This is a genomic window from Clostridium sp. AT4, assembly GCF_001517625.2.
Taxonomy (GTDB): domain Bacteria; phylum Bacillota; class Clostridia; order Lachnospirales; family Lachnospiraceae; genus Enterocloster.
Genome location: NZ_LN999825.1, coordinates 1 through 57671, shown reverse-complemented (window position 1 = coordinate 57671; position 57671 = coordinate 1). Strand labels below are relative to the sequence as shown.

General features: G+C 46.5%; 53 protein-coding genes, 1 tRNA gene and 1 riboswitch (1 of these 55 running past the window's edge). Of the genes, 42 read left to right on the top strand and 12 right to left on the bottom strand.

Annotated elements, in window-relative coordinates; all coding sequences use genetic code 11:
- The 4 genes from mfd to spoVT form a co-directional block, all read left to right on the top strand.
- Positions 1-3475 carry the 3' portion of a transcription-repair coupling factor gene (gene mfd, locus BN3656_RS01270; protein WP_066543260.1) on the top strand. It extends 101 nt beyond the left edge of the window, so only the last 3475 of its 3576 coding nucleotides appear in the window; its start codon lies beyond the left edge, outside the window; it ends in the stop codon at positions 3473-3475.
- A gap of 26 nt (positions 3476-3501) precedes the next feature.
- Positions 3502-5451: a BMP family ABC transporter substrate-binding protein gene (locus tag BN3656_RS01265; RefSeq protein WP_066543259.1), complete on the top strand. Its 1950-nt coding sequence runs from the start codon at positions 3502-3504 to the stop codon at positions 5449-5451.
- A 4-nt stretch (positions 5452-5455) separates the two neighbouring features.
- On the top strand, positions 5456-6067 hold the full coding sequence (locus BN3656_RS01260; RefSeq protein ID WP_066543258.1) for a metallophosphoesterase: 612 nt from the start codon (positions 5456-5458) through the stop codon (positions 6065-6067).
- A 125-nt stretch (positions 6068-6192) separates the two neighbouring features.
- Positions 6193-6741, top strand: a complete 549-nt coding sequence (spoVT, locus tag BN3656_RS01255; RefSeq protein WP_066543255.1) for a stage V sporulation protein T — start codon at positions 6193-6195, stop codon at positions 6739-6741.
- 44 nt (positions 6742-6785) lie between these two features.
- On the opposite strand, the gene BN3656_RS01250 is transcribed toward spoVT, so the two are convergent.
- Positions 6786-7700, bottom strand: coding sequence for an AraC family transcriptional regulator (locus tag BN3656_RS01250; RefSeq protein ID WP_066543250.1), 915 nt, complete (start codon positions 7698-7700; stop codon positions 6786-6788).
- A gap of 153 nt (positions 7701-7853) precedes the next feature.
- Here BN3656_RS01250 and BN3656_RS01245 point away from each other — a divergent pair, with 153 nt between their 5' ends.
- The 11 genes from BN3656_RS01245 (at position 7854) to BN3656_RS01200 (ending at position 18095) form a co-directional block, all read left to right on the top strand.
- The gene (locus BN3656_RS01245; protein ID WP_066543248.1) at positions 7854-8294 is read left to right on the top strand and encodes a hypothetical protein; all 441 of its coding nucleotides are present in this window, start codon (positions 7854-7856) and stop codon (positions 8292-8294) included.
- Positions 8269-9471, top strand: a complete 1203-nt coding sequence (locus BN3656_RS01240; RefSeq protein ID WP_066543247.1) for an aminotransferase class V-fold PLP-dependent enzyme — start codon at positions 8269-8271, stop codon at positions 9469-9471. Before BN3656_RS01245 ends, BN3656_RS01240 begins: the two co-directional genes overlap by 26 nt.
- Positions 9468-9902: a SufE family protein gene (locus BN3656_RS01235; RefSeq protein ID WP_066543244.1), complete on the top strand. Its 435-nt coding sequence runs from the start codon at positions 9468-9470 to the stop codon at positions 9900-9902. The genes BN3656_RS01240 and BN3656_RS01235 overlap by 4 nt, the downstream gene beginning before the upstream one ends.
- Positions 9899-11350: a hypothetical protein gene (locus BN3656_RS16555; protein WP_066543240.1), complete on the top strand. Its 1452-nt coding sequence runs from the start codon at positions 9899-9901 to the stop codon at positions 11348-11350. The genes BN3656_RS01235 and BN3656_RS16555 overlap by 4 nt, the downstream gene beginning before the upstream one ends.
- Positions 11351-11447: 97 nt before the next feature.
- Entirely contained in the window at positions 11448-12518 is a 1071-nt protein-coding gene (locus BN3656_RS01225; protein ID WP_066543238.1) for a TRAP transporter substrate-binding protein, read from the top strand.
- Between the two features lie 26 nt (positions 12519-12544).
- Positions 12545-13066, top strand: coding sequence for a TRAP transporter small permease (locus BN3656_RS01220; protein WP_066543233.1), 522 nt, complete (start codon positions 12545-12547; stop codon positions 13064-13066).
- Positions 13056-14354 (top strand): TRAP transporter large permease, encoded by a 1299-nt coding sequence (locus BN3656_RS01215; protein WP_066543231.1) that lies wholly within the window; start codon positions 13056-13058, stop codon positions 14352-14354. The genes BN3656_RS01220 and BN3656_RS01215 overlap by 11 nt, the downstream gene beginning before the upstream one ends.
- A gap of 147 nt (positions 14355-14501) precedes the next feature.
- Entirely contained in the window at positions 14502-14648 is a 147-nt protein-coding gene (locus tag BN3656_RS16550) for a hypothetical protein (protein WP_167544845.1), read from the top strand.
- A 94-nt stretch (positions 14649-14742) separates the two neighbouring features.
- Positions 14743-15855 (top strand): LacI family DNA-binding transcriptional regulator, encoded by a 1113-nt coding sequence (locus BN3656_RS01210; RefSeq protein ID WP_066543229.1) that lies wholly within the window; start codon positions 14743-14745, stop codon positions 15853-15855.
- Positions 15818-17281 (top strand): glycoside-pentoside-hexuronide (GPH):cation symporter, encoded by a 1464-nt coding sequence (locus BN3656_RS01205; protein ID WP_066543226.1) that lies wholly within the window; start codon positions 15818-15820, stop codon positions 17279-17281. Before BN3656_RS01210 ends, BN3656_RS01205 begins: the two co-directional genes overlap by 38 nt.
- Positions 17256-18095: an MBL fold metallo-hydrolase gene (locus BN3656_RS01200; RefSeq protein ID WP_096807378.1), complete on the top strand. Its 840-nt coding sequence runs from the start codon at positions 17256-17258 to the stop codon at positions 18093-18095. The genes BN3656_RS01205 and BN3656_RS01200 overlap by 26 nt, the downstream gene beginning before the upstream one ends.
- Before the next feature lie 158 nt (positions 18096-18253).
- Here the strand turns inward: BN3656_RS01200 and BN3656_RS01195 are convergent, their stop codons facing one another.
- Both BN3656_RS01195 and BN3656_RS01190 read right to left on the bottom strand, forming a co-directional pair.
- On the bottom strand, positions 18254-18535 hold the full coding sequence (locus tag BN3656_RS01195) for a type II toxin-antitoxin system RelB/DinJ family antitoxin (RefSeq protein WP_066543225.1): 282 nt from the start codon (positions 18533-18535) through the stop codon (positions 18254-18256).
- A gap of 90 nt (positions 18536-18625) precedes the next feature.
- A complete protein-coding gene (locus BN3656_RS01190) occupies positions 18626-20464 on the bottom strand; it encodes a DUF885 domain-containing protein (protein ID WP_066543220.1) in 1839 nt (612 codons plus the stop codon).
- Between the two features lie 283 nt (positions 20465-20747).
- Here BN3656_RS01190 and metG point away from each other — a divergent pair, with 283 nt between their 5' ends.
- The 12 genes from metG to BN3656_RS01130 all read left to right on the top strand — a co-directional run bounded on the left by metG (position 20748) and on the right by BN3656_RS01130 (position 34601).
- Positions 20748-22739 (top strand): methionine--tRNA ligase, encoded by a 1992-nt coding sequence (gene metG, locus BN3656_RS01185; protein WP_066543526.1) that lies wholly within the window; start codon positions 20748-20750, stop codon positions 22737-22739.
- A gap of 141 nt (positions 22740-22880) precedes the next feature.
- Positions 22881-23654, top strand: a complete 774-nt coding sequence (locus tag BN3656_RS01180) for a TatD family hydrolase (RefSeq protein ID WP_066543219.1) — start codon at positions 22881-22883, stop codon at positions 23652-23654.
- A gap of 4 nt (positions 23655-23658) precedes the next feature.
- Entirely contained in the window at positions 23659-24534 is an 876-nt protein-coding gene (gene rsmA / locus BN3656_RS01175) for a 16S rRNA (adenine(1518)-N(6)/adenine(1519)-N(6))-dimethyltransferase RsmA (RefSeq protein WP_066543218.1), read from the top strand.
- A gap of 62 nt (positions 24535-24596) precedes the next feature.
- Positions 24597-26363 (top strand): oleate hydratase, encoded by a 1767-nt coding sequence (locus BN3656_RS01170; protein ID WP_331467830.1) that lies wholly within the window; start codon positions 24597-24599, stop codon positions 26361-26363.
- 31 nt (positions 26364-26394) lie between these two features.
- The gene (locus BN3656_RS01165) at positions 26395-27114 is read left to right on the top strand and encodes a FadR/GntR family transcriptional regulator (RefSeq protein ID WP_066543217.1); all 720 of its coding nucleotides are present in this window, start codon (positions 26395-26397) and stop codon (positions 27112-27114) included.
- Positions 27115-27363: 249 nt separating this feature from the next.
- Positions 27364-29079: a dihydroxy-acid dehydratase gene (gene ilvD / locus BN3656_RS01160; protein ID WP_347460577.1), complete on the top strand. Its 1716-nt coding sequence runs from the start codon at positions 27364-27366 to the stop codon at positions 29077-29079.
- A 250-nt stretch (positions 29080-29329) separates the two neighbouring features.
- Positions 29330-29800, top strand: a complete 471-nt coding sequence (locus BN3656_RS01155) for a zinc ribbon domain-containing protein (RefSeq protein WP_347460576.1) — start codon at positions 29330-29332, stop codon at positions 29798-29800.
- Between the two features lie 193 nt (positions 29801-29993).
- A complete protein-coding gene (locus BN3656_RS01150) occupies positions 29994-30692 on the top strand; it encodes a 4Fe-4S binding protein (RefSeq protein WP_066543519.1) in 699 nt (232 codons plus the stop codon).
- Between the two features lie 61 nt (positions 30693-30753).
- A riboswitch (TPP riboswitch) is annotated at positions 30754-30863 on the top strand.
- A gap of 181 nt (positions 30864-31044) precedes the next feature.
- Positions 31045-32352: a phosphomethylpyrimidine synthase ThiC gene (thiC, locus tag BN3656_RS01145; RefSeq protein WP_066543211.1), complete on the top strand. Its 1308-nt coding sequence runs from the start codon at positions 31045-31047 to the stop codon at positions 32350-32352.
- Positions 32353-32379: 27 nt separating this feature from the next.
- Complete coding sequence (gene thiE / locus BN3656_RS01140) at positions 32380-33036, top strand: thiamine phosphate synthase (RefSeq protein ID WP_066543209.1); 657 nt, start codon at positions 32380-32382, stop codon at positions 33034-33036.
- A gap of 201 nt (positions 33037-33237) precedes the next feature.
- Complete coding sequence (locus BN3656_RS01135) at positions 33238-33804, top strand: sigma-70 family RNA polymerase sigma factor (protein WP_066543207.1); 567 nt, start codon at positions 33238-33240, stop codon at positions 33802-33804.
- Entirely contained in the window at positions 33801-34601 is an 801-nt protein-coding gene (locus BN3656_RS01130; protein ID WP_066543206.1) for a hypothetical protein, read from the top strand. The genes BN3656_RS01135 and BN3656_RS01130 overlap by 4 nt, the downstream gene beginning before the upstream one ends.
- Before the next feature lies 1 nt (position 34602).
- Here BN3656_RS01130 and BN3656_RS01125 read toward each other — a convergent pair whose 3' ends face one another.
- The 5 genes from BN3656_RS01125 to pflB all read right to left on the bottom strand — a co-directional run bounded on the left by BN3656_RS01125 (position 34603) and on the right by pflB (position 38916).
- Entirely contained in the window at positions 34603-35328 is a 726-nt protein-coding gene (locus tag BN3656_RS01125) for a gamma-glutamyl-gamma-aminobutyrate hydrolase family protein (protein WP_066543205.1), read from the bottom strand.
- Positions 35329-35404: 76 nt separating this feature from the next.
- The gene (locus BN3656_RS01120; protein WP_066543204.1) at positions 35405-35572 is read right to left on the bottom strand and encodes a 4Fe-4S binding protein; all 168 of its coding nucleotides are present in this window, start codon (positions 35570-35572) and stop codon (positions 35405-35407) included.
- A gap of 124 nt (positions 35573-35696) precedes the next feature.
- A complete protein-coding gene (pflA, locus tag BN3656_RS01115; protein WP_066543201.1) occupies positions 35697-36443 on the bottom strand; it encodes a pyruvate formate-lyase-activating protein in 747 nt (248 codons plus the stop codon).
- A 72-nt stretch (positions 36444-36515) separates the two neighbouring features.
- The gene (grcA3, locus tag BN3656_RS01110; protein WP_066543199.1) at positions 36516-36761 is read right to left on the bottom strand and encodes an autonomous glycyl radical cofactor GrcA3; all 246 of its coding nucleotides are present in this window, start codon (positions 36759-36761) and stop codon (positions 36516-36518) included.
- Between the two features lie 46 nt (positions 36762-36807).
- The gene (pflB, locus tag BN3656_RS01105) at positions 36808-38916 is read right to left on the bottom strand and encodes a formate C-acetyltransferase (protein WP_066543194.1); all 2109 of its coding nucleotides are present in this window, start codon (positions 38914-38916) and stop codon (positions 36808-36810) included.
- Between the two features lie 308 nt (positions 38917-39224).
- On the opposite strand from pflB, the gene BN3656_RS01100 reads away from it, so the two are divergent.
- On the top strand, positions 39225-39425 hold the full coding sequence (locus tag BN3656_RS01100) for a DUF1858 domain-containing protein (protein ID WP_066543193.1): 201 nt from the start codon (positions 39225-39227) through the stop codon (positions 39423-39425).
- Positions 39426-39523: 98 nt separating this feature from the next.
- Complete coding sequence (locus tag BN3656_RS01095) at positions 39524-40831, top strand: MATE family efflux transporter (protein ID WP_066543192.1); 1308 nt, start codon at positions 39524-39526, stop codon at positions 40829-40831.
- 67 nt (positions 40832-40898) lie between these two features.
- On the opposite strand, the gene BN3656_RS01090 is transcribed toward BN3656_RS01095, so the two are convergent.
- Positions 40899-42257 (bottom strand): 8-oxoguanine deaminase, encoded by a 1359-nt coding sequence (locus BN3656_RS01090; RefSeq protein ID WP_066543191.1) that lies wholly within the window; start codon positions 42255-42257, stop codon positions 40899-40901.
- 310 nt (positions 42258-42567) lie between these two features.
- Positions 42568-43311 (bottom strand): adaptor protein MecA, encoded by a 744-nt coding sequence (locus BN3656_RS01085; RefSeq protein ID WP_066543189.1) that lies wholly within the window; start codon positions 43309-43311, stop codon positions 42568-42570.
- Positions 43312-43524: 213 nt separating this feature from the next.
- Between BN3656_RS01085 and BN3656_RS01080 the strand changes: the two genes are divergently transcribed.
- The 7 genes from BN3656_RS01080 to BN3656_RS01050 all read left to right on the top strand — a co-directional run bounded on the left by BN3656_RS01080 (position 43525) and on the right by BN3656_RS01050 (position 51129).
- Positions 43525-44958: a serine/threonine-protein kinase gene (locus tag BN3656_RS01080; RefSeq protein ID WP_066543187.1), complete on the top strand. Its 1434-nt coding sequence runs from the start codon at positions 43525-43527 to the stop codon at positions 44956-44958.
- Entirely contained in the window at positions 44931-45527 is a 597-nt protein-coding gene (locus BN3656_RS01075) for a hypothetical protein (RefSeq protein WP_242962915.1), read from the top strand. The genes BN3656_RS01080 and BN3656_RS01075 overlap by 28 nt, the downstream gene beginning before the upstream one ends.
- Positions 45528-45660: 133 nt before the next feature.
- Positions 45661-45918, top strand: coding sequence for a hypothetical protein (locus tag BN3656_RS01070; RefSeq protein WP_096807380.1), 258 nt, complete (start codon positions 45661-45663; stop codon positions 45916-45918).
- A 223-nt stretch (positions 45919-46141) separates the two neighbouring features.
- Complete coding sequence (locus BN3656_RS01065; RefSeq protein ID WP_066543185.1) at positions 46142-47827, top strand: glycosyl hydrolase family 18 protein; 1686 nt, start codon at positions 46142-46144, stop codon at positions 47825-47827.
- A gap of 42 nt (positions 47828-47869) precedes the next feature.
- On the top strand, positions 47870-49363 hold the full coding sequence (locus BN3656_RS01060; protein ID WP_066543183.1) for a metallophosphoesterase: 1494 nt from the start codon (positions 47870-47872) through the stop codon (positions 49361-49363).
- A 96-nt stretch (positions 49364-49459) separates the two neighbouring features.
- Positions 49460-50203, top strand: a complete 744-nt coding sequence (locus BN3656_RS01055; protein ID WP_066543181.1) for an N-acetylmuramoyl-L-alanine amidase — start codon at positions 49460-49462, stop codon at positions 50201-50203.
- Between the two features lie 23 nt (positions 50204-50226).
- The gene (locus BN3656_RS01050) at positions 50227-51129 is read left to right on the top strand and encodes an EamA family transporter (RefSeq protein ID WP_242962914.1); all 903 of its coding nucleotides are present in this window, start codon (positions 50227-50229) and stop codon (positions 51127-51129) included.
- A gap of 502 nt (positions 51130-51631) precedes the next feature.
- Here the strand turns inward: BN3656_RS01050 and BN3656_RS01040 are convergent.
- Positions 51632-52471: a CAP domain-containing protein gene (locus BN3656_RS01040; protein WP_066542943.1), complete on the bottom strand. Its 840-nt coding sequence runs from the start codon at positions 52469-52471 to the stop codon at positions 51632-51634.
- A gap of 240 nt (positions 52472-52711) precedes the next feature.
- On the opposite strand from BN3656_RS01040, the gene BN3656_RS01035 reads away from it, so the two are divergent.
- The 6 genes from BN3656_RS01035 to BN3656_RS01010 all read left to right on the top strand — a co-directional run bounded on the left by BN3656_RS01035 (position 52712) and on the right by BN3656_RS01010 (position 57508).
- Entirely contained in the window at positions 52712-52954 is a 243-nt protein-coding gene (locus BN3656_RS01035; RefSeq protein WP_066542946.1) for a helix-turn-helix transcriptional regulator, read from the top strand.
- 374 nt (positions 52955-53328) lie between these two features.
- Positions 53329-53646 (top strand): hypothetical protein, encoded by a 318-nt coding sequence (locus tag BN3656_RS01030; RefSeq protein ID WP_066542949.1) that lies wholly within the window; start codon positions 53329-53331, stop codon positions 53644-53646.
- Positions 53643-54365: a hypothetical protein gene (locus BN3656_RS01025; protein WP_066542951.1), complete on the top strand. Its 723-nt coding sequence runs from the start codon at positions 53643-53645 to the stop codon at positions 54363-54365. Before BN3656_RS01030 ends, BN3656_RS01025 begins: the two co-directional genes overlap by 4 nt.
- Positions 54352-55104 (top strand): AAA family ATPase, encoded by a 753-nt coding sequence (locus BN3656_RS01020; RefSeq protein ID WP_143331319.1) that lies wholly within the window; start codon positions 54352-54354, stop codon positions 55102-55104. The genes BN3656_RS01025 and BN3656_RS01020 overlap by 14 nt, the downstream gene beginning before the upstream one ends.
- A gap of 70 nt (positions 55105-55174) precedes the next feature.
- On the top strand, positions 55175-56137 hold the full coding sequence (locus tag BN3656_RS01015; protein WP_066543177.1) for a hypothetical protein: 963 nt from the start codon (positions 55175-55177) through the stop codon (positions 56135-56137).
- Positions 56138-56314: 177 nt separating this feature from the next.
- Positions 56315-57508, top strand: a complete 1194-nt coding sequence (locus tag BN3656_RS01010; protein ID WP_207653706.1) for a tyrosine-type recombinase/integrase — start codon at positions 56315-56317, stop codon at positions 57506-57508.
- Positions 57509-57593: 85 nt separating this feature from the next.
- Here BN3656_RS01010 and BN3656_RS01005 read toward each other — a convergent pair.
- Positions 57594-57665, bottom strand: a tRNA-Gly gene (locus tag BN3656_RS01005).
- Positions 57666-57671: the final 6 nt, after the last annotated feature.

Below are 57671 nucleotides of genomic sequence, written 5' to 3'. Positions count from 1 at the left end.
GAAGGTTCACCTCATGCATGAGCTGGGGGAGGACGGGGGATTTCCCTGGAAGCTGGTTGTTACCTATGATGAGCAGAGGGCCAAGGAAATCTATGATGATTTCCGCAGCTTTACCCGGCAGGTCTGGCTTTATCCGGCCAAGGATCTGCTTTTTTATGCTGCGGATATTCATGGAAATCTGATGACCCGGCAGAGGATCTCTGTACTGCGCCATCTGATGGAGGATGAGGGCGGTGTAGTTGTAACGACAATCGACGGTCTGATGGACCATCTCATGCCTCTGGCATTTTTAAAGCAGCATGCAGTGACCGTGGAATGCGGACAGGTTATTGAGCTGGATCAGTGGAAGGAGCGGCTTACAGAGCTGGGATATGAGCGTACGGGCCAGGTAGACGGTATGGGCCAGTTTTCCATCCGGGGAGGCATCATAGATATTTTTCCGCTCACCGAGGAAGTTCCGGTGCGCATTGAACTGTGGGATGATGAGGTGGACTCCATCCGTACCTTTGATCCGGAAAGCCAGAGGTCGGTAGAACAGTTAGACCGGGTTGTAATCTATCCTGCATCGGAAACTGTCTTAACGAAAGGACAGCTGGAGAAAGGGATAAAGCGTTTGGAGGAGGAAACGGCCTCTTATGTGAAGGCTTTGGAGGGACAGAAACGCCGTGAGGAAGCCATCCGGATTAAGGGAATCATACGGGAACTGACAGAAGGGATCCGTGAGGGCTGGAAGAGAGGCGGACTGGATGGCTATATCCGGTATTTCTGTCCAGAAACTGTATCATTTTCCGATTATTTTCCTCAAGGGGACTGTGTTGTTTATTTAGACGAGCCGGGACGGCTGAAGGAGCGGGGAGAAACAATCGAGCTGGAATTTCGTGAAAGCATGGTTCACCGGTTGGAAAAGGGATACCTGCTGCCGGGACAGACAGAGCTTCTCTATCCCGCAGGACAGGTTCTCGGAAGGCTTCAGGGGCCGTACAGCATTATGCTCACAGGGCTGGATCAGAAGCTGCCGGGAATGAAGGTGAACCATAAGTTCAGCTTTGATGTGAGAAATGTAAATTCTTACCAGAACAGTTTTGAAATTTTAATTAAGGATCTGACCCGCTGGAAAAAGGAAGGCTACCGGGTGGTGCTTTTATCTGCCTCCCGTACAAGAGCCAGCCGTCTGGCAGGGGATTTACGGGAATATGATCTGCGGGCCTACTGTCCGGACGGAGAGACGGAAGGAGAGGAAAGCCGCGCAGAACGGAAGGTTCTTCCGGGAGAGATCATGGTTACCTACGGAAATCTCCACCGGGGCTTTGAATATCCTCTGCTTAAATTTGTTTTCATTACCGAGGGCGATATGTTCGGGGTGGAAAAGAAGAAAAAGAAACGGAAGAAGCAGAGCTATCAGGGCCGGGCGATCCAGAGCTTTTCCGAGCTGTCCGTGGGAGATTATGTAGTCCATGAGGAGCACGGCCTTGGTATCTACCGGGGAATTGAAAAGGTAGAGCGGGACAAGGTGGTAAAGGATTATATCAAGATTGAATACGGAGATGGAGGCAATCTGTATCTGCCTGCCACCCGGCTGGAGAGTATCCAGAAATATGCGGGCTCAGAGGCGAAAAAGCCAAAGCTCAACCGTCTGGGAGGCTCTGAATGGACAAAAACCAGGGCAAAGGTAAAGGGTGCCGTTCAGGAAATCGCAAAGGATCTGGTAAAGCTTTATGCGGCCCGTCAGGAGCAGAAGGGCTTCCAGTACGGCAGCGATACGGTGTGGCAGAAGGAGTTTGAGGAGCTGTTCCCCTATGATGAAACAGAGGATCAGTTAGACGCCATTGACGCTGTAAAAACGGATATGGAAAGTCCAAAGATCATGGACCGTCTGATCTGCGGCGACGTGGGATACGGAAAAACAGAAATCGCCCTGCGGGCCGCGTTTAAGGCAGTACAGGACAGCAAGCAGGTGGTCTATCTGGTCCCTACTACGATTTTGGCCCAGCAGCATTACAATACCTTTGTTCAGAGGATGAAAGATTTTCCAGTTAGAATCGAGATGATGAGCCGGTTCTGTACCCCGGCCCAGCAGAAGAAAACTCTGGAGGGGCTGCGGAAAGGGCTGGTGGATATCGTAATCGGTACGCACCGGGTTCTTTCAAAAGACCTGCAGTTTAAGGATCTGGGACTTCTCATTATTGATGAGGAGCAGCGCTTTGGCGTGACCCACAAGGAAAAGATCAAGCAGATGAAGGAAAATGTGGACGTAATGACCCTGACCGCTACGCCGATTCCCAGAACCCTTCATATGAGTCTGGCCGGAATCCGGGATATGAGTGTGTTAGAGGAGCCGCCGGTGGATCGAACGCCCATTCAGACCTATGTAATGGAGTACAATGAAGAAATGGTACGGGAGGCCATTAACCGGGAACTGGCCCGGAATGGACAGGTGTATTATGTATACAATCGTGTAACAGATATTGATGAGGTAGCAGGAAAGATCCAGGCTATGGTGCCGGATGCGGTTGTGACTTTTGCTCATGGGCAGATGAAGGAGCATGAGCTGGAACGGATCATGACGGACTTTATCAACGGGGAAATTGATGTGCTGGTATCCACAACAATTATTGAAACTGGACTGGATATCCCCAATGCCAATACCATGATTATCCACGATGCAGACCATATGGGACTTTCTCAGCTGTACCAGCTCAGGGGCCGTGTGGGACGTTCTAACCGGGTTTCTTATGCGTTTCTCATGTATAAGAGAGATAAGCTTTTAAAGGAAGAAGCAGAAAAGCGCCTTCAGGCGATCCGCGAGTTTACGGAGCTGGGCTCAGGCATCAAGATTGCCATGCGGGATCTGGAAATCCGTGGGGCCGGAAATGTGCTGGGCGCAGAGCAGCATGGCCACATGGAGGTAGTAGGCTATGATCTGTACTGCAAAATGCTTAATCAGGCAGTGCTTGCATTGAAAGGGGAAGAAACAGAGGTGGATCTTTACGAAACTTCGGTAGAATGTGATATTGACGCCTACATTCCTCCGTCTTATATTAAAAATGAATATCAGAAGCTGGATATTTACAAGAGGATTTCCACCATTGAAACGGATGAGGAATATATGGATATGCAGGATGAACTCTTAGACCGGTTTGGAGATATCCCAAAGAGCGTAGAGAATCTTTTAAAGATTGCCATGGTGCGGGCTCTGGCACACAGAGCCTATGTGACAGAGGTATTTGTAAACCGCCAGGAAATCCGGCTTACCATGTATCAGAAGGCGAAACTGGATGTGACCAGGATTCCGGATTTTGTGCAGTCTTATAAGGGAGAATTAAAGCTGGTGCCGGGAGAAACGCCGGTATTTCACTATGTGGACCGAAAGAATAAAAACAGCGACAGCTTAATCATGCTGGAAAAGGCCAGAACTATGCTGGAGCAGCTGGGGAAGCTGGGGCAGAAGGAACCGGGCGGAAACGGGGCAGATTAAAAAGCAGGAGACAGGAGGTAGCGGTTATGCCGGATACAGATTATGGATATGCATTGAAAATGGGAAGAAAGCGGTATCAGGATGCTTTAGCAAGAGGCGAGTATCCATACCTTCCCGTGCTGGATAACATTCTGGCGAATACAGATATTGTAGCAACTGTCAATCTGGGGGTAATGGATATTCCTCTGGCAAAAATGGTAGGGACAAAGACTGCAGAGCGTTCCAGCTCCTTTGCCAGTAATTTTATGCCCCTTTTGCCGGAACGGTCCGAATTTGGGGCTAAATGGACATCCCTTTACAAGTATCAGGTAGAGGAGGGAATCCAGGAACCGGTTGTTGCCTACGAATTTATGAATCAGTTTTACGTTCAGGAGGGAAATAAGCGGGTCAGTGTAATGAAATATCTGGGTGCCTACAGCATACCGGGAAGCGTAACGCGCCTGATCCCCAAACGTACAGATGACAAGGAAAACAGGCTGTATTATGAATTTCTGGATTTTTACCGCATTTCTTCAAACTGTGATGTATGGTTCAGCAAGGAAGGCAGCTATAAGAAGCTTTTGGAACTGATGGGAATGGAGCCGGATCAGGTCTGGACTCAGGAGGAACGTTTATTTTTCCGCTCCTCCTACGGGCGTTTTGCAAAGGCCTACAGCATGGCCCATGGGGATCAGCTTCAGCTCACAGAGGGAGATGCATTTTTAGTCTATATCGAAATCTACGGTTACGACAGCGTAAAAGGACAGACAGAACGGGAAATGTACCGGGCGCTGATGAAAATCTGGGAAGAGATCCAGCTTGCTAACCGGGGACGGAAGGTAGAGCTGATCGAAGAACCGGAGGAAATGGAAACGGAGCATAAACCGTCCATATGGAAATGGCTTCTTCCGGCAGATGATATGCCGGAGCATTTGAAAATCGGATTTGTTTATGCGGATACCATTGAAAATTCCAGCTGGAATTACGGCCATGAGCTGGGGCGGCAGTATCTGGAGGAGGCCTTTGAGGGGCGTATTTCCACGGTAGTTATCGAAGGGGCAGATACAGAAGGGGATATCGCCCGGGCCATAGAAAAACTGGTTCAGGCCGGCTGCACCATGATATTTACAACAAATTCCAAGATGGTAAATCAGAGCGTGAGATCCGCCATTCTGCATCCTGAGGTAAAGATTTACAACTGTTCTGTAAATATGTCCTATTCCTCTATCTGTACGTATTATGCAAGGATGTATGAGGCAAAATTCCTTATGGGAGCTATAGCGGCAGCCGTTTCCAGAGAGGATAAGCTGGGGTATATTGCAGATCAGCCCACCTATGGGATTCTTGCAGATATCAACGCTTTTGCCATGGGCGCGCGGATGATCAACCCTTATGTAAAGGTATATCTGGAATGGCGCAGGATCAACCATGAAAAGACAGCGGCAGAACGGCTGAGAGAACAGGGGATCCGGTACATTTCCGGAAAGGATATGATTATCCCCAGACATCCGTCCAGGGAATACGGCCTTTATGTACAGGAAGATAATGGAGAGGTTTTCAATCTGGCTTCGCCTATCTGGAACTGGGGGAAATTCTACGAGCAGATGATCCAGCTGGCCTTTGAAAGCAATGAGGAGCTGGAAGCCAGAAAGGGCAAAAAAGCGGTTAATTACTGGTGGGGAATGTCGGCAGATGTGATCGACGTAATCTGTTCCGGAAACCTGCCTCACGGTACGCTGCGCCTGATTGAATTTCTGAAAAATTCCGTTCGTTCCGGAAGCTTTCATCCCTTTGACGGTTTCATGTATGACCAGGAGGGAATCATCCGATGCAGGGAGGGAGAACGTCTGCGCTCAGAAGATATTGTAACCATGAACTGGCTGGCTGAAAATGTAGTGGGACGCGTGCCGGATCTGGAAGAATTGAATGACGAGGCAAGAGAACGGATGCAGCTTCAGGGCATCCGTGTAGACGAGAGTGTACAGACGGAGAAATAGCGGTATGAATATAATGATTTTATCAGATCAGGAGTCAAAGCTCCTGTATGAATATTATGATCCTGAGAGGATTAAGGACATTGACCTTTTGATTTCCTGCGGAGATCTTCCGCCGGAATATCTGACTTTTTTTGCCAGCGTGTGTCATGCGCCTTTAGTTTATGTAAGGGGCAACCATGACAATAAATACGCCTATAAGCCGCCGGAGGGCTGTATCTGCGTTGAGGACGATATTTATGTGTATAAGGGAGTCCGGATCCTGGGGCTGGGAGGTTCTATGGAATATATTCCGGGCTCGGCCAACCAGTACACAGAGCGCCAGATGCGGGCCCGCGTCCGAAAGCTGAGATGGAAGCTTCTCTGGCACAGAGGCTTTGATATCCTTGTAACCCATGCGCCGGCTTTCGGCCTGAATGATATGGAGGATCTGCCTCACCGGGGCTTTAAAGCATTTCTTACCCTGATGGATAAATACCACCCGAAATTTTTTTTCCACGGCCATGTCCATGCCAATTACGGAGGAAAATTTAAACGGAAGGATACATATGGAAGTACGACCGTGGTGAACGGATATGAATTTTATGTGGTGGAGTATCCGGAGGGGGAGGAGAAGTAAATTTCGCGCATAAAATCCCACCATTTACAAATACTACATTTACAACCAGTCTTAAGGATAAATGGAGGTACTTTTTCAATGATTTCAGAAAGAGTACAAAGATGTAAAATGGAGGAAACTGCGAAATGAAAGCTACAGGAATTGTAAGAAGAATCGACGATCTGGGGCGGGTGGTAATACCCAAGGAAATCCGGCGCACCCTTCGGCTGCGTGAAGGAACACCTCTCGAGATTTTTACAGACCGTGAGGGAGAGATTATTTTAAAGAAGTATTCTCCCATGATGGAGCTCACTGCTTTTGCTGGCCAGTATGCAGATGCCATGGCCCAGTCTACCGGACTGATCGTCTGTATTACAGACCGGGATCAGGTAGTGGCTGTGGCGGGCGGCTCCAGAAAGGAGCTGCTGCAAAAGACTATAAGCCGTTCTCTGGAGCAGGCCATCAACGACCGTATCACCTATCAGGCCGGAAAGGATGAAAAAAATGTGATTCAGCTGGTAGATGAAGAACTGGAGGGCATTACCGCCCAGGTGATTGCTCCTATTATCTGTGAAGGGGACGCCATTGGTTCTGTCTCCCTTATGAGCCGGGAACCAAAGGCACGGTTTGGCGAGATGGAAATGAAGCTGGCAGTCACTGCCGCCGGATTTCTGGGACGGCAGATGGAAAGTTAAGAAATTAAGAAAGGAAAGACGATGAATGTTCGCCTTTCCTTTTTTTATTCCCCTTTATCATTCGGAGAATGAAGCTTGTGTTTTTTCCTGTATTGCAGGGGACTGCAGTCGGAAAGGGCTTTAAAGGTTCTGGAAAAAGAACTTAAATTGTGGTAACCAACCAGTTCACTGATCATTTCAACAGAATACTCGCTGTTGATCAGATAATTTTTAGCGCAGGTCATTTTGCATTCAATCAGAAAATCTCCGGCAGTAGTTCCAAGAACCTCTTTAAAGAGGTAGTACAGCTGGGTTTTACTGATATGAAAGTGGTCGGCAAGTGAATCTGCAGAAATAGGGCATTGGATATGGCTGTGTATAAACTCGCATATTTCCATTACAAGATGAGAATGGTTTTTGTATAGAGCGCTTTGGACATTCCCGTAAGATTGCCAGTAAAGCTGATTTACCATTAAAAGAAACTGCCCTAAAAGGAATTTGATATGAAGTACAGTTCCGAAGCTGTCCTGACAGGGGGAAGCAGAATTGACAAGCTTCAGCTGAGAAATCATCTGATCCATCAGGTACAGCCAGTGGATTTGCTGACATTCGGGCGCTGAAAGGATGATGGGATGCTCCATCCGGCTTACATTAAAGCTTTCCAGAAGGTTAACCTCCTGAGTGGAAAGAGGTGAGATAAAAGAGGGTGAAAAGTAAAGAACATACCGGTCACACAGGCCGCTTCCGGGATCTGTAAAGAAATAATGAAGATCCATGGAATTAAGAAGAACCAGACTGTTTTTGGGGATCGACCGGATGCCTTTTTCCGTCCGGCATTTCACATTAGAAGAGATTGTGTAAATGACCTCCAGCTGCTTATGCATATGGAAGGTCTTTTTTTCTGTCTGCGGGGCAATCTTATGGGCAATGGAAAATTCATCGGGGAAATTTTCCAAAAAGCTTTTGTAAAGAGTTGACATGGGTTCTCCTTTGAATAAAATGCAAAAAAACATGATTTTTATATCAAAAAATAATTTGTGCATATTATATAATAAAAATCAAGAAAACACAAGAATAAACAAATAATTTCATGAACATATTGAGAAATTGTTTAAAACAGACGGTGGAATTGTATGATTGAAACGATAATTGAAAAGGCAAATGAGTCAAAAAAGCTTTTAGAGGAAATTGCATATATTTCCGGAAATGAACGGAATGAAAATACCATAAAGCCTCTTTTGAAAAAGGCGGTGTGCTGCAAGCTGATGATACCGGAGGATGAAACAGACGATATCAGAAAGCTTATCATATTAAGCATTAAAAGCCGGAATAAGGAGGACGCTTCTCTGCCGGATCAGGTGATTCAGTCGAAAATAGAAAAATATGACTGTCATCAGAGTAATCTGGTGACACAGAAAAAAACGCTTTTGATACTTTTTATTGAAAAGGAACTGGGAATTCATTTTACGGATGAGGATGCAGTTGAAATTGCTTCCATAGATGATTTATGCCGTATGGTTATAAAGTATGGAAAGACAGGTGAGGAATATGGAACAACAGGAGATACGCAGTAAGTTCCCTGTTTTCAGTCAGAATAAAAGGCTGGTTTATCTGGATAATGCAGCCACCTCCCAGAAGCCCGAAGGGGTAATTGACAGGGTAAGGCAGTTTTATTTATCAGAAAACTCCAACATTCATCGGGGGAATTATCCACTCAGCAGCAGGGCGTCAGAATACTATGCGCACTCAAAACAGACGGTCAGCCATTGGATTGACGCACGTACGCCGGAGGAAATTGTATATGCAAAAAGCAGTACAGAGGCAATTAATCTCGTGGCTGCCGGAATGGATGGCCTGACAGGGCCGGAGAACAATATAGTAACTACGGAGCTGGAGCATTCCTCCAATTATTTTCCATGGAAGGAGCTTTGCCGGAGAACCGGTGCACAATTCCGGGTGGCAGAAGCAGAAGAGGATGGATCTTTAAAGACAGAGAAGCTGCTGAAATTAATAGACTGCCATACAAAGCTTGTTGCTGTTACAGGCATGTCAAATGCAGGCGGTTTCTGTCCCGATTTAAAGAAAATTATTTCTGAGGCACATAACAAAGGCGCTCTGGTACTGGTGGATGCCACCCAGCTGATTGTTCACCGGATGATTTCCGTCCGGGAATTGGACTGTGATTTTCTGAGTTTTTCCTCTCATAAAATATACGGTCCCATGGGACTTGGGGTGCTGTATGGAAAGCAAAGCTGTCTGGAGCTGATTCCCCCTCTTCTGTATGGAGGGGATATGGTTTTACGGGGAGACGGAGATCAGATCATATATAAAAGCAATACAGAAAAGTTCGAAGGCGGAACCCAGAATATCGGAGGAGCGCTGGGACTGGAGGCGGCAATTGAATTTTTACAGGAAAATGAGTTTGAAGCGCTTTTAGAGCATGAAAAGGCTCTTGCAGCTTATACAAGGCAAAGGCTCGAAAAAATAAAGGGCCTGCATATTTTAAATTCCGGTCCGGACAGTCCGATTATCCTGTTTGAAATGGATGGGATAGGGGCTTATGATGTGGGAGTGCTTTTAGGACTTAAGGATATTGCAGTCCGATGCGGTTCCCATTGCGCATACCCCCTGATGAAGCGTCTGGAGCGTCAGAGCCTGTGCAGGGTGTCGCTTGCAGTTTATAACACAAAGGAGGATTCAGACCGTCTGGCAGCTGCCCTGGAAGGGCTGAACAGTCTGAGAAAGGTATGAGCATAGAGGAAAAAATTAAAAAGTATACGCAGGATTTCAGCGAGCTGTGCGATCCGTTCTCTCAGGGGGAATACCTGATCGGGCTGGGAATAGGAAGGCTGGATGAACAGGAGATACGCAGGGATCAATACCGGATTGAAGGCTGCAAAACGGGAATATGGACAGAGGTTCTGAAAGAGAACGGCCTGATTTATTTCAGGGCCGACAGTGATTCTGTTCTGGTAAAAGGCATTTTACATATATATAAGGATCTGTATGACGGAAAAAAAGAAACAGAGATATGGGAAAATCCGCCGGAGTTTCTGAAATGCATTTCAGATGATGTGATTTATCCGGAAATAAAGGAAAATGGACTTTTCAAATGCTACTGGAAAATGGCGCATTTTGAAAATAGAACAAAGAACATGTTAGAGGAGGAAATAAAGCTATGAAGTATGCAATGGATGTGAAGGTAAACTTAAGACCGGTGTTTTCCAATCTGGTACATTCTGATTACTGGGAGGGACCCTGCCGTGTAGGACCGGAAGAGACTGGTACTCCCGAATATGAAAAGCGTCTGGGCAAAGAAGAGTTTAAGCAGTGGTATGATGAACTGAAGGCAAATCTGGATCTGACCCGATGCAACCTGATGGAGCCTGTTTACATTGAGTTTGATGAGAGCTTTGTAGTAAAGGATTCCGAATTTGACAAGCTTCTTCCTGAGAACCATGAGGTTGATTTATATCTGATTACATACCGTGTTCCCGGAATTGAACGGCTGAGAAAACCGATTTCAATGATTAACCTGGGACCTACTCCCATTGACCTGATCGGCTTTTACCGTGATATCGGCTTAGAGGCATATATGGCTCATGATTATGAAGAGTACAACAAGATTCTTACTAATCTTCAGGTAAGAAAGGCAGTAGCCAATACCAAGATTCTGATTCTTTCCAATACGGAGCAGACGCCGGCTTCTGTAAACACGAGTACTTGCGATCTGACCCATCTGTTTACGCAGTATGGCATCCGTAACAATCGTATCGACTTCCGTCAGATTATGAAATACTATGATGATACACCTGTAGATGAGGGTATTCAGAAAGAGGCAGAGGCACTGGTAGAGGGCGCTCAGAAGACAGATGTTAAAACGGAATATGTTTGCAATGACCTTCGCTATTTCCATGCAGTAAGAAAGATGATGGAACAGTATGACTGCAATGCATTTACAACACCCTGTAAGGAGCTCTGTGCCAGTCGGATTCCGTGGGAAAAGAAATTCGTTCCCTGTCTGTGCCATTCTTTAAATAAAGACGACCGTATTCCTTCTGCATGTGAAGAGGATCTGGCAGTCTGGATGGCAATGATGATGATGATGTATCTTACCAGACAGAGCGTGTTTATGGGAAATCCTGTACTGGTGCTTAAGGGAAGCAAAACTCTGGAGCAGCTGGGAATGCCGAACCTGTTAACACAGCCCGGACAGACCTTTGACCATGATGTTCTGGAAATCCATCATGCAGTTCCAACCAGAAAGATGAACGGTTTCGGAGAGCCTGAGCAGAAATACGAGCTGGCACCGTTTACCACCCATGGATGGGGAACGCATTACCATGTAGATATGAATGAGCATGAAGGACAGGTTGTGACCTTTGGCCGTTTCAACAGACGGGGCACAAAGATGATGGTTGCGGTAGGACATACCATTGGATGTGAATTCCGTCCTGTTTACTGCAGCCCTGCTGTTTACTATGACGTAGAAGGCGGAGCAAGAGAATTCCGTCAGGCACTTGCCAACGGCGGCTACGGGCATCATCAGGCCATTATTTACGGAAACCATGTAAAAGAGCTTCAGGAGCTGGGAAAGGTAGTTGGCTTTGAGGTAGAGTATTTCCACTAAATTAAAAGATATATTTTGCCGGTATCCTCTGGGGAAAGATTTTGGGATACCGGCAGGATTTGCTGTAAAAAGGACTGTATATGAGGGAGGAAATTTTATGAAGTACAAAAAAATGATTGCACTTATAGCTGCTGCCGGAATGATTGGTACACTGGGAGGCTGCGGCTTAAAAGCGCCGGAAAAACCAAGCCAGGCTCCTTCCGGGGAAACGGAGCAGGCACCAAAGGAGACGTCTGCAAAGGCAGACGGAGCCGTTACCCTTGTTTATGCAGAGGTAAACTCCATTGATTCACTGGATGGGGAAATTGCCACTTTTTTTAAGGACAAAGTAGAGGAAAAAACTAACGGAAGCGTTGTGATTGATATTCAGGCCAGCGGTGTGCTGGGAGCTGAGGCAGATGTTCTTGACGGAATGACAAACAACAGCGGAACGGTGGATTTATGCCGTATTTCCTGTTTTGCCTTAAACAGCTATGGAGCAAAGCTGTCTTCCTTATTGAGCGTACCGTTTACCTTTGAAAACAGAGACCAGTTCTGGAAATTTACGGAAACAGATCTGGCACAGAAGATTCTTGCAGAACCGGAAGAACTGGGACTTGGCATTCACGGACTGTATTATCAGGAAGAGGGCTTCAGAGATTTCTTCATGTCTGAGGAAGTAAATGGAATTGAAGGTTTAAAAGGAAGAAAAATCCGTGTATCCAGTGATCCGATTCTTACAGGCGTAGTAGAAGCTCTGGGGGCATATCCGACAGTAATATCCTTTAATGAACTGTATACCAGCCTGCAGTCCGGAGTGGTAGACGGCGCAGACCAGCCGGTGCCTCTTTATGAATCAAATGCATTTAATGAGGTTGCGCCCAATGTAATCCTGTCCCATCATACCATGTCAGCTTCAGAGGTTGTCGTATCAGATGCATCCTGGGCAGAGCTTTCAAAGGGACAGCAGGATGCCATTATGGAGGCCGGAAAGGAAACCAGCCAGTACGCAAAAGAGCTTTCAGAAAAAGAAGAGTCTGAGAGTATTGCCCGCCTGAAGGAAAAAGGTGTTAAATTTACAGAAGTAACAGATTATACGCCCTGGAAGGAAGCCTGCGCTGACATCATTTCTCAGTATACAAAGGGAATGGAAGAGGAGTATAAGCAGATTACTTCTTTAGCTGAATAAAGTCTGTAAGCTGAAGGAGGGGAATTATGACTGAGGAGAAAAAGGTAAAAAAAGGAATACTGGATTATTTATACAGTATTATTAAAGTAATCTGTAAGCTGTTTCTTGTGGCGGAAATTGCAATTACCTCAATGGCAGTTGCGGGAAGGTATATTCCCTTTATTCCGGACCCTGCCTGGAGCGAGGAGATGACGCTGACCTGTATGATTTATATGGCATTTATAGGAGCAGCTCTGGCCGTTCGAAAGAAAACTCACATTCGAATGACATCTCTTGATCGTTATATGCCGGAAAAGCTGGTAGATGGGATAGAAATTTTCGATGATCTTCTGGTGCTGGCATTTTCTCTGATGCTGGTATTTGTGGGATTTCCTTATGCGGTAAATGCGGGAAAAGCAGTTTATGTCAGCCTTCCGTCGCTTTCCAGATTCTGGCTGTATGCGCCGGTGCCCTTTGCTGGCGTGGCAATGTGTATTTTCCAGTTGGAAACGCTGGTTAAGGATATAAGGAAATTTCTGGGAAAGGGGGAAGCCGTAAGTGGACAGTAATACAATCGCAGTAATTATTCTTTTAGCTACGTTTTTTATTTTAATCCTTCTTCGGGTTAATATTGCATTTGCAGTGGGGATCGCGTCCTGTCTCTGTCTGCTGTATCTGGGGATTCCTCTTTCCAATGTGTGCCAGCAGATGGTAAAGGGCCTGAATTCCTTTTCATTGATGGCAGTGCCCTTCTTTATCACCATGGGAGGACTGATGGGAAGCGGCGGTATATCAGAGAGGCTGATTATGCTTGCCGATTCTATGGTAGGCTGGATGCGCGGAGGCGCAGCCATGGTAAATATTCTGGCATCCCTGTTTTTTGGAGGTCTTTCAGGATCAGCCTCTGCAGATACGGCTTCTTTGGGAAATATTGAGATTCCCATGATGGTAAATATGGGATATGACGCTGATTTTTCTACGGCTGTTACCATCACATCCTCTGTTGAGGGACTTTTGATTCCGCCCTCCCACAACATGGTAATTTACGCAACTGCTGCAGGCGGACTTTCTGTAGGCGCTCTGTTTATGGCCGGATATATTCCGGGCGTAATGCTGGCTCTTTCCCTGATGATCGGTTCTTATATTATCTCAGTTAAGAGAAATTACCCCAAGGGCCAGCCCTTCCATCTGAAAACCTTTATCAAATGCTTTAAATCAGCCATCTGGGCTCTGTTGTCTGTATTGATTGTAGTGGTAGGCGTTGTATTTGGAGTACTTACCGCTACAGAATCCGCAGCAATCGCAGTTATCTACAGTCTGATCGTAGGCCTGTGCATCTACAGAGAGATGACCTGGAAGGATGTATGGAACGCTCTGGGCGAATGTATTGATACCTTATCAATCGTACTGATTCTCTGCGGCACATCCAGTATTTTCGATTACTGCCTGACCTATCTGCATGTTCCGGATCTGGCAGCCAATGCGATTATCGGTTTTTCAGAAAGCCCGATTGTGATTGCCCTTCTGATCAATGCGATTCTGCTGGTACTGGGATGCGTAATGGATATGGCCCCGATTATCCTGATCGCTACGCCCATCCTGCTGCCGGTAGCAACCAGCATAGGAATTACCCCTATTCAGTTCGGTATTATTATGGTATTAAACTGCGGAATCGGTCTTTTGACTCCCCCGGTTGGAACCTGCCTGTTTATTTCATCGGCAATTTCCCATCTGCCGATAGAAAAGATTGCAAAGGCAACACTTCCGTTCTATCTGTGCATGATTCTGGTACTGATGCTTCTTACGTTTGTTCCGGGATTTACCATGCTGCTTCCCACTCTTTTTTATGGGGGATAAAATAAGAATATGGTAAATAAAAACGGCTCCCTGTCCGATGTGGTGTGATGTGTTGGATGGGGGCCGTTTTTTGAGTAAATTTTTCGGAAAAAAAAGAAAGGGAAAAATGGGAACGAAGCGGATCGTCCGGACAGAAATAGGAGAAGGATGTGCGATGAGGGAAAGAATGTTTCCGAAAGATTGAAAAAACAGGATAAAGAAGGGGGGAATACGGCAAAAATTGTATATAATGCACAAAAACGATGTAAAATTATTGTGGAAAAATACGTTTACATTCCCATATATAACAGGTAACATAGAAATTGTAACCCAAAAGTAAACGATAACGAAAACATTTACGTTAACGTTTACTTAACAGTTTTCGCTGGCCAGCAAAGGAACTGAAAAAATGAGCAGATCAACAACCACACTGAAGCAAATTGCAGAAACAGCAGGCGTTTCTATCACAACTGTACACCGGGTGCTGAATGGCAAGGAAGGCTGCGGTGAACAGCTGCGGACACGCATTATGGAAATTGCAAAACAGCAGGGATACGAGATTAATTATGTAGCGTCTTCCCTTCGAAAAAAACCAATCCATATTGCGGTGATTTTTCCAAAAAGCGATGCAGACAGCCATCTGTATGTTCAGGAGATTCTGAATGGATATTTTCAGGAAAGAGAAGAGGTTGAACCCTATAATATTATTTTTCAGGAATATTATTATCCGGCTTATGATTTGGAGAGTATGGTATTTTTATCCTGTCTGAATAATATTTATCAGGAACGGCCATTTCGCTATGATGGAGTAATCGTTTATAAAGAGGATCTGGGAGATGACAGGCGGTATACCGCTATTTTGAACCGTATTATGGGAAAACGGATTCCTGTTGTCATTCTGCAGAAATGCCGGGATGATACGCAATACTCCTGTCTGGTAGGTCCGGATGAAGAGCTTGCAGGTAAAATGGCCGCAGAGCTTATGGACAAGATGACAGTTGGGGAGGGAAACATAAAGATATTCAGTCAGGATCTTCCGTTTGCAGATAAGAATGCAGCTGTATTTGCAGAAGAATTAAAACGCAGACGTCCGGAACTGAGGTGCAGTATAACTGCACTGAAACTGAATGAAGAGCAGTCAGAACGAATCGCCCGGGAGCTGTCAGAAGGAGAGTACCCGTCAGGCATATACTTTACATGTGCCCGTCATACAGCGGCATTTCTCAGAATTGATCCGAAGATACGAAGAAATGCAGGAGCGGTGATTGGAAGCGAACTGTTTGAGGAAAGCTGTCAGGCATTGCAGACAGGCGCGCTGGACGCTGTGATTGATAAAAAACCCTTCAGTGTAGGATATCAGGCTCTGAAACTGCTGTTTAATAATATCGTTAAGAATGAAAAGCTTCCTGTAAGGTACAGTGTTCTTCCGCGTATTATTATTCAGTCCAACAGTTATGTCTACTACAGAAGAAGGAAAGAAAAGTATGGAAGCAGCGAAGAAACGGAATATAGCATATATTGAAAATGTGAAAAATGCTCCGGCATTTGGACTGAGAGATAAGATAGGATACCTGTGCGGCGACCTTGGCTTTAACAGCCTGCAGGTTATTGTAAACAGTTATCTGATGTTGTTCTGCGTTAATATTTTAGGTATGAATGCAGTTCATTTTGCAGGTATTGTGTTTATATGTAAGGCGTTGGATGCGTTAAATGACACATTTATCGGGAGAACGGTGGATCGCCGTGCACCTGCTAAAAATGGAAAAATGAAGCCGTATCTGCTGTGGTTTGCAGTTCCGTATGCCATATTTACGCTGATACTATTTATGAATGTTCACGCTATGCCGTATGCAGCAAAAATAGCATGGGTATTGATCATCTATTTTTTCTGGGGTATTATAGGTACCTTTATCAATGTTCCTTATGGAGCAATGTCCAATATTATTACTACGAATCAGATTGAGAGAACGGAGCTTTCCAATTTCCGAAGCATAGGAAGTTTTGCAGCCAGCATGGGAACGACAACCATTGCGCCTCTCCTGCTGTTTGACCAGAATAATGATCCAATTGCCGGAAGATTTATTCTGCTGTCTGTTATTTTAGGAGTGTTCTGCACAGTATGTCTGTTTTTGGCACATACCCTGATTCATGAACGCGTTCTGGTGGAAGAAGTTAAGGTTAATGAAAATGGTGAGAAGATTAACTATCTTCAGGTAGCAAAATCCTTTCTGCATAATCGGGTTATGATTGCGGTAGTTGCATCATATGTGATCGTTAAATTATTTATACAGCCGGTATCTACTTTAAACCAGTATGTATTTATGACATATTTTCAGGACACATCCAGTCTTGCTATGGCATCTCTTACTACAATGGGGCCAATGCTTTTGGGAATGGTATTTTTGAAGCCTCTTGTAAAACGCTTTGGAAAAAAGGCGCTTGTTACATGGCCGCTTCTGGGATCGGCACTTATGCATGGAGCCAATATGCTTCTTCCTCTTGGACCTAAAGAATGGATTTTCTGTCAGCTTATGGCATCTGCATTTATTACCTGCCTGAATCTTTTATTATGGTCTCTGATCGCAGACGCAGTAGATTATCAGGCGTATCTGACCGGACAGAGAAATGATGGAACGGTCTACGCAACGATTACATTTATTGTATTTTTTGCTGCAAGTGCCAGTACATCGATCATTGCTCTTCTTTTGGAGGCAGTTGGATATGATCCGACTCTGGGTTCCATGGGACAGCTGGCAGGCGTACCAGAAAAAATCAAAATGCTGGGAGGCGCGTGGCCTATGATTGGCGCTCTTCTTTCATTTGTCTGCTTTAAATTTATTTACAATGTAAGCGATGCACGAATGAGAGAAATCAGCGAGGAACTTCGCAGAAAAAGCGAGGAGACAGAGGAGAGAATTTTAAATGAAAATGCAGAAAATGAAGCATGAAATAACTGAGATTGCGCCCAATACCTGGTGTCTGAGTGAGTTCAGGCTGGTGAATGCCTTCTTGGCAGAAGGAAAAGAAAAGGCCGCTTTAATTGATACCGGCTGCGGGATTGGAAATCTGGGAGAGACAGTAAAAGAGCTGACGCAGAAGCCGGTTGAAATTTTTCTGACCCATGGTCATGCAGATCACAGCGGAGGGATCTATACCCTTCCCCAAAGCCCGGTATATATGATGAAAGAGGATGAAAAACTGTTTCAGGAAATGCCTGCTACGAATGAGATGCGCCGGTTTTATGTAAAGACCCGGGTGCCGGTCCGTTATCCGGGTGAAGGCAACGTGGAAGCGATAACCGCTCTGATACCTGAGCAGGAACCGGAATATACAGGGGAATATACGGCTGTTAAGGATGGGGATATTTTTGAGCTGGGGGAGAGAACATTAACAGCATTACATACGCCGGGACATTCAGAAGGAAGCGTATGCTATCTGGACAGTCAAAGCCGCGTGTTATTCAGCGGAGATACGGTGAACCATAGCATTATTTTAATGCGTCAGCCTGATAATGACAAACGTCTGATTCGGATTTATCATGAAAGCCTGAAGAAAATCTGGGAACAGCAGGAAAAATTTGACAGACTTGCAATCGGACATGACGGAATCCTTTTAGATAAGGCAATAGTAAAAGATTATCTGGAACTGACGGGAGGACTTCTGGATGGAAGCATTGTGGGAAAATATGAAGAGATAGGATTCAGAAAGGGAGATGTTGCACGTTTGGGACAGGCAGAACTGTGGTATCAGTGTGATGAATAAGAGGGGGTAAACGCAAAAGGGAGCGGTTTAAGGAATCGCTCCCTTTTGACTGCTTCTGTGCTGCCAGAGTATTAATAACTGCGGTGAGGCGTTCCAGTTTAAGTCCTCGTTTTTGGGCGAGTTTCAGATCTTTTCGGAATTGGTTGGAGGGAACAATGTTAAGCATCTGCAAGTACCTCATCCATTAAATCCTCAAAAGATGAGTATCTCTTATATTTGTCCGGATGTTTCTTCATCTCACCATACTCTGCAAGTGCCGCTCTGGTTTCAGCATTTGGTGTTATCCGCTTTACTTCAAAAGGTATACCATCGTGGCTGACAGCGCTTTTAAGAAACATAGTAATTGCAGATGACATATTAAGTCCGAGATCCGCAAACAGTGCTTCAGCAGACTGTTTTAGTTCTGTATCAATACGAACATTGATATTAGTTGTAGCCATGAAAATTACCTCCTTTCATTTAACTTTAGTATATGCAATGATGCAAACATTGTCAATAAAATGTTTTACATTGTTTTGCATACATATAATTTACTTCACCAGCCACTTCACAAAATACGTCCGGATTACCCCAAAAGGCGCCGGCCCCATATCCAGAAGAAAGCGGTTAAATTCCAGCTGGGAGTAATTTGCGCCAAGTGTCTGTCTGGCCTCCCGTTCCATGGTGAGGATTTCCAGATAACCTGTATAGTAGGTAAGGTAATTGGCGGGATTCTCCATTATTTCATAATAGATAGAGGATACCACATCAGGGTCTGTGATCTTAAAGTAAAGATCCAGATAATTTTTCACCTGCTCCATGTCCCAGCCGTCATAGTGGATGCTGATATCCAGAATGGCGTAAAGAGCCAGAGTAAAGGCCGCATTGTGATGCAGCAGTTCTCCTACGCCTTCCTCCAGACCGTTATTTTCCAGAGTATAGGCATAGTGCTCCACATAGGTAGCCCAGCCCTCGGAATAGCCCTTAAAATCAAGGATACTTCTTAAATTACAGTGCTGATTCTGGTTAAAATACTGATTCTGGTACATATGACCCGGATGGCCCTCATGGGCAATAGTGGTGTAGAGGCTGGAGCTTCCGGTGGAACCGTTGTTGATGTAAATGGAATTGTCCTGAGGACGGTCTAAGGGCACAGTGAGATAAAAGGCCGGACTTAAAATACTTTCCAGAGGCTTGGGAACAGACTTAATGGTGTAGGAATAGCCGGTTAATTCGGGAAAATCCTGTTGGCACTGAGTTTTTAAGGCTTCCAGGATCTCTTCGGGCTTTTCGGGAGAAAAGCGGTAGGAAAGGATTTTTTCACTCAGAGAGGGATCTGCTGTGAGCAGCTCATCGACTGCGGTGAGATCATCCGCCATTTGATCCATCACTGCCTTTTTCAGGGAAGGGATATCCTTATAGGACGTGCCGGTCTGGGCGTTTACCAGGTATTCATAGTACCGTTTTCCTTCGGGAAAATGGCACAGGCCGCCGTCATTGGTTCCCTTTCCCTTCAGGGTTTTTAAGCCCTCGATCAGGCTTTCGTAGGCAGGCACGAAATGCTCGTTCAGAGCAGCTTTATTTCGGGAGATATAGTCATTTTTTTCCTGCTCTGTAAGGCCGTCGATCCTATTTAAACGGGAAGCAAAGGTTTCTGCCATAAAGCTGTGATCTGCGTCGATCAGATAGGCGCTGCAGGATGGAATGATCCGGTCGATGACTGCGTCGCACAGTCCCAGTCCGGCCTCGGATTTCTGCTGTTCAAAGGCAATGATGCTGTCGTAGTAGGTTTTTATGGACGATAAAAGAGACAGGTAGTCTTCTACATCCTGACGGGTATAAAACTGGTATTCAGATAAGAGAATGGGAAGCTGGGATTGTATGCCCAGAGTAGCAGAGAGCGGCTGGTCATAGAGTTCCAGTCCCTCCAGAGACAGGCAGGTATTTAAGTATGATGAAAGAATGGTATAGGTAAGAAGCTGGTCCTCGCGCAGCTTCCGGCTGTCCAGCGCAGTCAGGCGGCTGTACAGCTCCCTGACGTCGGTCAGGTCTTTTTTTATGTCCTCAACAGAAACAGTCCCCAGATCTCTGGGATAGTCGGTGATGCCGTATGAGGATGGATCTGCCAGAGTGTAGTGAAGCGTAATCGGGGACTGGGCGACTTCAGAGCAGAAGAGCTGGTCCGTAAAGGCGTCGAAGTCACTTTGGACTTTTAAGGTGTCCTCGTCATACTGTTCATAGGCTGAGGCAGCGGCTTCCGCCTGAGAGGAAGCTTCAGACGGGGCGGGCGCAGCGGGAGCGGCGCAGCCGGTCAGCAGGGAAATGGACAGGAGCAGGGCTAAAAGAGTCTGCAGCCATAAATGTTTTTTTGTATGGGTTGATAGGGTCATGTGTTATATTCCTCCGAAATTTGATAAGGTATGTTTTTGCGGGATATTCATCCGATGTGAAAGCAGGTGTAAAGGCGGGCTTACAAGCGAGCTTGACGCCCGTCTTTATACCTGCTTTCTCGCCGTCCTGAATTGTAGTATATATTATACGAGCGGAAAAAACAACTTATGAGGGGCGCTGTCTTGACGAAAATGTGGGAAACGCTTATACTTAAACCATTAAAACGGGCAGGAGCGCCCTGCGCTTTGAATGACCCGAATCCAGAAAAAAGAGGAAAATAAAATGTGTCAGGACTGTAAAAAACCATATTATATTACAACAGCCATTGCATATGCTTCCGGTAAGCCCCATATCGGCAATACCTATGAGATCGTGCTGGCTGACAGTATCGCAAGATATAAAAGAGCAAAGGGCTATGATGTATTCTTCCAGACCGGTACGGACGAGCATGGACAGAAGATCGAGGAGAAGGCAGAGGCTGCAGGCGTTACGCCTCAGGAGTTTGTAGACCGCTCCGCAGGAGAGATCCGCCGGATCTGGGATCTGATGAATACCTCCTATGACAAGTTTATCCGCACCACAGATAAGGATCATGAGGCTCAGGTTCAGAAGATTTTTAAAAAGCTTTATGATCAGGGCGATATCTACAAGGGCGCTTATGAGGGCCTTTACTGTACTCCCTGCGAGTCCTTCTGGACCCCGTCCCAGCTGGTGGATGGAAAATGTCCCGACTGCGGCCGTGAGGTGCAGCCTGCCAAGGAGGAGGCTTATTTCTTCCGTATGAGCAAATATGCTCCAAGGCTCATTGAATATATCAACGAGCATCCGGAGTTTATCCAGCCGGTATCCCGCAAAAATGAGATGATGAACAACTTCCTGCTTCCGGGTTTACAGGATCTGTGCGTATCCAGAACCACATTTTCATGGGGTATCCCGGTAGACTTTGACCCAAAGCACGTTACCTATGTATGGCTGGACGCTCTTACCAACTATATTACGGGAATCGGTTATGATTGTGACGGAAATCATACAGATCAGTTTAAGAAATTCTGGCCTGCAGACCTTCATCTGATCGGTAAGGACATTATCCGTTTCCATACCATTTACTGGCCTATTTTCCTGATGGCTCTGGATCTGCCCCTGCCAAAGCAGGTGTTCGGCCATCCGTGGCTTCTTCAGGGCGACGGCAAGATGAGCAAGTCCAAGGGAAATGTGCTTTATGCAGATACTCTGGTGGATTTCTTCGGCGTAGACGCTGTGCGCTACTTTGTGCTTCATGAGATGCCATTTGAAAATGACGGCGTGATCTCCTGGGAGCTGATGGTGGAGCGCATGAACTCTGACCTTGCAAATATCCTTGGAAATCTGGTAAACCGTACCATTTCCATGACCAATAAGTACTTTGGCGGCGTTGTGGCTGATAAGAGCGTGACTGCTCCTGAGGATGAGGACTTAAAGGCCGTTGTGCTTGAGGCTGTTAAGAAGGCTGACGCCAAGATGGATCAGCTGAGAGTGGCGGATGCGATTACAGAAATCTTCAATATTTTCAGAAGAAGCAATAAATATATTGATGAGACTGCTCCCTGGGTACTGGCAAAGGATGAGGAGAAGAAGGACAGACTTTCCACTGTTCTTTACAACCTCACAGAGGCTATTACCATCGGAGCATCCTTACTGGAGTCCTTTATGCCTGAGACCTCTGCAAAGATCCTGGCTCAGTTAAATACTGCAAAGCGCAGTTTGGATGAGCTGCAGACCTTTGGCCTGTATCCGTCCGGAAACCAGGTAACAGACAAGCCGGAGATCCTGTTTGCCCGTATGGATGTAAAAGAGGTACTTGAGAAGGCAGAGGCTCTTCAGGCAGCTCAGGCGGCAGAGGCTGCAAAGGAAAGCGGCGCTGATGCAGAGAACGCAGAGGAAGAGGACGGGATCGACCTGGAGCCAAAGGCAGAGATCACCTATGATGACTTTGCAAAGCTTCAGTTCCAGGTAGGCGAGATCATTAAGTGCGAGGCTGTTCCCAAGTCCAAGAAGCTGTTATGCTCTCAGGTTAAGATCGGAACGAAGACCCGCCAGATCATCAGCGGAATCAAGGCTCATTACACACCAGAGGAAATGGTAGGAAAGAAGGTCATGGTAGTGACAAACTTAAAGCCTGCCAAGCTTGCGGGAATGCTTTCTGAGGGTATGATTCTCTGTGCAGAGGATGCAGAGGGAAATCTGGCGCTGATGACGCCGGAGAAGAAGATGCCGGCAGGAGCTGAGATCTGCTGATAATGACTTATATAAAATTTGGGATAACATGAGGTCTGTGAGATCAGAACCGGATTAAGTCCCTGCTGCCGCAGGATGCAGGCCGCCGTCAGGAGGTTTGTGTTCTGCGGCAGTTTTTAACTGAACAGAGGAGACGGCAAGATGATTTTTGATACACACGCCCATTATGATGATGAGGCATTTGATGATGACAGAGAGGCACTTTTAGGCAGTCTGGCATCTCAGGGCATACAGGCAGTGACCAATGTGGCTGCCAGCTTAAAAAGCTGTGAAACGACTCTGGCTCTCACAGAGCAGTATCCCTTTATCTATGGGGCCATAGGAGTCCATCCCAGCGAAACAGCAGAGCTGGATGCCTGCGGAATGGACCGGATGAAGGCCTGGTGCGCTTCAGAGAAGATCCGGGCAGTAGGAGAAATCGGTCTGGATTACTACTGGGAGGAACCGGAGCATGAGATTCAGAAGAAATGGTTTGCAGCCCAGCTTGATCTGGCAAAGGAGCTGAAGCTTCCTGTGATCATCCACAGCCGGGATGCGGCAAAAGACACTCTGGATATTATGAAGGCCGAACATGCAGAGGAGCTTGGAGGCGTGATCCACTGCTTTTCCTACACAAAGGAAATGGCCAGAGAATACCTGAATATGGGCTTTTATCTGGGAATCGGCGGCGTCCTCACCTTTAAAAATGCTAAAAAGCTGGTGGAGGTGGCAGAATATGCGCCTTTAAGCTCCATTGTACTGGAAACGGACTGCCCCTATCTGGCTCCGGTGCCATTTCGTGGAACGCGCAATTCTTCCCTGAATCTGGGAATTGTAGCGGAGCGTCTGGCACAGATCAAGGGAACCGACCGGGAAACCGTGGAACGGATCACCTGGGAAAATGCAGAACGGTTATACCGGCTGAAGGAGAATTGAATTAATGGATAATAAATTAGTAAACCCGCAAAAGACCATAGAAACCATTCAGAAATACCAGTTTGCATTTCAGAAGCGGTTCGGACAGAACTTCCTGATCGACAGCCATGTACTGGATAAGATCGTAAATGCCGCTGGTATTACACAGGACGACTGCGTTCTGGAAATCGGACCCGGAATCGGAACCATGACCCAGTATCTGGCAGAGCATGCGGGCCGGGTGGTAGCGGTGGAAATTGATACCAACCTGCTTCCAATCCTGGCAGAGACTTTAAAGGACTATTCCAATGTGACTGTGATCAATGAGGATATCCTTAAGGTAGACATGAATCAGCTGGTAAAGGAGTATAATCAGGGAAGGCCAATAAAGGTAGTGGCAAATCTTCCCTACTATATTACTACGCCAATTATCATGGGACTTTTTGAAAGTAATGTTCCGATCGAAAATATCACGGTAATGGTCCAGAAGGAAGTAGCAGACCGGATGCAGGTAGGGCCGGGCTCCAAGGATTACGGCGCTCTGTCCCTGGCGGTGCAGTACTACGCCAGCCCCTATATCGTGGCAAATGTGCCTCCAAATTGCTTTATCCCCCGGCCAAATGTGGGTTCTGCAGTAATTCGTCTGACCCGCTATCAGGAACCGCCGGTTCATGTAAAGGATACGGCGCTTATGTTCCGCCTGATCCGTGCGTCTTTTAATCAAAGAAGAAAGACACTGCAGAACGGATTAAACAACTCTCCGGAGCTGTCATTTTCCAAGGAGGAGATCGCGGCAGTGATCGAAGGACTGGGGCTTCCTGCAGCAGTGCGGGGAGAGGCTCTGACGCTGGAACAGTTTGCAGCCCTGGCAAATGCATTTTCAGACCTGAAAGGAAAATAAAACAGGGTAAAATGGGGAGTTCTGTGATCGGATGAGCAGGTAAAAGAAAGGAAGGGATCGATATGGCTATGAACAGACGGACGGCCCGCATCCTTGGGGCGGCAGCTGCAGGTACAGCGGCGCTCGTTACGTTAAGAGAACTGAAAAAGGTAAGGCACAGAAAGGAAGAGGAGCGGCAGGCAGCAATTGATGCCGCACTGGTGCGAAATCGCGACTACGGCAGCCGCAGGGCGTACCTGATCGGCGGCGGCCTGGCGTCCATGGCTGCAGCCGCTTATCTGATCCGGGACTGTAATTTCCCCGGCTCCCACATTACCATCTATGAGGGAACCCATATCCTGGGGGGAGGAAATGACGGAGCGGGAACACCGGAAAAGGGTTATGTATGCCGCGGCGGCCATATGCTCAATGAAAAGACATATGAGAATTTCTGGGAGCTGTTTGATACCATTCCATCCTTAAAAAAAACAGGGCGCAGCGTTGCAGAGGAAATTCAGGAGTTTGCCCATTCTCATTCCGGACGTACCCATGGACGTCTGGCAGACCGGGAGGGAACGTTTTTAAATGTAAAATCCATGGGCTTTGATCAGGGGGACAGGATGGCTCTTTTCCGGCTTCTGCTGACAGATGAAAAGAAGCTGGACAGCCTGACCATAGAGGACTGGTTTAAGGAAACGCCTCATATATTTGAGACAAGCTTCTGGTATATGTGGCAGACTGCTTTTGCTTTTAAAAAGGGGAGCAGCCTGTCTGAATTCAGACGCCGTGTGAAGAGGATGCTGCTGGAGTTTGGCCGTATTGACACCAGGGAGGGCATGATCGGCCTGCCTCTCAATCCCTATGACAGCCTGATCCGTCCTCTGGAAGTTTATCTGCGCTCCAGAGGTGTGGAGTTTATAGAGGACTGTCAGGTGACAGATATGGAGTTTGCTTCCGGTTCAGGTATTACGGTTAAAACGCTGTACTTAAAACGCAGGCTTCAGGATGAGGATGAGTCAAGGGAGTCCTTTGCTTTTGAGAAAGCAGAACTGAAACAGGGAGATTTCTGCATTATGACAACGGGCTGTATGACGGACAGCTTTTCTTTGGGAGATATGGACACTCCGGCTCCTGCTCCGTCAAAAAAGTCCATGAGCAGCGAGCTATGGTCAAGGATTGCCTGTGTGAAGCCGGGAATGGGAGCACCGGAGCCGTTTTTTGCCTGTCCGGAGAAAAACGGCTGGATGAGCTTTACTGTGACAGCCAGGGGAGATGCGCTTTTAAAGGCGGTTGAGGAATTTTCAGGAAATGCTCCCGGAAGCGGGGCGCTTATGACCTTTAAGGATTCCGGATGGCTTATAAGCAGTACCGTGGCGGCTCAGCCTTATTTTGCAGGTCAGCCTGAAGATGTGACTGTATTCTGGGGCTATGGATTGTATCCGGAGGCAGAGGGGGATTACGTGAAAAAGCCCATGAAGGACTGCACGGGACGGGAGATCCTGAAGGAATATTTAAGCCATCTTCATGTAAATGAAAAGCGTATGGAGGAGCTGATGGATACGGTGATCAATGTGATCCCCTGCCGGATGCCTTATGCAGACGCGGCTCTTGCTCCAAGGAAATATACAGACCGCCCGAAAGTCATTCCGGCAGGTTCCGGAAATTTTGCCATGATCGGACAGTTTGTGGAAATACCGGAGGATACGGCGTTTACAGAGGAATATTCGGTACGGGCCGCCAGAATGGCTGTATACAGCCTGATGGATGTGCGCCGGAAGGTGATTCCTGTGACACCGTACTGGAAGCATCCCAGAGTGCTGCTTAAGACAGTGCTTAAGGCGTTTCGGTAACTGCGGATATCAGGGAACAGAGGAGATGAAAATGGGAGGATTTTCCAATATTAAAAGTAAGCTTCTGGCAGAGCAGGTTCAGGAGCAGATTTATCACTATATTTTGGAGACGCCTCTTGAACCGGGCTCCAAACTTCCAAATGAGTTTGAGCTGGGAGAAAAATTTGGCGTGGGGCGCAGCACCATCCGGGAAGCGGTAAAGCTTTTGGTTTCCCAGGGGATTTTAGAGGTGCGCCGGGGATCCGGCACTTATGTGGTAAATACAACGCCTTCCGATCTGGATCCTCTGGGTTTAAGCGGAGCAGAGGATAAGATGGCGCTGGCGCTGGATCTGGTCAATGTGCGGCTGATCCTGGAGCCTGGTATTGCAGAAATGGCGGCATTAAATGCTACAGAGGAAGCAATTTTGGAGCTGCGCTGCTGCTGCGAACGGGTAGAGGAACGGATCGCTTCAGGAGATATGTACATTCAGGATGATATTGCTTTTCATACCAGCGTGGCCCGGTGCTCCGGTAATAAGGTAGTGGAGCAGCTGATTCCCATTATTGATACAGCAGTAATGATGTTTGTAAATGTGACCCACCAACGGCTTACAAAGGAAACCGTTATGACGCACAGAGCCATTGTGGACGCCATTTCCGATCGGGATCCCATTGGAGCAAAAACCGCCATGATGATGCATATGACCTACAACCGGAATATGATCCTGAAGCTGATCCGGGAGGAAAAAGAAAAAAATCACAGGGAGTAACAGGGTAAGATATCAGATGATTTTACCGTAAAAATTACATTATATGTTTGACAGGAGCCTGGATAAAGCGAAATATCTGGGCTTTTTGTGTATCATACCTAAAAAAACATCCGAGTTTTTGGCAAAAAGTAGAATAGTAGTCTGATGACTTGTAATTATATTTATGAAATGATATGATTAAAAGAGAAAACATCTGATGATTATGAAACGAAATTGTTATAGAAAGAAGGAGGAACCAACATGAAGGAATTGAACAGTCAGAGAGTAAGAGCACTTGCGCCGGAAAATGATCCCTTAAAGATTGGTATGGGATGGACGGTGGAGGATCTGGATAAGCCCCAGATCCTGGTAGAGAGCACCTTCGGGGACAGCCATCCGGGAAGCGCCCATCTGGATCAGTTTGTAGAGGAAGCCATGAGAGGAATCACCGACGCAGGAGCAAGAGGCGCCAGATATTATACAACGGATATCTGTGACGGCATTGCCCAGGGACATGACGGCATCAACTATTCTCTGGCTCACCGCGATATGATCGCAAATATGATCGAAATCCACGGAAATTCCACCGGCTTTGACGGCGGCGTATTTATTGCCAGCTGCGACAAGTCCGTACCTGCATGCCTGATGGGACTGGCAAGACTGGATATGCCTTCTATCGTGATCACCGGAGGCGTGATGGATGCAGGCCCTGATCTCTTAACACTGGAGCAGATCGGTATGTATTCTGCCATGTGCCAGAGAGGAGAGATTACAGATGAAAAGCTTACCTATTATAAGCACCACGCCTGCCCTTCCTGCGGAGCCTGCTCCTTTATGGGAACCGCTTCCACCATGCAGATCATGGCTGAGGCTCTGGGTCTGATGCTCCCAGGTTCTGCCCTGATGCCCGCTACCTGCGAGGACTTAAAGGAAATGGCCTACAAGGCAGGAAAACAGGTAATGGAGCTTGTAAAAAAGGGAATCAAGGTCAGCGACATTGTAACAGAAAAGGCCTTTGAAAATGCCATTATGGTACATGCTGCCATCTCCGGCTCCACCAATTCCCTGCTCCATATTCCGGCCATGGCCCATGAGCTGGGTATCGAGATTGATGCAGATACCTTTGACCGGATGCATCGGGGGGCTCATTACCTTCTGGATATCCGCCCCGCAGGCAAGTGGCCGGCACAGTTCTTCTACTATGCAGGCGGTGTTCCTGCAGTGATGGAGGAGATCAAGTCCATGCTCCACCTGGATGTGATGACCGTTACAGGAAAGACTCTGGGCGAAAATTTGGAGGACTTAAAGAAAAACGGTTTCTATGACAAGTGCGAGAGCTATTTAAAAAAATGGGGCTTAAAGCGCACCGATGTGATCCGTACCTTTGACGAACCCATCGGCACCGACGGAACGGTGGCGATTTTAAGAGGAAATCTGGCTCCGGAAGGTTCCGTTGTAAAGCATTCTGCAGTGCCGAAGGAAATGTTTAAGGCTGTATTAAAGGCAAGACCATTCGACTGTGAGGAAGATGCCATTGCAGCAGTGCTGTCCCACAAGATCCGGCCGGGTGATGCGGTATTTATCCGCTATGAGGGACCAAAGGGCTCCGGTATGCCTGAGATGTTCTATACCACAGAGGCCATTTCTTCTGATCCGGAGCTTGGAAAGACCATTGCTCTGATTACAGACGGACGCTTCTCCGGCGCTTCCAAGGGACCGGCTATCGGCCATGTGTCTCCTGAGGCCGCAGATGGAGGCCCCATTGCCCTGGTAGAGGAAGGGGATCTGATCCGCATTGATATTCCGGAGCGTGTTCTGGAAATCGTGGGAATCCACGGTCAGGAGATGACGAAGGAAGAGGTAGATAAGGTTCTGGCAGAACGCCGTGCGGCATGGAAGCCCAAGACTCCGAAGTATACAAAGGGCGTGTTAAAGATTTATTCCGAACACGCGGTGTCTCCTATGAAGGGGGGGTATATGGTTTAAGAGTCGTGTGGGCCTCCGGTTCAGGCTCTCAGGGCTCCAGTTTCCGGCCATAAGAAAATCTAAGAGGATGCAATTTTTCTAAATGCAAAAGCCATATCAAAAACTCGCTGCGCTCAGACAGGTTTGATATGGCTTTTAACGAAAAATTGTATCCTCTAATATTTTCTAATGGCCTCCAAAGTCGCCCTGATAGCCTGAATGGGAGGCGGCGGAAGGGATGGCGGGAGTGAGGTTTGGGGGATAGAAATGTATGGGGATTGACGGGAGTGAGGGATGGGGGTATGATGGTAGAGTTGACACAGAGATGTGGGAGGTGGAATTGGTGATATTTATTGGAGGCGTGAGCCAGGGACAGAAGATATTGAGTGAGGGGCTTGTGCGGCTTTGCGGGAGCTGTGGGAGCCATGGGCGGTATCAGGTGATCATGACGTATATGTATTTTAGCTTTTTCTTTATTCCGCTGTTTAAATGGAACCGGCGTTATTATGTGAAGATGGACTGCTGTGAGGCGGTTTATGAACTGGATCCGGTTGTGGGAAAGGCTGTTTTGAGAGGGGAAAACCCTGATATTGCAGAGGCAGACCTGCGTCTGGTGCAGGCGGGACGGTACGCCAAAACCTGGCAGGAGGGCTCTAAAAAGCCTCATAAAAAGTGTATGAGATGCGGGTTTGAAACAGATGAGGATTATAATTACTGTCCGGTCTGCGGAGGACGGATCTGAGAAATGTAGGATGCAGAATGCCTGTGGATGTGACAGGGGTTCTGCATTTTTTGGTGCTGTGGGAAGAAAACTTGTGTTTTGTTGCAGAAACAACGGAATTATTCTTAGAGATGTATTACAATGGTGGTATCATTAGCAGACAGGGAGGTTTGCTGTGAGGGCATATGGAAGATTAAAAAAAGGAGAGCGGATTATGATTAGAAAGATTATTAAGATTGACGAAGAGAAGTGTAATGGCTGCGGAGCCTGTGCGGCTGCTTGCCATGAAGGTGCGATAGAGATGATAGACGGCAAGGCGAAGCTGACCCGTGAGGATTACTGTGACGGACTGGGAGACTGCCTGCCTGCGTGTCCGGCAGATGCCATTGGGTTTGAGGAGAGAGAGGCTCCGGCATATGATGAGGCGGCTGTTTTGGCGGCTAAGAAAAAGACATCCTTTGAGCCGCTTCCCTGTGGCTGTCCGGGAATGCAGTCAAAGAGTATTCAGAGGGAACGTAATGCATGCAGTGAGCCAGTTGTTTCGGTTCACAGCCAGCTGTCACAGTGGCCGGTACAGATTAAGCTGGCTCCGGTGAATGCTCCTTATTTTGAGAATGCGAACCTTCTGGTGGCAGCGGACTGTACGGCTTATGCTTATGGAAATTTTCATAATGAGTTTATCCGAAACCATGTTACGCTGATCGGCTGTCCCAAGCTGGATGCGGGGGATTACAGCGAAAAGCTGACGGAGATTCTGGCAAATAATAACATTAAAAGCGTGACGGTTGTCCGTATGGAGGTGCCTTGCTGCGGAGGAATTGAGCAGGCTGTAAAAAAGGCTTTGCAGATAAGCGGCAGATTTATTCCCTGGCGGGTAGTAACCATTTCCACAGATGGGAGAATATTGGAATAAGCAGGGGGAGTTTTAAAAGAAATGGAAATCGCTTGACATATCCCGTCTTCCAGTGATATGCTGAGATACAACAGGGAGCTTGTGGAGCAGGCTGAGAGGAAGTAATCGAACTTCGACCTATCGTACCTGATTTGGGTAATGCCAACGTAGGGAAATATTTCGGCTGGATATGAACCTTGGTTCATGGGAGTGTATACACGGTCCGTTCCTTATGGGGCGGGCCTTTTGTATTGCAGGGATCCGGAGAAACTGCGGGAAGCAGGTTTTTTAGATTTTGGCATACAGACCCGTCCGGCAGCCTCTTTGGGAAGCGAAAACGTGCTTCAGGCACAGAATACAAGGAGGAAGAAAGATGGAATACACCACACAGATGGATGCCGCCAGAAAGGGCATTGTGACAGAGGAACTGAGAAAGGTGGCAGAGAAGGAGCATTTTGAGGTAAATGAGCTCATGGCTCTGGTAGCAGAGGGAAAGGCGGCAATTCCTGCCAATAAGAATCATCGCTGTCTGGATCCTAATGGAATCGGTTCTATGCTAAGGACTAAGATCAATGTGAACTTGGGAACCTCCAGAGACTGCAAGGATCTGGATATGGAGCTTGAAAAGGTAAACTATGCAGTTGGAATGGGCGCTGAATCTATTATGGATTTAAGCTCCTGGGGCGATACGCAGAAGTTCAGGAGAAAGCTTACAGCAGAGTGCCCGGCGATCATAGGAACAGTGCCGATTTATGACGCAGTGGTTTATTATCATAAGCCATTAAAGGATATTACCACAGAGGAATGGCTGAAGATTGTGGAAATGCACGCTGAGGACGGAGTGGATTTTATGACCATCCATGTAGGAATCAACCGCAGGACCGCACAGCGCTTTAAGGAAAATAAGCGCCTGATGAATATTGTATCCAGGGGCGGTTCCATTATTTTTGCCTGGATGGAGATGACGGGAAAGGAAAATCCGTTTTATGAGCATTATGACCGGATTCTGGAAATCTGCCGGGAGCATGATGTAACCATCAGCCTGGGAGATGCCTGCCGCCCGGGATGCATTGACGATGCCACAGACATTTCACAGATTGAAGAACTGGTAACACTTGGAGAACTGACCCGCCGGGCCTGGGAAAAGGATGTACAGGTAATCGTTGAGGGGCCGGGCCATATGCCCTTAAACCAGATTGAGGCCAATATGAAGATCCAGCAGACCATCTGCAAGGGCGCTCCCTTCTATGTGCTGGGTCCTCTGGTAACGGATGTGGCTCCCGGATATGACCATATTACTGCGGCCATCGGCGGGGCGATTGCAGCCTCAAGCGGAGCTTCCTTTTTGTGCTATGTGACGCCGGCGGAGCACCTGCGGCTTCCGGATTTGAATGATGTAAAGGAGGGAATCATCGCTTCCAGAATCGCAGCCCATGCGGCGGATATTGCAAAGGGAATCAAAGGCGCTGCGGACTGGGACCGCCAGATGAGTCTTGCCAGAAAGAAGCTGGACTGGGAAAAGACCTTTGAGCTTTCCATTGATCCGGAAAAGGCCAGAAATTACCGGGCGTCTGCAAAGCCGGAAAAAGAGGATACCTGTTCCATGTGTGGCAATTTCTGTGCAGTGAAAAATATGAACCGGATTTTAGACGGAGAAATTGTAAGCATTTTTGATGAGTGATTTAAGAGAGAATGAGGGAAATCAGATATGAAATTTGACAGAAGGCAGCTTATGGTTTACGCAGTGACAGACCGGGCCTGGACCGGGAAAATGAGCTTGTGCGAGCAGGTAGAGGCTGCGTTAAAGGGCGGAGCTACCATGGTGCAGATGAGGGAAAAGGGCCTGACGAATGATACGGTGCAGGATTATCTGGAGGAGGCTCGAAGCCTGCGGGCTCTCACGGAGCGGTACAAGGTCCCTCTGATCATTGATGATAATATAAAGCTGGCTCTTCTGTGCGGTGCTGACGGCGTCCATGTGGGACAGAATGACATGGATGCCGCACAGGCCAGAGCGCTCCTTGGGCCGGATAAGATTCTGGGCGTTACAGCGAAAACAGTGGAGCAGGCCCTGAAAGCTCAGGAGCAGGGAGCAGATTATCTGGGAAGTGGAGCCGTATTCGGCACCTCCACCAAAGCCGACGCCCTTCCTATGACTATGGAGCGGTTGGGAGAGATCTGCCGGTCCGTTTCCATCCCGGTTGTGGCAATCGGGGGGATCTGCCTGGAAAATATTGGAAAGCTTAAAGGCAGCGGGGCAGCCGGAGCGGCTGTAGTGTCCGGGATCTTTGGGGCAGAGGATATTGAAGGAACGGTCAGACAGATGAGAGAGATGGTTGGGGAGTGGGGGAGGCATTGCCCATAAGGACGAATATATAACCTTTGGAGCATCCACTTTGGAGTGGGTGCTTTCTTTATATCTTGATCATAAAGTGACTGGATATGGCTTTTAAGTATTTTTTACCTGAAAATAAAAATGAACCTATACCACCTCATTCCCCTCTATATAACAGGTGCACCCAAAAAGACAACAAAATGATTCAACAAGAAACAAGGAGGAACGGCCATGGATGAGCAGTGGGCCAAAAGCCTGGCATGCAGGGTTGCGGCGGGAGACCGGGAGGCATTTGACGAGTTGATGAGACATTTTTATCCGGGCCTTCTGCGGGCAGCGTATCTGATCGCAGGAAACAGGGCGGACAGTGAGGACATTGTTCAGGAGACATTTACTGCCTGCTGGATCAACCGGATGCGGATCCGGGATCCGGAGCATATAGGGAAATGGCTTTATCGAACCATGACCAGAGAAGCATGGCGGGTGGGAAGAAGGAATAGGAGAGAACAGCCTGTAGAGGAGGTGCCTTCTGAGGATACCTCCGGAAATGGATCTGTGCTGGATGATGTAGTAAATGCTTCCGGAAGGCAGGAACTGTTTGCAGCTATAGCAGCTCTTCCGGTCAAACAGCGTACTGTTTTAGTGTTGTATTATTATAATGGAATGTCCACACGGGAGATTGCAGCAGTGGCGGGCTGTTTGGAAGGAACTGTAAAATCCCGGCTGTTTACAGCCAGAAAGAATCTGAAGACAGAGCTTACAAAGGAGCGCGCCATGGGAAGGGAGGCACTTTTATGAAGCAGCTGACAGGCAGAGAAGATGAAAAAATGGATTCGTTTCTCCGGAATGCATTGAAGGAACAGGCAGAGACGCTGGCGATCGGGCCAGAGCAGACAGAACGGATGTGCAGAGGCGTTTATCAGAGAATAGAGGAGGAAGGTTCAATGAGAAAAACATGGAATATGAGGAAAACAGCTATTTTGGCAGCAGCAGTATGTTTGGTTGGAGCAATGACCGCAGTGGCGGCAGGGCAGGTAAAGACAGCTATATCCTCCTCCAGCCATGCAGAGGATTTCACGGAATACAGCCAGCTGGCAGAGAAGGAAGAGCAGCTGGGACTTAACACAAAGGCGCCGGAGGCATTTTCAAACGGATACCGCTTTGCATATGGTACTCCTGTTTACAGCAGGGGAGAGGATGAGCAGGGAAATGTGGTAAAGGAGCAGCAGGATCTGTCTCTGATGTATTCAAAGGAAAATATGGCGGATCTGAGCCTGAATATCGAACACGGCAATTTATTTGATGAATCCGATGCTCCCGATCAGACCGCCGTGCATGAGGGGATTACATTAAAGTACAGCCAGGATCATTACCGTATGGTTCCCCCGGATTATGAGCCAAGCGCAGAAGAGAAGGCCCAGGAGGCAGCCGGAGAGCTGGTTATTTCATACGGTACAGACCGGGTGATCGACCAGACAGCCCAGACGCTTACCTGGGAGGACAACGGACAGTTTTATACTCTTCTGGGCTTTGATGTGGAAATGACGCCGGAGGAATTTTACCAGATGGCAGGAGAGATCATAGACGCAGAATGATCTATGAAGCTTTGCAGGTCTCTACAAAAAGCCGGAACAGCCCCATGGCCGCCGGGTCATTCTGCCAGAGATATTCCGGATGCCACTGTACCCCAAGAAAAAAGGGGTAATCCGGCTTTTCTACAGCCTCGATGACTCCATCCGGAGCCCAGCCTACAGGTATAAGGCCCGGAGCAGCATCCTTAATGGCCTGATGATGCTGGCTGTTGACAGAAATACGCTCCAGGCCGCCGGAAGCCTTTGACAAAAGGCTTCCCTTTTTTATATCCACATGATGAGACGGCACGGTATAGTAAAAGGGCTGCTTGTGGGCCAGGGGAAAGGTCCGCTCCATCTGGCTTGGGATATCCTGGTAAATGGTTCCGCCAAGAGCCACATTTAAAAGCTGTATGCCCCGGCAGATACCTAAAATGGGCTTTTTCAGCTCCATGGCAGCTTTAAGGAGGCGGATTTCCATGGAATCTCTGACAGGAGATACATTCCCGCAGGCAGAATGTGTTTCATCCCCAAATAAAAAGGGATGAAGATCCGGGCCGCCAGAAAAGAGAAAGCCGTCACACATGGCGGCCAGCTGGCGCCAGTCCTCGTCGGTGCCCTCCAGAGGAAGAAGGATCGTCAGACCGCCGGCTGCCCGGATTGCTCTGGGGTAGGTGGGTCGGAGGCTGGTGTCGTCATTTTCTGTATTGTGTGAAGGTGTGATACCGATGATGGGTTTTACAGGTGTCATAAGAATCCTCCTTAACAAAAAAAGACCACTGCGCGTCTGCCTTTTGGCATATGCAGTGGTCTTTTATGTAGCTGAATTAAGCCTCGATAGCGCCTGTTGGGCAAGCAGCTGCACAAGTTCCGCAGTCGATGCAAGCGTCAGCGTCGATAACGTACTTGCCGTCTCCTTCAGAGATTGCATTTACTGGACATTCGCCAGCACAGGTTCCGCAGCTTACGCAAGCGTCAGTAATTACGTGTGCCATAATGAAAGTACCTCCTTTATTTAATGTATACATTGTTCTTATATTCTATACTAAAACTCTTAATTATTCAAGAGGAAAATGCTGCCGGAAAGGCAGGGGATTGTACAAATTTGAAAGCAATCCCCTATAGTCCCCGGCTTTCCCTCATTCCTTTCAGGATGATCTGGCGGGCTTTTGCAGCTGCCTCTTTTGAAAGAGGAGCAGTATGTTCAAGGGGATAGGGGATTCCCAGATTTTTGTATTTCACCTTTCCCATATCGTGATAGGGCAGTACGTCCAGAGCCTTAATATTGGAACGCATTCCCAGATATTGGCCAAGCCTTAGAAGATATTCCTCCTGGTCAGTGATTCCCGGAACCACTACATGGCGGATCCATACAGGGATTTTCTTTTCCTCAAGATAAGATTCAAAGGCCATCACCGGCTGCTGGGGCTGGCTGCAGAGCTTTTCATGTTCCGTCGGGTCAATGTGCTTGATATCTAAAAGCACCAGATCGGTTACAGCCATCAGGCGGTCAAACTGCTCCAGGACAGCCGGATTTTCCGGATGGAAGGTGATGCCGGAGGTGTCCAGACAGGTGTGGATGCCCCTTTTTTTTGCCTCTGTAAAAAGCTCTGTTACAAAGCGGATCTGCATCAGGGGTTCCCCGCCGCTGACTGTGATTCCGCCTTTGGTATAGAAATGCTTCATTTTATCATACTGGGCTAAAAGCTCCTCCACTGAGGTGAGAGTGCCGCCCTTTGGATCCCAGGTATCGGGATTATGGCAGTAAAGGCAGCGCATGGGACATCCGCTTAAAAATACTACCATGCGGATTCCCGGCCCGTCTACCGTACCGCAGCTTTCAATGGAATGTACCCGTCCTGACATAATGAAAACCTCCGTTTCTTAAAAGCCGCAGGCAGATGCCGGAATGCATCTGCCTGTTCGGTCATCATATGATTAAATAGCGTCGTGGAAGGTTCTGGAAATAACCTCGTCCTGCTGTGCCTTTGTGAGCTTGTTGAAGTTTACGGCATAGCCGGAAACGCGCACAGTGAGCTGAGGATATTTTTCAGGATGAGCCTGAGCGTCCAGAAGAGTCTCTTTGGAAAATACATTTACATTTAAGTGATGTCCTCCCTCAGCGGCATATCCGTCTAACAGGGATACCAGGTTGTCGATCTGTGCCTCGCTTGCTTTTACCATAGTGATTGTCCTCGCTTTCTTAAAAATAAAGTTGGTTAAATGCTGCTTAAGCTTCCTCGCTGTCTGCTTCCGTGTCCAGACCCTCAAAAAGGTTTCCGCCCACTTCACAGCCGGCGCAGCCGTTTAATTCTACTTCCAGGTCGCCCATGAAGACCTGATCGTCCTTTCCAAGTGCTCCCGGAATAATGGAGAATGTGTTGGAAATACCGTCCTGCGCATCACGGAATGGAAGCTTCGCTACAGATGCCAGGGAAGCAACTGCGCCGTGGCTGTCTCTGTGGTGCATAGGGTTGGCGCCTGGTGCAAAGGGCTGTCCGGCCTTTCTTCCGTCAGGAGTAGAGCCGGTATTCTTTCCATAAACTACATTGGAGGTAATGGTTAAAATGGAAGTGGTAGGGATACCGCCTCTGTAGGTGTGATTTCCCTTGATATAGCTCATAAAGGTGTGTACAAGGTCAGAAGCAATCTGATCCACCCGGTCATCATTATTTCCATATTTCGGGAAATCTCCCTCTACAATGTAATCGGTTACAATGCCCTTTTCGTTGCGGACGGTCTTTACCTTTGCATACTTGATGGCAGATAAGGAGTCAGCCACAACGGACAGGCCGGCAATACCGGTTGCAAACCAGCGTGTTACCTTCTTGTCATGAAGAGCCATCTGCAGGCGCTCATAGCAGTAGCGGTCATGGTTGTAGTGGATGATGTTTAAGGCATTTACATAAACGCCTGCCAGCCATTTCATCATATCCTTATATTTGTCCATTACCTCGTCATAATCCAGGTATTCGCTGGTAACGGGGCGGTACTTAGGTCCGATCTGCTTGCCGGAGATCTCGTCTACGCCGCCGTTGATGGCATAGAGCAGACACTTTGCCAGGTTGGCTCTTGCGCCGAAGAACTGCATTTCCTTGCCCACGCGCATACTGGAAACACAGCAGGCGATTGCGTAGTCATCGCCATGTGTTACGCGCATGAGGTCATCATTTTCGTACTGAATAGAAGAAGACTCAATGGAGGTTTTTGCGCAGAAGCGCTTAAATGCCTCAGGCAGCCTTGTGGACCACAGTACGGTCAGATTTGGCTCAGGCGCAGTACCCAGGTTCTTTAAGGTGTGCAGGTAGCGGAAGGACATCTTTGTTACCAGAGGACGTCCGTCCAGGCCGATGCCGCCGATGGACTCAGTTACCCAGGTAGGATCGCCGGAGAACAGTTCATTGTACTCAGGAGTACGAGCGAATTTCACCAGACGCAGCTTCATGATAAAGTGGTCTACAAACTCCTGGATTTCCTGCTCGGTGTACGTTCCTGCCTTTAAGTCGCGCTCGGCATAGATATCTAAGAAGGTTGAGGTGCGTCCCAGGGACATAGCTGCGCCGTTCTGCTCCTTTACGGCTGCCAGATAGCCGAAGTACAGCCACTGGATGGCTTCCTTTACATCCTTTGCAGGCTTTGAAATATCGAAGCCATAGATGCGTCCCAGCTCCTTTAATTCCTCAAGTGCACGGATCTGCTCGGAAAGCTCCTCCCGCTCACGGATTACATCAGAGTACATAATGGTTCTGGTAGAATCCTTTTCCTCTTTCTTCTCTTCGATCAGAGCATCTACACCGTAAAGCGCTACACGGCGGTAATCGCCGATAATGCGTCCACGTCCGTAGGCATCCGGAAGACCGGTGATGATGTGGCTGGAACGGCAGGCTCTCATCTCCGGGGTGTAGGCGTCAAATACGCCCGCATTGTGGGTTTTTCTGTGCTTTGTGAAAAACTCTACGATTTCAGGGTCTACCTCATAGCCGTTGTCCTGGCAGGCCTTTACTGCCATGCGGATACCGCCGTAAGGCTGCAGCGCCCGCTTAAAGGGTTTGTCTGTCTGGAAGCCCACAATGGTTTCTTTATCTTTATCCAGGTATCCGGGGCCATGAGACGTAATGGTGGAAATGATCTTGGTATCCATATCCAGTACGCCGCCGGCCTCACGCTCTTTGGCAGAGAGCTCCATTACCTGATTCCAGAGAGCCTCTGTATTTTTTGTAGGCCCTTCAAGGAAGGCGTCATCGCCGTCGTAGGGGGTGTAGTTTTTCTGGATGAAGTCGCGGACATTGATTTCATGCTGCCATACACCTGGTGTAAATGTGTTCCATTCTGTTCTCATGGACGTTTCCTCCTGTAAAATGTGATTTGGGGATACTTTTTGGGGTATCTCTTTGAATAAAGTTAGTCTACTATAATTTCATGAAAAAATCTGTTGCAAATGCAACAAATCAATAAAATTGTATACTGTATCCCAAAAAATACATAACTTTAGACAAACAATACTATACCAGAAAAATTGAAAAATGATACAGGAAAATACAGGGCTTGCCAAAAAAAACAAAATGTATTATGCTGATAAAAGCGAATAAAAATGCGCAGAATACTTTTAATATGAAAGTATTACAGATAATAAGGAGGAAAATACAGATGAAGATTGAAAAGACAATGCTCATCGGCGAGCTGATCCAGATGCATGAGCTGATCCCTCAGATGCTGATGGGCGCTGGCATGCACTGCTTAGGCTGCCCGGCTTCTCAGGCTGAGTCTCTGGAAGAGGCCTGCATGGTACATGGGATTGACTGCGATACCCTGGTATCTCAGATGAATGAGATTCTTGCTGATAAGTAAGACAGGTCTGCATATGCAGAGACAGGATAGGGCTGCTTTAAGATGCTTTTGGGGCATTTAAGGCAGTCTTATTTTTACGATAGGAGGTATTTGGAGAAATGGGGCGTTTTAAACCCTTTGCAGCCTGTGTGTTTCCGGCCGTATTTGCCTTTGCGCTCTCCGGGATCTATGCGATCGTAGACGGATTTTTCGTAGGACGCAGCATTGGAGATACGGGACTTTCGGCCATCAATATTGCATATCCGGTCACTGCCCTGATCCAGGCGGCGGGTACAGGGACCGGTATGGGAGGAGCGGTTATGTATTCCGTTCGTCTGGCAGAAAAGAGGGACAGTGAGGCGGAGAATTTTATGAAGGGCGTCTTTTTTTATCTTGCCCTTACAGGCATTCTGCTTACAGTCATTTTATTTCCCTTAACAGACCCTCTGCTGTCCCTTATGGGAGCAGATGGAGAGCTGATGAAGCCCGGACGGGAATATCTGTCCGTTATTGTTCTGGGTTCTGTTTTTCAGGTCTTTGGAACCGGCGTTGTACCGCTGATCCGCAATCAGGGAAAATCGGTACAGGCCATGTACTGTATGATCGGCGGTTTTGTGACTAATATTTTTTTAGATTATCTCTTTGTCTGGGTTTTACGGCTTGGAATGGCGGGAGCGGCCTGGGCCTCTGTGGCAGGACAGGCCGTCACCATGGCAGGCGGCCTTTTGTGTATGAGAGGGCAGAAAATCCCGGTGGGGATCCCGCGCCAGGCGCTTTCCGTTTTTTTCAGCATTTGGCGGATCGGGCTGGCTCCCTTTGGAATTACCATGTGCCCGATGATTTCGCTGCTCCTTATGAACCGGGCGTCCCTTCAGTACGGAGGTTCTGAAGGTGTGGCCTGCTATGCCTGTATTGCCTATGTGATCACAATTATGTATCTGATCCTTCAGGGGGTGGGGGATGGGAGTCAGCCTCTGATGAGCCGCTTTTACGGCGAGGATAATAAAAAAGAGGTCCGCATTACGCGGACCATGGCGTATGCAGCCGCCGCCGTCATGGGAGTGGCGCTGGCAGTGCTTTTGTATTGGTGCAGAAACGGGATCGGAGTTCTGTTTGGAGCATCCGAAACCGTATCTCTGGCAGTTGGAACGGATCTGTATATATTTCTGGCGGCGGTGCCGTTTCTGGCCTTTCTGCGAGTTACAACTGCTGGCTTTTACGCCACAGAACAGACCCGATTTTCCTATATGATCGTTTATGGAGAACCCATATTTTTAGCCCTTCTGCTTCCTGTGCTCCCGGCCTGGATGGGATTAAAGGGCGTCTGGTGGAGCCAGACCGGAGCCCAGATCCTTACGGCCCTTATGGGCTGGGGGCTTAAGCTCTGGTCAGACCGGGTGCATGGATACACTGCAGATGCGGTTTAATCCAGATCCTTTGGCATGATGATCTCCATTCCGCCGGACATTTCCTCTTCTTTCTATGGACCGCGGCTTATGGCTGATTGAGATAGTCTGTTACAAGGTCATTTGCTTCCCGTGTAATTTTCTCCTCATCCATTCCGGTGAGCTTTCCTTCTTTCACCACAACATTTCCATTTACAACCGTATAATCCACGTTGCTCTTTAAACCAACGGTGCAGAGCATGGAGGTTACGTCAAACTGAGCGCCCACCAGCTCCAGCCGGTTTAAGTCAACAAGGAAGAAGTCGGCAGCCATACCGGGAGCAATCCGTCCCAACTTTTCACGGCCTAAAAGGCTGGCGCTGCCTGCAGTTGCCATTTTTAAGATATCATATCCGCCGGGGGCCTGATTGCTGCTGTTTAAGCGGTGGAGAAGGTAGGCCACGCGCATTTCCTCCAGCAGGTTGGAGCCGTCATTGCTGGCGGAGCCGTCTACCGCAAGGCCTACGGGAACACCCAGTTCAAGCATCTGAGGAATCTTCGCAATGCCTGAGGACAGCTTCATGTTTGAAATCGGACAGTGGGCAACTCCGGTTTTGGTTCGGGCCAGATATTTAAGCTCTTCATCAGTAAAATGAATTCCGTGAGCATACCATACGTCATCCCCTGTCCAGCCCAGGCTTTCCATATATTCCAGAGGGCGCATATGAAAATGGCTTAAGGTGAAATTTTCCTCATCCTTCGTCTCTGCCAGATGGGTGTGGAGGCGTACCTTCAGCCTGCGGGCCAGCTTTGCAGATTCGCGCAGCAGCTCTCCGGATACGCTGAAGGGAGAACAGGGAGCCAGAGCTACCTGATGCATGGCATAAGGGTTCGGGTCGTGGAACTTCTTTACGGCCTCTTCGCAGTCGGAGAGGATTTCATCCACGGTCTGAACCACGCTGTCAGGAGGAAGCCCTCCATCCTTTACGCTTAAATCCATGCTTCCTCTGGTGGCGTGGAAACGGATGCCCAGGGCGTCGGCGGCTGCAAACTGGGCGTCCAGAATTCCCTTATTATGGCCCTTTGGGAATACATAGTGGTGATCCAGACAGGTAGTACAGCCATTTTTAAGCAGTTCGCCCATACCTGTAAGAGAGCTGTAGTATGCTACGTTCTCGTTTACATTTTTCCATATTTCGTATAAAGTTTTCAGCCATGGAAACAGCTCCATGTTCTGTACCTGAGGTAAATTTCGACTGAATGTCTGATATAAATGATGGTGTGTATTGATTAAACCGGGATACATCACCATATGGGATGCGTCGATCACATCATCCGCTGTCATGTCCTCCTGCCCGATCCGGACAATGATTCCATCCTGTACCAACACATTTACGCCATTCAGTACGCGGTCATCTGTATCACATGTTACAAGATGTTTTACATTTTTGATAAGCAGTGTTTTCATATCACTGACCTCCTTAAAATCATCTGTGCATCATTGACTATATGACTGGTATACTGCTGGCGGTAAAAGGGAAACCATAAACCCAGCTATGTTTTAGACAGCTATATAGATATGATCTTGTCAAAGAACGATGCTTATGCAGCGGACGCCGCATGTGTTACAATTATAACAATCAAAATCAGGAGATACAATGTCAATAAGTACAGAATAAAACTTAAAAAATTGGTGATATCTCACAAAAATTGGTAAGAAAAAGACAGCTCCCAACAGGAAGCTGCCTTTGAAGAATATGTGGAGTACAGGCTATATGCTATCCGATCAGCTGCAGCTTTTTAAGCGCATCCTCCCGGATGACGGTTTCATAATGTTCCTTAAAGTAGGCTTCACCTGCAGAATCTCCGGCCAGTTTTTTGCCATATTCTGCCAGTATGTTGCATATTCTTGAGAAACCGTGTTCATCTGAATCCCTGCGATCCAATACCAGATAATACTGGCGTGTTCCGGGCTTTTTATAAAGTGCATTGGCGACTGTGCAGATATCAGCGACAGCGGCTGCGGCTTCTGCTGCACGATCCAGATCCTCAAATAGAAAGATCCTCAGCGGTTTTCCGATCTGTTTTGTGGAAGCGGTTTCACTATCAGCAGGAACCTGAGGGCTGTCCGTCATATCAGCCATATGCTGGGAAAGAAGGCGTCCCAGATCACCGGCTCCCTCTAAAAATTCTCCGGCTGGGTCAGGCAGGATCTCTTCCTGTGTTTCTTCTGCAGCAGGAGAGAACCGGGCAAACCGTGTGTCAAGCTCTTCGGGATCCTCTATCTTAGTGATCACCAGCATAATGCTTTCAGAAGAAAGAGGAATGGCCTCTACCATCAGGGGAATATCCTCTGCTTCAAAACCTACTTCATTGGAAGCGCGCTGAATCATCTCGCGGAACAGCTTTTTTGCTTTTTCCGTACCGTAAGCCAGTTCGACAATATTGATATTACGGGCGCTCAAGTCAAAGCTGGTGAGCGTACACCGTATTTGATTTTCGTTGATTCGTTCTATCTTCATCGGATCACTTCCTGTTCTGTATATATTTAAAAATGGGTAAACTTCTACAACATAAATATACTACATAACAGGGGGAAATATCAACTGTTTTTCGGTGGTTATCCTCTCGACCATAGACAAGTTACAAAAAATAGAGTAACATTTCCACATGAGATGATATTGTAACGAAAGGAGGGGGAGACAGAGAAGGAGATACTGTTTGGTAAGTATGAATTGATCCAAAAAGCAGGCTCAGGACGTACAGGTACAGTCTGGAAGGCCCGCCATCTGGGGCTGAATGAGTACCGGGCGGTTAAATGTGTGCCCAAGTACAAGGTGGATCACGCTGCTTTCTGCGCGGAGGCCATGGTGCTGAAGAATCTCGATCATCCGGGGATTCCGCTGGTTTATGACTTGGAGGAGGATGCAGATTACTTTTATCTCATTGAAGAATATCTGGAAGGCTGTTCTCTATATGCCCTGATAAAAGATCAGGGTACACTTCAGGAAGATTTGGCAGTTCGGTATGGACTGCAGATCTGTTCTCTTGTTGAATATTTACATCATTCTTGCAATCAACCCATTTTACATTTAGATCTACAACCGAATAATCTGATCATCTGGAATGATACGGTGCGCCTCATTGACTTTGATCATGCGGCGGATCGGATCAGTGCCAATGCCGCCAGAGTACGATACGGCACAGAAGGCTGTGCAGCGCCTGAGCAATATACCTCAGACCATCCGTTAGATGAACGGACAGATATCTATGCCATTGGTGCGGTCCTTCGATTTATGGTAAAGGGAACCCTGAAGCCGGACGCTGAAAACGGACTCATGCTGCGGGAACCTTTGGAGGCGGTGATCAGAAAATGCATGGAACCGGATATGGAGCTGCGTTATCAGACTGCGGCGGAGACAGGAAAAGCTCTGGGACAGCTTTTGGCTGCAGAGCAGGCAAAGGGGTGTCTGAAAAGGGATCAGAGGAAAGCAGAAGAAAAGTCGATATCATCTCACAGGATCATCTTGACGGGGAACCGGCCCGGAGCAGGTGTGACCCATCTGGCCTTGGGGCTTTGCATTTATCTAAAAAGCCATGGAGTCCGCGTGCTGTATGAGGAAAGGAATCGTACAGGGGCTGTAAGGAATCTTGCAAAGGCTCTGGGGGGAGTTCGAAGCGGAAGGGACGGGATCCTGAATATGAAGGGGCTTGATATCATGCCCTGGTATGGTCCGGCGGCCTGTTTTGAGGAGCCGAAACGGGACTTTGATATTATACTAAAGGACTTTGGAACAGACTGGAGAAGCGCTGGAGAGGATTTAAAAAGAGAAGGCGGGGTCTGTCTTGGAATTGTCTGTCAGAGCCTGTGGGAGAGGGGATTGACAGACAGGATGGCAGAGGAGCTGATCGGACTGGAACCGGTGCTGCAGAAGCCATATCCCTTGATCCTGATAAAACGCGGGACAAAAAGGAGGGGAGAAAAGCCTGGGAGCCTGTATAGAAGGGCAGCTGTATTTGCCAGTCCATATTATGAAGATCCGTTTCATCCTGATTTGGTGGCGGCAGGTTTTTTTGAGGCTGTCTGGAAGGAAATTTCTCTTTTCCTGCCTGCCGGGAAAATGGAAGGGGGAAGGAGAAAATGCTGGGGAAAAAGTCGCCGGCAGTAAATACGCGCAGTCCAAGGATAACCGGTATCTGCGGGGCGGGAAGGTCTGTGGGAACCACTCATCTGGCAGTTTGGAGCGCTAATTATCTGGCAAGCTGCTGTCAGAAAAAGACAGCGGTGGTGGAGTGGAGTTCCCATAGTGATTTTGTCCACCTGTGTCTGGATGATAAAAATGGACAGACTGCCAGGGCTTTTCGGCTGTTGGAGGTAGATTATTACCCACAGGGAGAAAAGGAAGCTCTGGCATCCTGTATCCGATCCGGATATGAAGAGATACTGATCGATTTTGGCCCCGTGAGACAGGAAATACGCGCAGAATGGTTCCGGTGCCAGATACGGATTCTGACAGCGTCCCTGTCAGAATGGAAGCTTGAAGCATTTTTGGAATTTCTTGCAGAGGAAGAAGAACTGGGAAAAGGATGGAGTTGTATGGCTGCCTTTGGCAGTAAGGCCATAAGACATGAGATAGAAAAGCAGTTTCGGATTCCGATAGAGAAAATTCCGTTTTCAGAGGATGTATTTCAGGTAGATAAAACAGCCATGGCGTGGTTTGGAAAACGGTTTCCATGATTCGGCCTGTACAGAAGAAAACCGGTTTCCGCTGCAAAAGAGAATATCAGCAGTTGTTTTTTTCTTAAAGGGAGTATATGTCACGTTTTGCCTCCAGACTGTAAGAAAGGAATATCTGCAGGGAGGTTATATAATGTATGGTAAAGAATCTGGAGAAGTCAGGACACAGCAAATGAACTATCTGGATGGTCTCAGGCGATTCAGAGATAAGGGAGTTTCTGTTCTGGTAGATGGGATGGAATGTCTGGAAGAAGAATGGAGCCGCATTTTTGAAACGGGAGAGGACGGAGGTTTCTACATGGGGGATTTTATCTGCTCAGAACAGGGCAGCTTAAAGGAAATCCGTTTTGACCGAGTATACTTGACAGATTCCGGACAAACCAGAAGATAACAAAAGAGGCTGCAATAGCCTGTACATATTTAGATACCGACGGAAGCTGCTGCTGTATGGGACAAGAAGATACCGTCCCGGCCTGCAAGCAGGCAGCAGCTTACCGGCGGTATTTTTGCGTGCACATATTTTTTGCTCCTCTTTCCGGGGATTCTATGATAAAATAGAAACCAGATATACGGACGGGGCCTTTTGGGGCGCACAGACAGGATCGGAGGAAAAAATGAGGAGCAGAAGAAGAAAAAGACGCAGTTTCGGCCCGCTTCTTGCGGTGGTTTTTCTCCTTCTTCTGATTGCGGGAGCAGCGGCAGGCTTTGTGATCGGAAGACGGTATATGCCGGGAAAAGAGATGGCGGATAAGGCAGAGTTATTTCATATAAAGGGCAGTCAGGTGGCGATCCTTTTAAATAATGAGCTTCAGGAAGAAAAAGGAATTTATGAAGATGGACAGGTATATCTGCCCATAAGCTGGGTAAACGAATATGTGAATGAGCGGTTTTACTGGGATGAAACGGAAAAGCTGCTGGTATATGCGCTGCCGGAGGAAATTGTATACGCGGATGAGTCCGATATGGGAGAACAGGGGCCTCTTTTGAAGGTAAAAGAAGGGGAAGCATACCTGTCGTTGGGACTGATCATGAATTATTCAGATATCCGTCAACAATCCTTTGATACCAGCCAGATCAAACGTGTATTTATAGACACGGTATGGGGGACTGTAAAAACCGCTCAGGTCCGCAAAAAAAGTATCCTCAGGGTAAAGGGCGGAATCAAGAGCGACATCATTACAGAGCTTTCTGAAAAAAGTACGGTTCAAGTGCTGGAATCTATGGATAAATGGTCTAAAGTGAGAACGGAAGACGGTTATATCGGATATGTGCAGAACCGGCGTCTGGAAAAGGAACAGGAGATCACGCCTCAAGGTCGGTTTGAAGCGCCAGTTTATACAAGCATTTCCATGGATGAAAAGGTGCGTCTGGGATTCCATCAGGTTACCAGAAAGGAAGCAAACAGCACTCTTAAGGAATATGCACAGACGGCAGAGGGGATGAATGTGATTGTTCCCACCTGGTTTAATGTGATTGGAAATGACGGCACTTACACTTCTTTTGCCAGCAGGGATTATGTGGAACAGGCCCATGATATGGGGCTTAAGGTATGGGCTATGGTGGAAAATGTGAGCACTAAAGAGAGCGTGAAAGAGCTGGATACAAAGAAGCTTATGTCTGTGACCTCTAACCGCAGAAAACTCATTGAAAATCTGATGAAAGAGGCAGATACCTATGGGTTTGACGGTTTCAATCTGGACTTTGAAAGCCTGAAGGCAGAAGCCGGTCCCCATTATGTTCAGTTTATCCGGGAAATGTCTGTGGCCTGCAGAAAAAAAGGGCTGGTGCTTTCGGTGGATAACTATGTGCCATCAGCATATACCGCCTTTTATAACAGGAGAGAGCAGGGGATCGTAGCAGATTATGTGATCGTTATGGGGTATGATGAGCATTATGCCGGCGGCGAGGCAGGTCCCGTGGCATCCCTTCCCTATGTAGAAAAGGGCATTGCAGATACGCTGAAAGAAGTTCCGAAGGAAAAGGTGATCAACAGTGTTCCTTTTTATACAAGGATATGGACGGAAAAGGATGGAAAAACCACATCCAAGGCCTATGGGATCCGGGATGCAAAGAACTGGATTAAAGAAAACAATATAGAACTGGAATGGCTGGATGACCTGGGAGTATATTATGGGGAGAGCTCCAATGAAAACGGAGTACAGTCCGTCTGGATGGAGGAGGAGAAGTCGCTGGGGCTTAAGGTCGATCTGATCAATGAATATGATCTGGCGGGAGCAGCCTGCTGGAAGCTTGGCTTTGAGGATCGCTCCATCTGGGAAATCGTGTCTCAGGTAAAATAGAAACAGTCAATAGTTAAGGCTGTATGACGAGGGGGAAATGTTATGAAGGGAAAGAGATGGATCGCCGTGGCTCTTGTGTGTCTGGCTGGTGTGGGAATCGGGGGATGCAGTATATTTACAGGGGCGCAGGGAGATGTCAGGGAGGAAAGTGAAACTATGGGAGAGGATGGATTAGTGGTCCCGTCTGCTTCCTCACAGGAAACGGAGGAAAGCAGTCAGACAAAGCCCACAAAAACGGAGCCGGAATCCATTCCGCCTTTCCCGGATGCAGAACGGGAAACGAAAGCAGAACCGATGGAGGATGGAGAGAGAATTGTCCTGATGACAGATGTCCATTATCTGGCAAGATCTCTTACAGACCGGGGAAGCTCCTTTCAAAATGAAATTGAACATGGGGATGGAAAGCTGACTCATTATGTATGGGAAATCGTAGATGCGGCTTTTGATGAGATCGAGCTGCTTACGCCGGATGTGCTGATCGTGAGCGGGGATCTGACATTAAATGGAGAAGTAAAGAGCCATGAGGAATTTGCTGCTCTTTTGGATGAGGTAGAGCGCAGAGGCATCAGCGTACTTGTGATACCGGGAAATCATGATATCAACAGCCGATGGGCATCCTCCTATATTGGAAAAAACAGAGAGCCGGTCCAGACCATAGACGCAGGTGGATTTGCCAGTATCTATGCACAGTTTGGCTATAATGAGGCTTCAGAGCGCGATCCTTATTCCTTAAGCTACACCTATGATCTCAGCCCCTCCATGCGCCTTCTGATGCTGGATACCTGCCAGTATTCGCCGGTAAGCAAGATTGGCGGAATGATTGGGACAGAAACGTATGAATGGATTGACAGGCAGCTGGAAAAAGCCAGAGAGGACGGTGTGATCCTGCTTCCTGTAGGGCATCACAATCTTCTGGATCAAAGCCGCGTTTATACAGAAGATTGTACCATTGAGCACAGCGAAGAGCTGATTGAACGGCTTGAGGCGGAAAACATCCCTCTTTTTTTAAGCGGTCACCTTCATGTGCAGCATTTTATGCGTCATGAGGACGGAAGGGGAATTTATGAGATCGTTACCAGCTCCCTGACAACGCCGCCCTGCCAGTATGGGGTGCTGGAATACAGGGATGACGAATCATTTTCCTATTATACCAGACAGGTAGATATGGAAAAATGGGCCCGCAGACATCAGAGTACAGATGAAAATCTGATCAATTTCAATACATACAGTAAAACGGCTCTTAAAAATATCTTTTATAATCAGGCCTATGATGCGATGAAAAACTCCAGACAGGAGGAAAAGGGAGATCTGTTTGTAAAGCTTACAGAGGAGCAGAAGAAGGCCATGGCAGAGGTATATTCCAGGATGAGCACAGCCTGGTATGCCGGAAAAGGCTATGAGGCGGTAAAGGGGGCAGTAGAAGATCCTGGATTTAAAATGTGGCAGGAATTTTGCTATCCTGCTGTACTGTACGAATATCTGGAATATATGACAGCGGATTCTGTCAGGGATTATAATAAGCTGCAGTCAGAGTAAAGCAGTATCCCGCATCTGCGAATAGGTTTTTCTCTGGATGAATATACTGGATCAAAGGCATAAAAATAACTGCCCGGGCAGTTTGGAGCAAATGGTATGAAACATTGGACATGGCAGACCGTGATGGGGCTTTTGATGCTGGGTGCAGTGGCTCTCCTTTCCTGGAAGGCCGGAACCTTCGCAGCTTCTGGAACATTGGCCGTTTCAAGCGGCAAAGGAGGGGCAGGAAGCCTACGGCCGGCAGTCGTGATTGACGCCGGCCACGGAGGACGGGATCCCGGAAAAGTAGGGATAGAGGGTCAGCTGGAAAAAGATATCAATTTATCCATTGCTCTGCGGCTTAAGGAATACCTGGAAGCCTCAGATGTGGATGTGATCCTCACAAGAGAGGACGATAACGGACTGTACCCGGAAGGAGAACGAAACAAAAAAATGTCCGATATGAAAAAACGCTGTCAGATCATAGAAAAGGCGGCGCCGGATCTGGTAGTCAGCATTCATCAGAACAGCTACCATGAGGAATCCGTTTCCGGAGGTCAGGTATTTTATTACAAAAATTCACAAAAAGGAAAAACGCTGGCGGAAATTCTCCAAAAGCGTTTTAATTATGTTTTGGGAGAGAAGAACAGTCGGCAGGCCAAGGCAAATGGAAATTATTATCTCCTTCTCCATGTAAAACCGCCCATAGCCATTGTAGAGTGCGGTTTCCTCAGCAACCGGGCTGAGGCGGCCAAACTGCAGGATGAAGTGTATCAGGACCGAATGGCGTGGACGGTGCATATGGGAATTATGGAGTTTTTAAATAGAGAGGTTTTGCAGGATAAACAGACAAAAGGATAAGATAACAAGGGAGAAAATTTGAAATGGAACAGAAGAAAAAAGAAACACTGGGGACTGTAATGGCAGTCTGCGGAGGAATCTGCTGGGGATTTTCCGGCTGCTGCGGACAGTTTTTATTTGAGACAAGGGGAGCCAAAGCGCCATGGCTGGTGGCGCTGCGCCTGCTTTTTGCAGGGATTATTATGATCTTGATGGGATTTGCCCTTCATGGAAAACGAAATCTGGATGTATTAAAGAAAAAAGCGGATCTGCTTCGCCTGCTGATCTTTGCCTTCTGCGGCATCAGCCTGTGCCAGTTTACGTATTTTATGGCCATTGAGGCATCGAATGCGGGAACGGCTACGGTACTGCAGTATCTGTCCCCCATTCTGATCCTGTCTGCAGTCTGCATAAAGGAAAAACGCCGTCCGGTGGGACTGGAACTGGGAGCCATAGGTCTTTCCCTTCTGGGAACCTTTGTCCTTGGGACTCATGGCAATATACATACCTTCTATATTACGGGAAGCGCTCTTTTCTGGGGGCTTGCAGCCGCTGTCAGCGCGGTACTTTACAATATGCTTCCCGGAAGCCTGATCCTGCGTTATGACATATATCAGGTGTTGGGATTCGGAATGTTCTTCGGAGGTGTTCTCATGTGTCTGATTTTCCGCCCATGGGAATATGAGCTCATATGGGACGGAGGTACCTGGGGAGCATTAGTCAGCGTGATTGTAATAGGAACAGCCATTGCCTTTGGACTGTATCTTCAGGGCGTGTCCATGATCGGCCCCTTAAAGGGGAGCATCCTGGCAAGCGTAGAACCTTTATCTGCGGTAATCATCTCATTTTTCTGGCTGGGAACTCCTTTTGTAATGCCGGATTTCCTGGGATTTGGAATGATCTTAGGAGCAGTTTTGCTTTTGACGGCGGCGCAGGGGAGAAGATAAAAAACAGCGGAAACCTTTGAAAATAAAGGCTTCCGCTGAAATTAAAAAGAGCGCGAGACGGGATTCGAACTCTACCACCGTCAAAAAAGCTAATAAATACGAGGAGAAAAGCACACTGTCTGTCGTGTGTCTACAGGCTGTCTACAACTTTAAATTTTGGAAAAAAGCTGTCAAGGGGGCTGCGAAGCAGATACATCTTGCCCCTTTACTGCTTTTCATGTGCTTATACCTAAAAACCAAAATGGACTTAGGTTGGATTGAAGCATACGCTTACAATCCAGCCTTGTTTGCTTAGAACCACCACCCTGAGAACCACCAGAATTAGCATACACTACAGTCGGAGCTAAAAGAGAGAATACAAGTAATAACGATAAGCACGATCTAAATAGTGCATAAAGTTTCTTGTTTTTAAACCTAAACATATTTACCTCCTCTATTTCTTTGTAATAAAATAACAGCTACCTACACTCAGATAGCTGTTATCTTATTTGAGTTATTTAATTTATTTGATAAAGTTTGCAAATACGCATTCTTCATCATTAAAGTCGTTGAAATTCACAGATACTGCATATTTACCATTATTCATCCTATAGAAACCAACACCGCACTCTGTAACATCCTCTGTATTAGTTAATCCAGACCAGTGAGCGCTAGATGATTTATAAGACTTAATAGCATCCTCAGCTGAGTATACATTTTTTGTAATATACTCGTTACCATACCAATTCTTCTCAATATAGTCATTTTCATCAACACTATGCGTATAATTATCCTCAAGCTGCATAGCACGAATTTCTGCATAGTATTGAGCATCGTCAGTCAACTCCACAGGCTCATTGCCTTTCTTCTCTCTATATTCATTAAGGAGTTCTACAAACTCTTCTGCCATTTCTCTGTTCCAGCGAGAATCGTCGTCTACATCCACGTCAGATACAGACTCCTCATAATTGTCGCTACTTTCAGCAATAGTTACACCGCTACCATTGCTGCCTTCAGCATAACCGCCAATACTACCGTTGGAATTTACAACTTTAGTAACCGGCTGGCCAAATACAGTCCATGCACCATCTGCATTTACCATAAAGCCGTCTGGAGTTACAACATTACTTAATGTCCAACCATTCTGATCAAAGTAGTAACTTTCTGCAATACCATCATTGTTACCATCGATCCACTGCCAGCAATTTGCCGGATAAGACCCGTCATCATTCTGATACTGCCAGTGTCCAGCGTTTTCTCCTGTTCCAGCGTTCCACTGTCCTGCATAAGAAGCTACTGGATGTCCAAATGCTAAAGCTGCTGCTAAACCCATAAGTGCAAAAGTTTTCATATTTTTCATCATGATAAATCCCATCCTTTTATTTTAAAAGTATATCATCGCCCAAAAAGGAACTCAATAGATTACTATTTTTATAGTTTCTATTTTTTCATTATTTCCAATATACTATCTAAATCAAAATAGCCATTTCATTCACATTAATCATAGCACATTTTTACAATATACGCAACTGCGTACACGCTATTACGCTTAAATTGTTATCCTTTTGACATATTATATTAGGGAAAGAGGAACTATACTTTTATGTATGTCAAAGAAGCAACTGCCAAAAGAATTGAAATGCTTTGTAAAGAACGAGGAATTACATATAATGAATTGGCTAATCTGTGTGGTGTAACGCCTTCTACTATTTACAGCATATTTGATACAAAACGAAAAAATATTACACTTTCTACTGTCAAAAAAATATGTGATGGTTTTGAAATTACATTATCTGAATTTTTTTCGTCCTCTCTTTTTAATGAATTGGAGCAGGAAATAGAATAAATAAAAGGATACTTTCTCTCATGTTTTTTCAAAATTTATAAACTGTTAATATTAACTCATAATTCTCTTGAAAAAATATCTTCCAAATTTTGTTGACTTTTTTCAAGAAGTATGTTACAAAATAAATATAGTGTAAAGCGCACTATCAGGTGCATGGTTACTTTATGACCATGTAGGGTTTTCCTGTCTCAAGTAAGACAGGAAATAGTTCCTATATACAGGAATTATAAATTGTTTACCACTTCTATATCCTATTATAGGTCTATAGTGGTACGATTTTCCGAGCCCTGATAGTTGCGCTTTTTGTATGCCCTTTTTCCGCAAAATCAAGGTTAGGAAAAGGGCATTCACTATTTTTTGAGGAGGTTTTACCCATGGTAAAAGTAAGCTTAACTAAAGATCAGGTATTCCCAAAAGGCGGCTATTTAGCCGAAGTCAAGGAACGCCATACGATTAAGGACGGCACTTGGACTCCAGAGATTGAAGGCTGGAATTACATCGTCGCATCAAGAGCCGGCTTCGATAAGATCACCGTCAAAACTAATGACAAAGTACCAAAAATCACGCCTGAACAGCTGGAAGCTTCTGAAAAAGATATTTCCGTCACGTTTAAAGGCTTTGTTGGAAAAATTTACAATGTTAACGGAAAAGTCGGTATTTCCGCTACAGCTGAGGAGGTGATTCTCCAATGATAAGACGCTTGATAGAAAATATACAAGATGCATACCTTGCCAGTGATTGGAAAACTTTTGCAAAGTACTGTTTTATTCTTGTTCCGCCAATTATCGTTGTCATCATCGGGGCTGTATTACTCGTCAATTTTATTATGAAAAATTTTGATGCGTTCATGATTGCTACAGCAGCTATCATTGCCGTTGTTGGATTTTCCACACAAAGCAAGTCTGTCGCAAAAAAAGCTGAAACACCTGCCACTAAAAATGCAGGAAATAACATTCTCTTTTTTAATAAGATTTTATTGAGAAATATTTTTCTTATTTTTAAAGAAAATCATCGAGCATTCCACGTGATTCCGCCAACCACATTCGGAGATTTAAAGGATGATTTAGGCTCTCAATACGAGCCTTCGAAAGGCTGTAGCGTTTACCGTTTCAAGATTATGTCAGATGGTGCAGCTCTGGAAGAAAATCTGTTTTCTGAAATATTAACCTCCAAACTGGAGTCGAAGCTTGCTGACGGAAGTATGAACCTTGGACGTGCTACGGTCGAATATCACAACCGATTGTACCCCAGGATATTTGTGGACGAAGTAATATTGGTTTCAGGTGCATGGCATATTTCTCTTGTTATTGTAGATACGCCAGAAGCTGCTAACTACATTGATACAAAAGAAAATACCGCCTATATGTATCATAATGCACAACAGCTAAAGGTATTCGATGATGATTTTTAAAACTGAAATTCCCTTTTGTCTTGATGAAGAGTATTTTCAACTTGGTATCATGAAATACTTAAACTTTTCTGACTTTAGGGTTCAGGGACAAAGATGCCTTGTTTGTGGGCCTAGCGGAAGTGGTAAGACGGTGCTTACCGCTTCCCTTCTGGGGAAATTAAGTCTATATATACCTAATATTTGTATATACATTGTGGATTATAAGGGAATGGATTATACCTATTGTGAGGGAATGGCAAATTATTATGCTGTAGATCATGCTCTTACTGGATTTAATACATTCTTTGAATTGTTTGAAAACCGCTTGTACAAGAGAGTACCATCCAATCACTTCGTACTGCTTATGGTGGACGAATTTCCTTCGCTCTTAATGTCTCTTTCCAAGAAAGAACAGGAAGAAATCAAAGGTAAACTTGCCCGTATGCTAAATCTATCAAGAAGTTTTCGAATCCACCTTTGTTTTGCACTACAGCGTCCCTCCGCAGACGTTCTATTAGGACGGGAAAATTTTAACCATCGCTTTCTAATGGGTTCTATGGCTAATAACAAAGAGAGTGTTGCCATGATAGCCAATGAATACAAGGACATTATTGAACCTTGCCCTGTGGGTGTCGGTTATTATATATCGGATATTCAGATAAAGAAAATCCGTTCTGTACTTCCCAGAAATACCCCAAAACTACATAAAGTTATATGTGAAGCTGTAAACAGGAGGCCGTCAGGCGGTGCGGAGCAATAGCCTAGAGGCCTCTGGGAGTGCCCTGCTTGCAGGGTGCTCCTTTAACTCGATTAACAGGTGACATTATGCCATGATAAAAAGAAATAAAATTGAAATGCCAAAGCATATTGATAGTGAACGTCCTGTCTGTTTAAAGTCAATGGGAAATATTAAGCAAATAACTATTTCTGACAGACAAAATACAGGTGCCACTATCAAACCAATTTCAAAAAAAGAATATATGATTGTCTCCACTGGAGAAATAAAAAAAATTATCCATCATGCACATGACCGAACAGAAAACTTGCGAAATCTCGAAAAGACCATGCGAAATCTTCGGGATTTAATCAACACAAATGTAACCCCACAGAATATTAAACGGATACGTTTTATCACTTTAACATATCGCGAAAATATGCACGATACGAAACTGTTATATACAGATTTTCGTGATTTTAACAAACGATTACGGCGGTACATTAAAAATAGATACGATATGTCCTATGAATACATTGTTTGTGTAGAGGCTCAGGGAAGAGGTGCTTTCCATCTCCATATGATAGCAATTTTTCCCAAAATCCCTCCATTCATTGAAAACGAAACACTTGCAAAAATATGGGGGCATGGCTTTGTTAGTATTAAAGCATTGGATAGTAATATTGATAATATAGGTGCCTATCTGACTGCATATCTATCGGACTTGGATATTGAAAGTGGTATACCACTAACTCATGATTTACTGCAAGGTGAACTCCGGACAGTACAAACAGGACAAGGAGATAGCAAGCACATTATCAAAGGCAGCCGCTTAAAACTGTTACCGCCAGGATTAAATATCTACCGATGTAGCCGCGGAATCAAAAAACCCACCATAGAAAAGATAAGTTATGGAGACGCGATAGAAACGTTATCAAAAGCCAATTATCAAAAAGTACATGAATCCGCTGTTAAAATCGTTGATCCAGAGCGTGATTTTTCCAGTACCTACATAAGCCAAATTTACAAGCAACATATTAACCCTACTTGGTGTAATGGTTCAACAAAAAATACATAAACAATATATAAAATCAAACATATATAAACGAAAAATACAAACACAAAAAATAACTATATAATATAAAAATATATATCTATCTAAATATCTAAACTTCAAAAATTACCCAGAAAAATAATTCAGAAAAAATTTATGAATCATACACCACCGTTATGATACAGGTGGACTATGAAACATATGACAAATAAGGATTTTGTTATCTTGAAAGAAGCATTTGACTGCGGTATAATCAACGCAGACAGTGTGCTTGATATGCTTATGTCTACAAAAAGAGAACAAATCCGAAAAATACATACTTATGCTATCACACCGCCAGCAAAAGAGGGTGGACGGTGGCAAACCTGCTATAAAGGAACAGACGGAAAAAGAAAAAATATCAAAGCACAAACGGAAGAGGAACTGCTGGACAAGCTGATTCCGCTTTACTTCCAAAATTCGCACATTGACAAACTGACTTTTTACGAACTGTATGAGGAATGGCTGGAATACAAACAGACGGTAACAAACAGCCCTAACACCATTAAACGACATAAACAGCATTATAAAAAATATTTTGAACCATCCGCCCTGCATAATAAAAAAATCCGGCAGGTGAATGAGTTATTGCTGGAAACGGAGTGTAATCGCATTGTTAGGGAGTTTCATCTCCCACGCAAAGAATGGTGCAACATCAAAACAATCTTGAATGGTATGTTTGAATATGCTGTCAGAAAGAAGTATCTCACAGAGAACCCCATGGACAAAGTTCAAATCCTTGTCAAATTTAAACAGGTAGTCAGAAAGACGGGAAAAACAGAAACCTATAATTCAGATGAACTAAAGGACTTAAACCAGTATCTTGACCGTATGTATATAGAAACCAGCGATACTGCTTTTCTGGCTGTGAAATTAAATTTCCTGCTTGGTCTGCGTGTCGGTGAACTGGTAGCCCTTAAATGGGAAGATTACTGCAATAGCAACCATCTGCATATTGTTCGTGAGGAAGTCAGAAATCAGGTTACAAACCAATATGAGGTAGTGGAACACACAAAGACAAATCGTGACAGATTTGTTGTTCTGGTTCCAAAAGCAATCCATATCCTGCAAAAGGTGGAACATATCGGCGATTACATCTTTATGAGAGATGGTGAACGGCTTACATCAAGGCAGATTGCCTATGTTCTTGAAAAATACGCAGAACGTCAGGGAGTGGCTACAAAATCTACCCACAAAATGCGGAAAACCTTTGCCAGCAACCTAAATGCAAACGGCGTTCCTCTGGATTGTATTCGTGAATTGCTCGGACACAGCAACCTGAACACCACTCTAGGATATATCTACAATCCACTGACGGAACAGGAAACTTATGACCTCATATCTAAAGCTTTGTAAGCTGTCTACAACTGTCTACAGCCTGTAAGACATACAAAAACAGCGGAAACCTTTGAAACTAAAGGCTTCCGCTATAAAAAAATAGAGCGCGAGACGGGATTCGAACCCGCGGCCCCCACCTTGGCAAGGTGGTGCTCCACCACTGAGCCACTCGCGCATAAAA

Coding starts and splice junctions, on each gene's coding strand:
- BN3656_RS01265 (WP_066543259.1), top strand. CDS start 3,502: ATGCCGGATACAGATTATGGATATGCATTGAAAATGGGAAGAAAGCGG.
- BN3656_RS01260 (WP_066543258.1), top strand. CDS start 5,456: ATGAATATAATGATTTTATCAGATCAGGAGTCAAAGCTCCTGTATGAA.
- spoVT (WP_066543255.1), top strand. CDS start 6,193: ATGAAAGCTACAGGAATTGTAAGAAGAATCGACGATCTGGGGCGGGTG.
- BN3656_RS01250 (WP_066543250.1), bottom strand. CDS start 7,700: ATGTCAACTCTTTACAAAAGCTTTTTGGAAAATTTCCCCGATGAATTT.
- BN3656_RS01245 (WP_066543248.1), top strand. CDS start 7,854: ATGATTGAAACGATAATTGAAAAGGCAAATGAGTCAAAAAAGCTTTTA.
- BN3656_RS01240 (WP_066543247.1), top strand. CDS start 8,269: ATGGAACAACAGGAGATACGCAGTAAGTTCCCTGTTTTCAGTCAGAAT.
- BN3656_RS01235 (WP_066543244.1), top strand. CDS start 9,468: ATGAGCATAGAGGAAAAAATTAAAAAGTATACGCAGGATTTCAGCGAG.
- BN3656_RS16555 (WP_066543240.1), top strand. CDS start 9,899: ATGAAGTATGCAATGGATGTGAAGGTAAACTTAAGACCGGTGTTTTCC.
- BN3656_RS01225 (WP_066543238.1), top strand. CDS start 11,448: ATGAAGTACAAAAAAATGATTGCACTTATAGCTGCTGCCGGAATGATT.
- BN3656_RS01220 (WP_066543233.1), top strand. CDS start 12,545: ATGACTGAGGAGAAAAAGGTAAAAAAAGGAATACTGGATTATTTATAC.
- BN3656_RS16550 (WP_167544845.1), top strand. CDS start 14,502: ATGTGCGATGAGGGAAAGAATGTTTCCGAAAGATTGAAAAAACAGGAT.
- BN3656_RS01210 (WP_066543229.1), top strand. CDS start 14,743: ATGAGCAGATCAACAACCACACTGAAGCAAATTGCAGAAACAGCAGGC.
- BN3656_RS01205 (WP_066543226.1), top strand. CDS start 15,818: ATGGAAGCAGCGAAGAAACGGAATATAGCATATATTGAAAATGTGAAA.
- BN3656_RS01200 (WP_096807378.1), top strand. CDS start 17,256: ATGAAAATGCAGAAAATGAAGCATGAAATAACTGAGATTGCGCCCAAT.
- BN3656_RS01195 (WP_066543225.1), bottom strand. CDS start 18,535: ATGGCTACAACTAATATCAATGTTCGTATTGATACAGAACTAAAACAG.
- BN3656_RS01190 (WP_066543220.1), bottom strand. CDS start 20,464: ATGACCCTATCAACCCATACAAAAAAACATTTATGGCTGCAGACTCTT.
- metG (WP_066543526.1), top strand. CDS start 20,748: ATGTGTCAGGACTGTAAAAAACCATATTATATTACAACAGCCATTGCA.
- BN3656_RS01180 (WP_066543219.1), top strand. CDS start 22,881: ATGATTTTTGATACACACGCCCATTATGATGATGAGGCATTTGATGAT.
- rsmA (WP_066543218.1), top strand. CDS start 23,659: ATGGATAATAAATTAGTAAACCCGCAAAAGACCATAGAAACCATTCAG.
- BN3656_RS01170 (WP_331467830.1), top strand. CDS start 24,597: ATGGCTATGAACAGACGGACGGCCCGCATCCTTGGGGCGGCAGCTGCA.
- BN3656_RS01165 (WP_066543217.1), top strand. CDS start 26,395: ATGGGAGGATTTTCCAATATTAAAAGTAAGCTTCTGGCAGAGCAGGTT.
- BN3656_RS01155 (WP_347460576.1), top strand. CDS start 29,330: ATGGGGATTGACGGGAGTGAGGGATGGGGGTATGATGGTAGAGTTGAC.
- BN3656_RS01150 (WP_066543519.1), top strand. CDS start 29,994: ATGATTAGAAAGATTATTAAGATTGACGAAGAGAAGTGTAATGGCTGC.
- thiC (WP_066543211.1), top strand. CDS start 31,045: ATGGAATACACCACACAGATGGATGCCGCCAGAAAGGGCATTGTGACA.
- thiE (WP_066543209.1), top strand. CDS start 32,380: ATGAAATTTGACAGAAGGCAGCTTATGGTTTACGCAGTGACAGACCGG.
- BN3656_RS01135 (WP_066543207.1), top strand. CDS start 33,238: ATGGATGAGCAGTGGGCCAAAAGCCTGGCATGCAGGGTTGCGGCGGGA.
- BN3656_RS01130 (WP_066543206.1), top strand. CDS start 33,801: ATGAAGCAGCTGACAGGCAGAGAAGATGAAAAAATGGATTCGTTTCTC.
- BN3656_RS01125 (WP_066543205.1), bottom strand. CDS start 35,328: ATGACACCTGTAAAACCCATCATCGGTATCACACCTTCACACAATACA.
- BN3656_RS01120 (WP_066543204.1), bottom strand. CDS start 35,572: ATGGCACACGTAATTACTGACGCTTGCGTAAGCTGCGGAACCTGTGCT.
- pflA (WP_066543201.1), bottom strand. CDS start 36,443: ATGTCAGGACGGGTACATTCCATTGAAAGCTGCGGTACGGTAGACGGG.
- grcA3 (WP_066543199.1), bottom strand. CDS start 36,761: ATGGTAAAAGCAAGCGAGGCACAGATCGACAACCTGGTATCCCTGTTA.
- pflB (WP_066543194.1), bottom strand. CDS start 38,916: ATGAGAACAGAATGGAACACATTTACACCAGGTGTATGGCAGCATGAA.
- BN3656_RS01100 (WP_066543193.1), top strand. CDS start 39,225: ATGAAGATTGAAAAGACAATGCTCATCGGCGAGCTGATCCAGATGCAT.
- BN3656_RS01095 (WP_066543192.1), top strand. CDS start 39,524: ATGGGGCGTTTTAAACCCTTTGCAGCCTGTGTGTTTCCGGCCGTATTT.
- BN3656_RS01090 (WP_066543191.1), bottom strand. CDS start 42,257: ATGAAAACACTGCTTATCAAAAATGTAAAACATCTTGTAACATGTGAT.
- BN3656_RS01085 (WP_066543189.1), bottom strand. CDS start 43,311: ATGAAGATAGAACGAATCAACGAAAATCAAATACGGTGTACGCTCACC.
- BN3656_RS01075 (WP_242962915.1), top strand. CDS start 44,931: ATGCTGGGGAAAAAGTCGCCGGCAGTAAATACGCGCAGTCCAAGGATA.
- BN3656_RS01070 (WP_096807380.1), top strand. CDS start 45,661: ATGTATGGTAAAGAATCTGGAGAAGTCAGGACACAGCAAATGAACTAT.
- BN3656_RS01065 (WP_066543185.1), top strand. CDS start 46,142: ATGAGGAGCAGAAGAAGAAAAAGACGCAGTTTCGGCCCGCTTCTTGCG.
- BN3656_RS01060 (WP_066543183.1), top strand. CDS start 47,870: ATGAAGGGAAAGAGATGGATCGCCGTGGCTCTTGTGTGTCTGGCTGGT.
- BN3656_RS01055 (WP_066543181.1), top strand. CDS start 49,460: ATGAAACATTGGACATGGCAGACCGTGATGGGGCTTTTGATGCTGGGT.
- BN3656_RS01050 (WP_242962914.1), top strand. CDS start 50,227: ATGGAACAGAAGAAAAAAGAAACACTGGGGACTGTAATGGCAGTCTGC.
- BN3656_RS01040 (WP_066542943.1), bottom strand. CDS start 52,471: ATGATGAAAAATATGAAAACTTTTGCACTTATGGGTTTAGCAGCAGCT.
- BN3656_RS01035 (WP_066542946.1), top strand. CDS start 52,712: ATGTATGTCAAAGAAGCAACTGCCAAAAGAATTGAAATGCTTTGTAAA.
- BN3656_RS01030 (WP_066542949.1), top strand. CDS start 53,329: ATGGTAAAAGTAAGCTTAACTAAAGATCAGGTATTCCCAAAAGGCGGC.
- BN3656_RS01025 (WP_066542951.1), top strand. CDS start 53,643: ATGATAAGACGCTTGATAGAAAATATACAAGATGCATACCTTGCCAGT.
- BN3656_RS01020 (WP_143331319.1), top strand. CDS start 54,352: ATGATGATTTTTAAAACTGAAATTCCCTTTTGTCTTGATGAAGAGTAT.
- BN3656_RS01015 (WP_066543177.1), top strand. CDS start 55,175: ATGATAAAAAGAAATAAAATTGAAATGCCAAAGCATATTGATAGTGAA.
- BN3656_RS01010 (WP_207653706.1), top strand. CDS start 56,315: ATGACAAATAAGGATTTTGTTATCTTGAAAGAAGCATTTGACTGCGGT.